46 protein-coding genes and 1 tRNA gene (1 of these 47 cut by a window edge) are annotated in these 57,671 nt (G+C 71.1%); 25 read left to right on the top strand and 22 right to left on the bottom strand.

All coding sequences use genetic code 11. From position 1 onward, the window contains the following. Both pepN and ABZ915_RS33120 read left to right on the top strand, forming a co-directional pair. Positions 1 to 2,012, top strand: partial view of an aminopeptidase N gene (gene pepN / locus ABZ915_RS33125; RefSeq protein WP_361810885.1) — the 3' portion only. The gene continues 490 nt to the left of window position 1, outside the view; the window shows 2,012 of its 2,502 coding nt (coding positions 491-2,502); its start codon lies off the left edge, out of view; it ends in the stop codon at positions 2,010 to 2,012. Positions 2,013 to 2,132: 120 nt separating this feature from the next. After that, complete coding sequence (locus tag ABZ915_RS33120; protein ID WP_361810883.1) at positions 2,133 to 2,966, top strand: NAD(P)H-binding protein; 834 nt, start codon at positions 2,133 to 2,135, stop codon at positions 2,964 to 2,966. Between the two features lie 21 nt (positions 2,967 to 2,987). Here ABZ915_RS33120 and ABZ915_RS33115 read toward each other — a convergent pair whose 3' ends face one another. Further along, positions 2,988 to 3,536, bottom strand: a complete 549-nt coding sequence (locus ABZ915_RS33115) for a GNAT family N-acetyltransferase (protein WP_361810881.1) — start codon at positions 3,534 to 3,536, stop codon at positions 2,988 to 2,990. A 167-nt stretch (positions 3,537 to 3,703) separates the two neighbouring features. On the opposite strand from ABZ915_RS33115, the gene ABZ915_RS33110 reads away from it, so the two are divergent. Together ABZ915_RS33110 and ABZ915_RS33105 are read left to right on the top strand one after the other, a co-directional pair. After that, positions 3,704 to 5,062 (top strand): aminotransferase class V-fold PLP-dependent enzyme, encoded by a 1,359-nt coding sequence (locus ABZ915_RS33110; RefSeq protein WP_361810879.1) that lies wholly within the window; start codon positions 3,704 to 3,706, stop codon positions 5,060 to 5,062. Continuing rightward, positions 5,059 to 6,471, top strand: coding sequence for a SidA/IucD/PvdA family monooxygenase (locus ABZ915_RS33105; RefSeq protein WP_361810877.1), 1,413 nt, complete (start codon positions 5,059 to 5,061; stop codon positions 6,469 to 6,471). The genes ABZ915_RS33110 and ABZ915_RS33105 overlap by 4 nt, the downstream gene beginning before the upstream one ends. 33 nt (positions 6,472 to 6,504) lie before the next feature. Here the strand turns inward: ABZ915_RS33105 and ABZ915_RS33100 are convergent, their stop codons facing one another. Then, positions 6,505 to 8,319, bottom strand: coding sequence for a 5'-nucleotidase C-terminal domain-containing protein (locus tag ABZ915_RS33100; protein ID WP_361810875.1), 1,815 nt, complete (start codon positions 8,317 to 8,319; stop codon positions 6,505 to 6,507). A gap of 149 nt (positions 8,320 to 8,468) precedes the next feature. Between ABZ915_RS33100 and ABZ915_RS33095 the strand changes: the two genes are divergently transcribed. Beyond that, positions 8,469 to 9,152 (top strand): SIMPL domain-containing protein, encoded by a 684-nt coding sequence (locus tag ABZ915_RS33095; protein WP_361810873.1) that lies wholly within the window; start codon positions 8,469 to 8,471, stop codon positions 9,150 to 9,152. Between the two features lie 175 nt (positions 9,153 to 9,327). After that, positions 9,328 to 10,758, top strand: a complete 1,431-nt coding sequence (gene pyk / locus ABZ915_RS33090; protein ID WP_361810871.1) for a pyruvate kinase — start codon at positions 9,328 to 9,330, stop codon at positions 10,756 to 10,758. Between the two features lie 97 nt (positions 10,759 to 10,855). On the opposite strand, the gene ABZ915_RS33085 is transcribed toward pyk, so the two are convergent. Continuing rightward, positions 10,856 to 10,941 (bottom strand) — tRNA-Leu (locus ABZ915_RS33085). A gap of 101 nt (positions 10,942 to 11,042) precedes the next feature. Here ABZ915_RS33085 and ABZ915_RS33080 point away from each other — a divergent pair. Continuing rightward, complete coding sequence (locus tag ABZ915_RS33080) at positions 11,043 to 11,699, top strand: response regulator (RefSeq protein ID WP_361810869.1); 657 nt, start codon at positions 11,043 to 11,045, stop codon at positions 11,697 to 11,699. A 96-nt stretch (positions 11,700 to 11,795) separates the two neighbouring features. On the opposite strand, the gene ABZ915_RS33075 is transcribed toward ABZ915_RS33080, so the two are convergent. The 8 genes from ABZ915_RS33075 to ABZ915_RS33040 form a co-directional block, all read right to left on the bottom strand. Next, entirely contained in the window at positions 11,796 to 12,512 is a 717-nt protein-coding gene (locus tag ABZ915_RS33075) for an ABC transporter ATP-binding protein (protein ID WP_361810867.1), read from the bottom strand. Continuing rightward, positions 12,509 to 13,414 carry an ABC transporter ATP-binding protein gene (locus ABZ915_RS33070; RefSeq protein ID WP_361810865.1) on the bottom strand — a complete coding sequence of 302 codons (906 nt, stop codon included), beginning with the start codon at positions 13,412 to 13,414 and terminating at the stop codon, positions 12,509 to 12,511. The genes ABZ915_RS33075 and ABZ915_RS33070 overlap by 4 nt, the downstream gene beginning before the upstream one ends. Positions 13,415 to 13,419: 5 nt before the next feature. After that, positions 13,420 to 15,240, bottom strand: a complete 1,821-nt coding sequence (locus tag ABZ915_RS33065; protein ID WP_361810863.1) for a branched-chain amino acid ABC transporter permease — start codon at positions 15,238 to 15,240, stop codon at positions 13,420 to 13,422. Between the two features lie 5 nt (positions 15,241 to 15,245). Continuing rightward, positions 15,246 to 16,175 carry a branched-chain amino acid ABC transporter permease gene (locus tag ABZ915_RS33060; RefSeq protein WP_361810861.1) on the bottom strand — a complete coding sequence of 310 codons (930 nt, stop codon included), beginning with the start codon at positions 16,173 to 16,175 and terminating at the stop codon, positions 15,246 to 15,248. A 114-nt stretch (positions 16,176 to 16,289) separates the two neighbouring features. Beyond that, positions 16,290 to 17,501 carry a branched-chain amino acid ABC transporter substrate-binding protein gene (locus tag ABZ915_RS33055; RefSeq protein WP_361811065.1) on the bottom strand — a complete coding sequence of 404 codons (1,212 nt, stop codon included), beginning with the start codon at positions 17,499 to 17,501 and terminating at the stop codon, positions 16,290 to 16,292. 492 nt (positions 17,502 to 17,993) lie between these two features. Continuing rightward, a complete protein-coding gene (locus tag ABZ915_RS33050) occupies positions 17,994 to 18,422 on the bottom strand; it encodes a hypothetical protein (protein ID WP_361810859.1) in 429 nt (142 codons plus the stop codon). A gap of 67 nt (positions 18,423 to 18,489) precedes the next feature. Beyond that, positions 18,490 to 18,978, bottom strand: coding sequence for a hotdog fold thioesterase (locus ABZ915_RS33045; protein ID WP_361810857.1), 489 nt, complete (start codon positions 18,976 to 18,978; stop codon positions 18,490 to 18,492). Between the two features lie 48 nt (positions 18,979 to 19,026). Then, a complete protein-coding gene (locus ABZ915_RS33040; RefSeq protein WP_361810855.1) occupies positions 19,027 to 21,321 on the bottom strand; it encodes an FdhF/YdeP family oxidoreductase in 2,295 nt (764 codons plus the stop codon). A gap of 180 nt (positions 21,322 to 21,501) precedes the next feature. Between ABZ915_RS33040 and polA the strand changes: the two genes are divergently transcribed. Together polA and ABZ915_RS33030 are read left to right on the top strand one after the other, a co-directional pair. Further along, positions 21,502 to 24,228 (top strand): DNA polymerase I, encoded by a 2,727-nt coding sequence (gene polA / locus ABZ915_RS33035; protein WP_361810853.1) that lies wholly within the window; start codon positions 21,502 to 21,504, stop codon positions 24,226 to 24,228. A gap of 254 nt (positions 24,229 to 24,482) precedes the next feature. Further along, the gene (locus ABZ915_RS33030) at positions 24,483 to 24,875 is read left to right on the top strand and encodes a hypothetical protein (protein ID WP_361810851.1); all 393 of its coding nucleotides are present in this window, start codon (positions 24,483 to 24,485) and stop codon (positions 24,873 to 24,875) included. On the opposite strand, the gene ABZ915_RS33025 is transcribed toward ABZ915_RS33030, so the two are convergent. Beyond that, positions 24,796 to 25,650 (bottom strand): DUF4184 family protein, encoded by an 855-nt coding sequence (locus ABZ915_RS33025; RefSeq protein WP_361810849.1) that lies wholly within the window; start codon positions 25,648 to 25,650, stop codon positions 24,796 to 24,798. The genes ABZ915_RS33030 and ABZ915_RS33025 overlap by 80 nt on opposite strands. A gap of 314 nt (positions 25,651 to 25,964) precedes the next feature. Here ABZ915_RS33025 and ABZ915_RS33020 point away from each other — a divergent pair, with 314 nt between their 5' ends. From ABZ915_RS33020 to ABZ915_RS33010, 3 genes are all read left to right on the top strand, one after another. Next, the gene (locus ABZ915_RS33020; protein ID WP_361810847.1) at positions 25,965 to 27,725 is read left to right on the top strand and encodes a lytic transglycosylase domain-containing protein; all 1,761 of its coding nucleotides are present in this window, start codon (positions 25,965 to 25,967) and stop codon (positions 27,723 to 27,725) included. 159 nt (positions 27,726 to 27,884) lie between these two features. Beyond that, positions 27,885 to 28,022, top strand: coding sequence for an SPW_0924 family protein (locus tag ABZ915_RS33015; RefSeq protein ID WP_361810845.1), 138 nt, complete (start codon positions 27,885 to 27,887; stop codon positions 28,020 to 28,022). A 25-nt stretch (positions 28,023 to 28,047) separates the two neighbouring features. Then, complete coding sequence (locus ABZ915_RS33010; protein ID WP_361810843.1) at positions 28,048 to 29,040, top strand: DUF3068 domain-containing protein; 993 nt, start codon at positions 28,048 to 28,050, stop codon at positions 29,038 to 29,040. Here the strand turns inward: ABZ915_RS33010 and hrpB are convergent. After that, positions 29,030 to 31,525: an ATP-dependent helicase HrpB gene (gene hrpB, locus ABZ915_RS33005; RefSeq protein WP_361810841.1), complete on the bottom strand. Its 2,496-nt coding sequence runs from the start codon at positions 31,523 to 31,525 to the stop codon at positions 29,030 to 29,032. The two genes, ABZ915_RS33010 and hrpB, sit on opposite strands and share 11 nt — an antisense overlap. Before the next feature lie 4 nt (positions 31,526 to 31,529). Continuing rightward, complete coding sequence (locus ABZ915_RS33000; protein WP_361810839.1) at positions 31,530 to 32,390, bottom strand: class I SAM-dependent methyltransferase; 861 nt, start codon at positions 32,388 to 32,390, stop codon at positions 31,530 to 31,532. 317 nt (positions 32,391 to 32,707) lie between these two features. Here ABZ915_RS33000 and rpsA point away from each other — a divergent pair, with 317 nt between their 5' ends. From rpsA to ABZ915_RS32980, 4 genes are all read left to right on the top strand, one after another. Beyond that, positions 32,708 to 34,207, top strand: coding sequence for a 30S ribosomal protein S1 (rpsA, locus tag ABZ915_RS32995; protein WP_361437177.1), 1,500 nt, complete (start codon positions 32,708 to 32,710; stop codon positions 34,205 to 34,207). 267 nt (positions 34,208 to 34,474) lie between these two features. Further along, positions 34,475 to 35,413, top strand: a complete 939-nt coding sequence (locus ABZ915_RS32990) for a PAC2 family protein (protein WP_361810837.1) — start codon at positions 34,475 to 34,477, stop codon at positions 35,411 to 35,413. Positions 35,414 to 35,445: 32 nt separating this feature from the next. Beyond that, positions 35,446 to 36,078, top strand: coding sequence for a dephospho-CoA kinase (coaE, locus tag ABZ915_RS32985; protein ID WP_361810835.1), 633 nt, complete (start codon positions 35,446 to 35,448; stop codon positions 36,076 to 36,078). A gap of 50 nt (positions 36,079 to 36,128) precedes the next feature. Continuing rightward, complete coding sequence (locus ABZ915_RS32980) at positions 36,129 to 36,509, top strand: tetratricopeptide repeat protein (protein ID WP_361810833.1); 381 nt, start codon at positions 36,129 to 36,131, stop codon at positions 36,507 to 36,509. Between the two features lie 39 nt (positions 36,510 to 36,548). Here ABZ915_RS32980 and ABZ915_RS32975 read toward each other — a convergent pair whose 3' ends face one another. Continuing rightward, the gene (locus ABZ915_RS32975) at positions 36,549 to 36,869 is read right to left on the bottom strand and encodes a DUF6343 family protein (protein ID WP_361810831.1); all 321 of its coding nucleotides are present in this window, start codon (positions 36,867 to 36,869) and stop codon (positions 36,549 to 36,551) included. Positions 36,870 to 36,934: 65 nt separating this feature from the next. Here ABZ915_RS32975 and ABZ915_RS32970 point away from each other — a divergent pair, with 65 nt between their 5' ends. The 3 genes from ABZ915_RS32970 (at position 36,935) to ABZ915_RS32960 (ending at position 39,132) form a co-directional block, all read left to right on the top strand. Next, positions 36,935 to 37,849 carry an acyltransferase domain-containing protein gene (locus ABZ915_RS32970; protein WP_361810829.1) on the top strand — a complete coding sequence of 305 codons (915 nt, stop codon included), beginning with the start codon at positions 36,935 to 36,937 and terminating at the stop codon, positions 37,847 to 37,849. A 62-nt stretch (positions 37,850 to 37,911) separates the two neighbouring features. Next, complete coding sequence (locus ABZ915_RS32965; RefSeq protein ID WP_361810827.1) at positions 37,912 to 38,601, top strand: class I SAM-dependent methyltransferase; 690 nt, start codon at positions 37,912 to 37,914, stop codon at positions 38,599 to 38,601. A 66-nt stretch (positions 38,602 to 38,667) separates the two neighbouring features. Continuing rightward, positions 38,668 to 39,132 carry a DoxX family protein gene (locus tag ABZ915_RS32960; RefSeq protein WP_361810825.1) on the top strand — a complete coding sequence of 155 codons (465 nt, stop codon included), beginning with the start codon at positions 38,668 to 38,670 and terminating at the stop codon, positions 39,130 to 39,132. A 14-nt stretch (positions 39,133 to 39,146) separates the two neighbouring features. Here ABZ915_RS32960 and ABZ915_RS32955 read toward each other — a convergent pair whose 3' ends face one another. Further along, entirely contained in the window at positions 39,147 to 39,710 is a 564-nt protein-coding gene (locus ABZ915_RS32955; RefSeq protein WP_361810823.1) for an RNA-binding S4 domain-containing protein, read from the bottom strand. 90 nt (positions 39,711 to 39,800) lie between these two features. Here ABZ915_RS32955 and ABZ915_RS32950 point away from each other — a divergent pair, with 90 nt between their 5' ends. Then, entirely contained in the window at positions 39,801 to 40,514 is a 714-nt protein-coding gene (locus ABZ915_RS32950; protein WP_361810821.1) for a uracil-DNA glycosylase, read from the top strand. 37 nt (positions 40,515 to 40,551) lie between these two features. Here the strand turns inward: ABZ915_RS32950 and ABZ915_RS32945 are convergent, their stop codons facing one another. Continuing rightward, complete coding sequence (locus tag ABZ915_RS32945; RefSeq protein ID WP_361810819.1) at positions 40,552 to 41,211, bottom strand: GntR family transcriptional regulator; 660 nt, start codon at positions 41,209 to 41,211, stop codon at positions 40,552 to 40,554. Between the two features lie 164 nt (positions 41,212 to 41,375). On the opposite strand from ABZ915_RS32945, the gene ABZ915_RS32940 reads away from it, so the two are divergent. Then, a complete protein-coding gene (locus ABZ915_RS32940) occupies positions 41,376 to 42,902 on the top strand; it encodes an NCS1 family nucleobase:cation symporter-1 (RefSeq protein WP_361810817.1) in 1,527 nt (508 codons plus the stop codon). A gap of 5 nt (positions 42,903 to 42,907) precedes the next feature. Continuing rightward, positions 42,908 to 43,630, top strand: a complete 723-nt coding sequence (locus tag ABZ915_RS32935) for an aspartate/glutamate racemase family protein (RefSeq protein WP_361810815.1) — start codon at positions 42,908 to 42,910, stop codon at positions 43,628 to 43,630. Here ABZ915_RS32935 and ABZ915_RS32930 read toward each other — a convergent pair whose 3' ends face one another. From ABZ915_RS32930 to ABZ915_RS32915, 4 genes are all read right to left on the bottom strand, one after another. Next, complete coding sequence (locus ABZ915_RS32930; protein ID WP_361810813.1) at positions 43,631 to 44,089, bottom strand: GNAT family N-acetyltransferase; 459 nt, start codon at positions 44,087 to 44,089, stop codon at positions 43,631 to 43,633. It abuts the gene before it with no gap. Beyond that, positions 44,086 to 44,487, bottom strand: a complete 402-nt coding sequence (locus tag ABZ915_RS32925; protein WP_361810811.1) for a RidA family protein — start codon at positions 44,485 to 44,487, stop codon at positions 44,086 to 44,088. The genes ABZ915_RS32930 and ABZ915_RS32925 overlap by 4 nt, the downstream gene beginning before the upstream one ends. An 89-nt stretch (positions 44,488 to 44,576) precedes the next feature. Next, the gene (locus ABZ915_RS32920) at positions 44,577 to 46,829 is read right to left on the bottom strand and encodes a UvrD-helicase domain-containing protein (RefSeq protein WP_361810809.1); all 2,253 of its coding nucleotides are present in this window, start codon (positions 46,827 to 46,829) and stop codon (positions 44,577 to 44,579) included. After that, positions 46,826 to 53,665, bottom strand: coding sequence for a DEAD/DEAH box helicase (locus ABZ915_RS32915; RefSeq protein ID WP_361810807.1), 6,840 nt, complete (start codon positions 53,663 to 53,665; stop codon positions 46,826 to 46,828). Before ABZ915_RS32915 ends, ABZ915_RS32920 begins: the two co-directional genes overlap by 4 nt. A 183-nt stretch (positions 53,666 to 53,848) precedes the next feature. Between ABZ915_RS32915 and ABZ915_RS32910 the strand changes: the two genes are divergently transcribed. Continuing rightward, on the top strand, positions 53,849 to 54,343 hold the full coding sequence (locus ABZ915_RS32910) for a hypothetical protein (RefSeq protein ID WP_361810805.1): 495 nt from the start codon (positions 53,849 to 53,851) through the stop codon (positions 54,341 to 54,343). Between the two features lie 13 nt (positions 54,344 to 54,356). Here the strand turns inward: ABZ915_RS32910 and ABZ915_RS32905 are convergent, their stop codons facing one another. Next, positions 54,357 to 54,671 carry a hypothetical protein gene (locus tag ABZ915_RS32905; RefSeq protein ID WP_361810803.1) on the bottom strand — a complete coding sequence of 105 codons (315 nt, stop codon included), beginning with the start codon at positions 54,669 to 54,671 and terminating at the stop codon, positions 54,357 to 54,359. A gap of 158 nt (positions 54,672 to 54,829) precedes the next feature. Here ABZ915_RS32905 and ABZ915_RS32900 point away from each other — a divergent pair, with 158 nt between their 5' ends. Together ABZ915_RS32900 and ABZ915_RS32895 are read left to right on the top strand one after the other, a co-directional pair. Beyond that, the gene (locus ABZ915_RS32900) at positions 54,830 to 55,153 is read left to right on the top strand and encodes a CU044_2847 family protein (RefSeq protein WP_361810801.1); all 324 of its coding nucleotides are present in this window, start codon (positions 54,830 to 54,832) and stop codon (positions 55,151 to 55,153) included. Beyond that, positions 55,150 to 57,671: trypsin-like peptidase domain-containing protein (locus ABZ915_RS32895; RefSeq protein ID WP_361810799.1), on the top strand; the 2,522-nt coding region annotated here is incomplete at its 3' end. The genes ABZ915_RS32900 and ABZ915_RS32895, both read left to right, overlap by 4 nt.

Raw genomic sequence — 57,671 nt, 5'->3', positions numbered from 1 at the left:
TCACCGAACACCTCGGCGAAGGCCGCTGGCAGGCCGCCCCCACCCCGCCGCTGCCCACCTACCTCGTCGCCGTCGCCGCCGGCCCCTTCCACTCCGTACGCACCGAGCACCGCGGCCTGCCCTTCGGCATCCACTGCCGCCGCTCGCTCGCCCCCCACCTCGACGCCGACGCCGACGAGATCCTCGACGTCACGCGCGCGTGCTTCGACCGCTACCACGAGAAGTTCGACGAGCCCTACCCCTTCGACTCCTACGACCAGGCGTTCGTACCCGAGTTCAACGCGGGCGCCATGGAGAACCCCGGCCTGGTCACCTTCGCCGACAAGTTCGTCTACCGCTCCGCCGTCACCGACACCGAACGGCAGACCCGCGCCATGGTCATCGCCCACGAGATGGCCCACATGTGGTTCGGCGACCTCGTCACCCTCAAGTGGTGGGACGACATCTGGCTCAACGAGTCCTTCGCCGAGTTCATGGGCTACCAGACCACCCTCGAGGCAACCCGCTTCACCGAACCCTGGGTCGAGTTCGGTGTCGTCCGCAAGCCCTGGGGCTACGACGCCGACCAGCGCCCCTCCACCCACCCCGTCGCCCCCGAAGCCGTCGACGACACCGCCGCCGCCCTGCTCAACTTCGACGGCATCTCCTACGCCAAGGGCGCCTCCGCCCTGCGCCAGCTGGTCGCCTGGCTCGGCGAGAAGGACTTCCTGGCCGGCATCAACACCCACTTCGCCCGCCACAAGTTCGCCAACGCCACCCTCGCCGACTTCATCGACTCCCTCGCCGCCAACACCGAACGCGACGTCCACGCCTGGGCCGACGCCTGGCTGCGCACCACCGGCGTGGACACCCTCACCCCGCGGCTCACCACCGACGGCGCCACCTGCGCCCTGACCGTCGAACGCACCGGCAGCCGCCCGCACCGCGTCTCCGTCGGCCTGTACGACCAGGACCTCGCCGACGAGGGCCACCTCGCCCTGCGCGAACGCATCGACGTCGACGTCCCGCAGACCGACCCGAAGCCCATCGGCAAACGCCCCGCGCTGCTCGTCGTCAACGACGGCGACCTGACCTACGCCAAGGTCCGCTTCGACCCCGAGTCCTTCAAAGCGGTGCGCACCAGCCTGTCCGGCCTGCCCGATCCGCTGACCCGCGCGGTGGTGTGGAACGCCCTCAGGGACGCCGTCCGCGACGGGGAACTCCCGCCCGCCGACTACCTGGACACCGCCCGCACCCACCTCCCGCGCGAGACCGACCTCGCCGTCGTCCAGGGCGTGCTCGCCTTCGCCGTCACCCAGGTCGCCGACCGCTACCTCGGCCCTGAGGAGCGGCCCGCCGCCCTGGCCACCCTCACCGCGCTGTGCCGCGACCTCATCCGCCGCACCGAGGACGGCGACAACCCCGGCCTGCGCCTGGTCGCCGTACGCCACTACATCGACGTCGCCGCCCACCCCGACTCCATCGCCGCCTGGCTCGCCGACGGCACCGTGCCCGGCGGGCCGGAACTCGACCCCGAGCTGCGCTGGCGGATCCTGGCCCGGCTCGCGGTCCTCGGCGCCACCGACGAGACCACCATCGCCGCCGAGCTGGAGCGCGACCCCAGCGCCAGCGGCCAGGAGGGCGCCGCCCGCTGCCGGGCCTCCCTGCCCGACGCCGAGGCCAAGCGCCGCGCCTGGGAGGCGATGTTCACCGACGACACCCTCTCCAACTACCTCTTCGCGGCCATCGCCCAGGGCTTCTGGCAGCCCGAACAGGCCGACCTGGTACGCGAGTACGTGCCCCGCTACTACGAGGACGCGCCCGCCCTGGCCGCCCGCCGCGGCCCCGCCATCGCCATCGCCACCGGCCGCCTGGCCTTCCCCGCCCACGCCGTCGACGCCGAGAACCTCCGCCTCGGCGAGGCCTGCCTGCGCGACGCCGACCCGATCACCGCCCTGCGCCGCAAGCTCGCCGACGAACTCGACGACCTGGCCCGGGCACTGCGCGTGCGCCAGGCACAGGACCGGCCCTAGGGCCCTAGGACCGGCGACGTAGGGCACGTATGGTCCCTGCCGACGATGCGGCGGGCCGGTCGTCCTGCCTAGGCTCGCCAGAGTCCTGGGACGATCGGCCCGAGCATTCGAGGAGAAACCGTGATCGCAGTGACCGGCGCCACCGGCAACGTCGGCCGTGCCCTGGTGGAACGGCTCGTCGCCGCTGGCCGGCCCGTACGGGCGCTGACCCGTGACCCGCAGCGGGCCGCACTGCCGCAGGGCGCGGAGGTGGTGCGGCTGAGCCTCGACGAGGGCGCCGCCCTGTTCGAAGGCGCGACGAAACTGTTCCTCTACGTGCAGGCGGGCGGCGACCGGACCGCTGCCCTCCTCGCCGCGGCCCGCGAGGCCGGCGTCCGGCACGTCGTGCTGCTCTCCTCCGCCATCATCCAGGAAGGCGCCGACGAGACCCATCCCATCCACGTCATGCACGCCACCGCGGAACGCCAGATCCGCGACAGCGGCCTTCAGTGGACCTTCCTGCGGCCGGGCGCCTTCGCCACCAACGCCCTGCAATGGGCGCCCCAGATCCGCGCCTCGGACACCGTCCGCGGCGTCTACGCCGACATGGCCGTCGCCCCCATCCACGAGGACGACATCGCCGCCGTCGCCGAACGCGCCCTCCTCGACCCCGGACACGAAGGCGCCGCCCACCGCCTCACCGGCCCCGAAGCCGTCACCAACGCCCAGCAGATCGACGCGATCGGCCGGGCGATCGGCCGCGACCTGCGGTTCGTGGAGGCACCGCCCGAGGAGATCGGCCCCGAGCTCTTCCCGAACGTCCCCCCGGAATTCCTGCACGGCCTCCTGAAGACCTTCGCGGCCACCGTGGGCGCCACCCCGGAGATCACCACCACCGTCGAGAAGATCACCGGCGTCCCCGCCCGCGCCTTCGCCCAATGGGCCCAGGACCACGCGGACGACTTCCGAAGCTGAACGAGCCGTCGGCCGGGCGCGTCAGCCCCGGCCGACGCGCAGCTCCGCCCGCCGCACACCCCGCTCACGCGGCCCCGCCCGCCGGTTGCCCACCTGCGCGCCCATCCCCGGCTCCTCCTCCAGCACGAAGCCGAGCCGCTCCAGGAAACGCTCGCCGGGCCGCCAGCCGGGCGGGACCGTCGTCCTCACCCTGGTGACACCCTCCGCGCGCGCGAGCAGCGACCCGGCCACCGCCCGGCCCAGGCCCCGGCCCCGGGCCCACGGCGCCAGCAGGAACATGCCCACCGACAGCGCACCCGGCTCCGGGTGGTCCCGTACCGCGTCCACCAGGCCCGTCACCACCCCGTCCCGCTCCACGACCAGGAGCACCTTGTCCTCCGGCCGGGCGCCCTCCGGCAGCGAGTAGAACAGGCTCTGCACATCACCGGGCGCCGACGGCAACCCCGTCGCGGCCACGAACCAGTCCTCGCACGCCTCGAACAGCGCCAGCAGCGGCGCCTCGTCCGCCGGGACCGGTTCCCGCACCACCACCCGCTCACCGGGCACGTCCACCATCCACACGTCAACCATCCGACCGACGCCTCCCACCCTCCGGTACGCCCCAACACGTTTTCCCCGCACGGGAGTACCCACTTCCGGGTCCGCTCGTTGAACTTTCCGGATGCGCAGCCCCATCCGCGTGCAAGCCGGAACCACCGCTGCGGATGTCCCCTCGCCCGCGCCCCGGAGGAGAGCCCATGAGCCTGTCGCCCCTCGCCTCAGGACCCGACGGCCCCGCGGCCCTGCGGCCGCTGCTCGACACCGTCCTCGACGCCCTGCGCGAAGGCGGCCGGTCACGCGGCGGCCCGCTGCCCGAAGGCGGCCCGCAGGCCGTCACCGCCAGGATCACCGAGGCCGTGGGCGACGTCCTGCCCCACGACGGCGAGCCCGACGCCCTGCGCACCCTCGTACACGCCCTCGCCGAAGGCTCCGCCGACCCCGCCGACCCGCTGTGCACCGCCCATCTGCACTGCCCGCCCCTCGCCGTCGCCACCGCCGCCGACCTCGCCGCGAGTGCCCTCAATCCCTCCCTCGACTCCTGGGACCAGGCCCCCGCCGCCTCCGCCCTCGAAGCCCTCGTCACCCGCGCCCTCGCCCATGAGATCGGCCTCGCCGACGCCCTCGTCACCACCGGCGGCACCGAAGCCAACCAACTCGCCCTGCTGCTCGCCCGCGAGGCACACGGCGGCAGCGTCCGACTGGTGTGCGGAGCCAACGCCCACCACTCCCTGCCCCGCGCCGCCTGGCTGCTCGGCCTGCCCGACCCGGTCGTCGTCCCCGCACCCGCCGGCACCCTCGACCCCGCCGCCCTCGACGAAGCCCTCACCCGCCTGCCCCGCCCGCTGCTCGTCGCCGCCACCGCCGGCACCACCGACGCCGGCCTCATCGACCCGCTGCCCGAGATCGCCGGCCTGTGCGCCGCCCACGGCGCCCGCCTGCACATCGACGCCTCCTACGGCGGAGGCCTCGTCTTCAGCGACCGCCAGCGGGAAAAACTCGCCGGACTCGAAGCCGCCCACACCGTCGCCCTGGACCTGCACAAACTCGGCTGGCAGCCGATCGCCGCCGGCCTCCTCGCCGTCGCCCGCCCCCGCGACCTCGCCGTCCTGAACCAGCGCGCCGACTACCTCAACGCCGACGACGACACCGAAGCCGGCCACCCCGACCTGCTCGGTCGCTCCCTGCGCACCACCCGCCGCGCGGACGTCCTCAAGATCGCCGTCACCCTCAAGACCCTCGGCCGCACCGGCCTCGGCGCCCTCGTCGACCAGGTCTGCGCCCGCGCCCGGCACTTCGCCGCCCTCGTCCAGGACCACCCCGGCTTCGAACTCCACGACCGGCCCGTCATCAGCACCGTCCTGTTCCGGCCCGCAGGCGCCACCGACGACACCGTCGCCGACGTACGCCGCAGACTCCTCCAGGGCGGCCGCGCCGTCCTCGGCAGGGCCCGCATGGACGGCCGCCTCTGGCTCAAGGCCACCCTCCTCAACCCCCACACCGGGCCCGACGACCTGGCCCACCTCCTGAAACTCGTGGAAGGAACCACCCCCAGATGACCATCCCCCCACGCCACGAGCCCGAAGCACCGCGCGACCTGGTCGGCATCGGCATCGGACCGTTCAACCTCTCCCTCGCCGCCCTCGCCCACCCACTCGCCGAACTCGACGCCGTCTTCTACGAACAGCGCCCCGGCTTCGACTGGCACCCCGGCCTGCTCATCGACGGCGCACGCATCCAGGTCCCCTTCCTCGCCGACCTGGTCACCCTCGCCGACCCCGCCAGCCCCTGGAGCTTCCTCAACTACCTCAGAGCCCGCGACCGGCTCTTCCCCTTCTACTTCGCCGAGCGCTTCCACATCCAGCGCGCCGAGTACGACGCCTACTGCCGCTGGGTCTCCCAGAACGTCCCCGGACTGTGCTTCTCCCACCAGGTCGACTCCGTCCGCTGGAACCCCGAACGCGAGGTCTTCGAAGTCGACTTCACCCAACTCGACGCCGACGGAGAGGCCGAGGCCCTCGGCCGCACCCGCACCAGGAACATCGTCCTCGGCGTCGGCACCGCACCCCACGTACCGGACCCCTTGAAACCCCTCGTCGAAGCCCCCGGCGTCCCCGTCGTCCACGCGGCCGACTACCTCGACCACCGCGACACCGTCCTCGCCGCCGGCCATGTCACCGTCGTCGGCTCCGGACAGTCCGGCGCCGAAGTCTTCCTCGACCTGCTCCGCCACCGGCCCGCCGGCCGCGAGCGACTGCACTGGATCGGCCGCACCGAGTCCTTCGCGCCCATGGAGTACTCAAAACTCGGCCTGGAGCACTTCACGCCCGACTACACCCGCTACTTCCACGCCCTCGACCAGCCCACCCGGGACCGGCTCGTCGCCTCCCAATGGCAGCTCCACAAGGGCATCGACGCCGACACCATGGCCGTCATCCACGACGAGCTCTACGGGCGCACCCTGCACGGCGGCTGGCCCGACACCGTCCTCACCCCCGGCGTCCACGTCCGCACCGCCGGACGCATCGCCACCAGCAAGATCGAACTCCACCTCGAACACGTCCAGCAGGGCACCCGCTCCCGCCTCACCACCGACGCCGTCGTCCTCGCCACCGGCTACCGCGAACGCCCCCTCGGCCAGCTCCTCGCCGGCCTCGACCCCTACCTGCGCCGCGACAGCGGCGAACGCCCGCGAGTGGACGAACACTTCCGGATGGTCCTCGACCCCTCCGTCACCGGAACGGTGTACGTGCAGAACGCCGAACTCCACACCCACGGCGTCGGCGCCCCCGACCTCGGCCTCGCCGCCTGGCGCAGCGCAACCATCCTCAACACCCTGACCGGCAAGGATCCCTACCCCCTGCCGGCCCGCACCGCCTTCACCACCTTCGGCCTCGACCGGCAACCCCAGGTCCCCGACACCCGCAGGCCCCCCAGCACCCTCATCCCCCTCGTCGAGGGCCGGTAGGAATCCCCGCCGACGGCGGGGATTCCGGGCCCGCTAGAAGACGGCCGTGCCGTTCCGCGTGAGCTTCCAGTCCACCGACGCGAAGTCCTTCGGGTCCAGCACACCCTTCGCGGTCACCCACTCCGCGATCCGGGTACGGATCTCCGTCGACTCCGACCACAGCTCCCTGGCCGAAGCGACATACGGGAACGCGCCGCCACCATTGGCACGGTAGTTGTTCACCGCGAGCACGAACTGCTGGGCGTCATCCAGAGCGGCCCCCTTGTAGGTGAGGTTCTTGATCCGCGAACCGGCCGCCTGGGCGATGTCGATCTCGTACTGGAAGCCCGAGACATAGTCGTAGTTGTAGTCCGGGCGGCCGTTCGCGTTGGTCAGCTTCTCCACGTCGACCGCCGCGTCGGCGGCCGTCTGCACGAAGTACTCCGCCGAGTACTCCAGGTACGCCCGCAGCTGCGCGCCCGTCATCAGCTTCGCGACCAGCGTGTTGTCGTACACGTACAGGCTGGACAGATCCCGGATCGTCACGTCGCCGGCCGGGATCTCGGAGGTGCGGGAGAACGGCGAGGCCTGCGCGACCACCGGCAGCGAGGCGTACTCGGTGCCCGCCAGCGCCGCCTTGACCACGTCCTCCTGGACCTTCGTGATCAGGTCGATGATCGGGGCGTCCGTGTAGCGGGCCTCGACCGTGGTCAGGGTCGCGGTCGCGGTGCCGACGACCTGGTTGACGTACTCGACGACCTTCGCGTGCTCGTCCGTCAGCAGCTTGGTGATCTTCGGGTCGTCGGCGACGGAGCCCGAGTTCCGCAGCGAAGCGGCGACCGACTCCACCTCCCACCTGCCCTTGCTGAACACCAGCTCGATGTCGAACAGCGTGAGGCGCTCGGCGAAGCACAGCGGCTCCGACAGCACGACCGTCCTGCCGGTGGCCTCGTTGGTGACCTTCAGCTCCGGGATCTCCACATGCGCGTGCCCGACCAGGATCGCGTCGATGCCCGGCACCTGCCTGGCGACGTTGGCGGCCGCGTTCTCCACGTACGGCACCTGGTCACCGTACGACGAGGTGCCCGAGGAGCCGCTGTGCGCCGACACCACCACGACGTCCGCGCCCATCGAACGCAGCTTCGGCACCCACTTCGCCGCCTGCTCCTCCAGCCCCGGGAAGGTCAGCTTCCCCTGGACATACGCCTTGTCCCAGATGGCGATGCCCGGGTTGGTGAGACCGAGGACGGCGACCTTCACCGGCGGGGCGCCGGGCACATGGAACTTCTTGATGAAGTACGGCGGGAAGGCGGGCTTCTGCGTCTTCGCGTCCAGCGCGTTCGCGCCCAGCAGCGGGAAGTGGAGCTGCGACTCGAACTTCCGCAGCGTCTCGATGCCGTAGTTGAACTCGTGGTTGCCCAGCGCCGCCGCGTCATAGCCGATCGCGTTCATCGCCTGCGCCATCGGATGCACCGGACCGCCCTTGGCGGTGATCGGGTCCACCTTCGCGTAGTAGTACGTCAGCGGGGTGCCCTGGATCGTGTCGCCCGCGTCCAGCAGCAGGGTGTTGCAGCGGCCCCGCTCCTCGCGCACCTGGTTCACCAGGGTCGAGATACGGGCCAGGCCCATGGCGTTGCCCGCCTTGTCGGAGTACTCCGCGTCCTTGAAGTAGTCCCAGTTGAAGACATGCCCGTGCAGGTCCGTCGTGCCCATCACGGTGAGCGAATACCGCTTCGGCTGCTTCGCGGGCTTCGCCGCCGCGGCCGTCTCGGCCGCCTCCGCGGACGGAGCCGCCGCCGCGCCAGCGATCGCCACTCCCGCCCCGGTGACGGCGGACTTCTTCAGGAACTTCCGACGGTTCAACGGCATGTCTCGTTCTCCTCGGGAAATGGTCAATGACGCGCGTAGATTCTGACCCGCTCATGACTTGCCGCAACAGATACAGCAGGTTGCGATCTGGTGACCTAACGGCTCAACTGCCGTCCCGTAACCAGGAAAGGCCTGACAGAGTGGGACGTATGACCACTCCCCACGGCACCCCGGACGCCCCGCTCCTCGTCGTCCGCGGCGAAGCCGAACTGGAAGTCGAACCCGAGATCGCTCGCATCAGCGTCATCGTCAGCGCACGCGGCCGAGACCGGCGCACCGCCCTCGACGACCTCTCCCGCCGCAACGCCACCGCCCTCGACCTGATCAAGTCCTACGGCGACACCGTCGAACGCCTCTCCACCGGCGCCTTCTCCATCACCCCGGAACTCAGCGAACGCGGCCGAGGTGAACGCGTCCACGCCTACCACGGCCGCGTCCACCTCACCGCCGACTTCACCGACTTCACCGTCCTCGGCGAACTCACCACCCGCCTCGCCGACATGGACCTCACCCGCGTCGACGGACCCTGGTGGCTCCTGCGCCCCGACTCACCCGTACACCGCGAAGCCCGACAGCAAGCGGTGAGGGAAGCCGTCCAGCGCGCCCACGAATACGCCGCCGCACTCGGCACCACCGTCGCCGCCCTCATCGAACTCGCCGACACCGGCACCGACCGCCCCCAGTCCGCCCGCACCCCCTTCACGCGCGGCGTCCGCCGCGCCTCCCTCGCGGGCGCCGCCGAGCCCCCCGAACCACTCGACCTGGAACCCGAACGCCTCCGCGTCGGCGCTCAGGTCAGTGCGCAATTCACCATGGCGCCACCGCGGCTCTGAAAAAGGAGCGGCGCTCACTTTCTGTTCGGTCCCAATTCCGGGCAGTGTTTCAAAAATGCTCATCGGAGCGGCCGGTCGCACAATTCAACAGTTGTCAACGAGCCTTCATCCAAAGGACGTTGAGTAGTCACGCCCCGCCGATTCTCTACCGACGGGTAAGGCCTAGGCTCGATACATGCGCCGAGCAAAGATCGTCTGTACTCTTGGGCCCGCCACCGACACATATGACCAGATCAAGGCACTGGTCGACGCCGGAATGGATGTCGCCCGATTCAACCTCAGCCATGGCGGATACGCCGAGCACGAGGAGCGTTACCACCACGTACGAAAGGCCTCGGACGAGACCGGGCGTAGCGTCGGGATGCTCGCCGACCTTCAGGGCCCGAAAATCCGCCTCGGCCGCTTCGCCGAAGGCCCCGTACTTCTTGAACGCGGTGACTCCTTCACCATCACCGTCGAACCACACGTCGAAGGCGACCGCCATCAGTGCGGAACCACCTACTCCGGCCTCGCCGGCGACGTCACCCGCGGCGAACGCGTCCTCGTGGACGACGGCAAGGTCTGCCTCGAGGTCACCGCCGTCGACGGCCCCCGCATCCGCACCACCGTGGTCGAAGGCGGCATCATCTCCGACCACAAGGGCCTCAACCTCCCCGGCGTCGCCGTCTCCGTCCCCGCCCTCTCCGAAAAGGACGAAGCCGACCTGCGCTGGGCGCTGCGCACCGGCTTCGACGTCATCGCCCTCTCCTTCGTCCGCAGCGGCAAGGACATCGAGGACGTCCACCGGATCATGGACGAGGAGGGCCGCCACCTCCCGGTGATCGCCAAAGTGGAGAAACCGCAGGCCGTCGACGCCATCGAGGACATCGTCGCCGCCTTCGACGGCATCATGGTCGCCCGCGGCGACCTCGGCGTCGAGATGCCCCTCGAACAGGTCCCCCTCGTCCAGAAGCGCGCGGTCAAGCTGGCCAAGCGCAACGCCAAGCCGGTGATCGTCGCCACCCAGATGCTGGACTCCATGATCGACAACTCTCGCCCGACCCGAGCGGAGGCCTCCGATGTCGCCAACGCGGTCATCGACGGCACCGACGCGGTGATGCTGTCCGGCGAGACCAGCGTCGGGAAGTACCCCGTCGAGACGGTCCGCACCATGTCCAGGATCGTCGAGGCCGCCGAGGAAGACCTCCTGGCCAAGGGCCTTCCGCCGCTCACCGAGAACAGCAAGCCCCGCACCCAGGCCGGCGCCGTCGCCCGCGCCGCAGCGGAGATGGGCGACTTCCTCGGCGCCAAGTTCCTCGTCGCCTTCACCCAGTCGGGCGACACCGCCCGCCGCCTCTCCCGCTACCGCTCGCCGATCCCCCTCCTGGCCTTCACCCCGGAACCGGCGACACGGTCCCAGCTCAGCGTGACCTGGGGTGCCGAAACCTTCCTCGTCCCGGACGTCGGCTCCACCGACGCGATGGTCGACCAGGTCGACGAGCTGCTCCTCAAGTACGGCCGTTGCCGGCCGGGCGACAGCGTGGTCATCACGGCCGGCTCACCGCCCGGAGTCTCAGGTTCGACGAACATGGTGCGGGTGCACCACATCGGCGAGGACGACTGCTGAGGGCTTTTGAAGTGCGGGCCCCGGCCGCTCCGGGTCACGGATCGTGACCCTGTGCACGAAAAGCGGAGGACCACGCGTACGTGATCCTCCGCTTCACTGGTGCCGGGTGCGGGACTCGAACCCGCAAGCCCTCTCGGGCAGATGTGTTTGAGACATCCGTGTATGCCATTCCACCAACCCGGCAGGACCGGCTGCTCGGAAGCATACCGGGTCAACACAGCTCCCTGCCCCTAGGTAGGCTGCATAGGCAGCAGCACCTGCCCGGCCCGTACCAAGGAGCCCCCGTGACCGCCCCCGAGTCGCCCCAGCCCGTAGACGTGCCCGATGACGACAAGTCGCACGTGCCTCCGCTGACGACCCGAGTCGTCATCGCCGAGGACGAGGCCCTGATCCGGCTCGATCTCAAAGAGATGCTGGAGGAGGAGGGCTACACCGTCGTAGGCGAGGCCGGCGACGGGGAGCAGGCCGTGGAGCTGGCCCGCGAGCACAAGCCGGACCTGGTCATCCTGGACGTGAAGATGCCGAAGCTGGACGGCATCTCGGCGGCGGAGAGGATCGCCGAGGAGTCGATCGCACCGGTGCTGATGCTCACCGCGTTCTCGCAGCGGGACCTGGTCGAGCGGGCCCGGGACGCGGGCGCCATGGCGTACCTGGTGAAGCCGTTCAGCAAGAGCGATGTCGTTCCGGCGATCGAGATGGCCGTCTCGCGCTTCAACGAGCTGCGGCAGCTGGAGAAGGAGGTCGCCGACCTCACGCAGCGGCTGGAGACGCGCAAGCTGGTGGACCGGGCGAAGTCGATCCTTCAGACGGAGTACGGGCTGACCGAGCCGGCCGCGTTCCGGTGGATCCAGAAGACCTCCATGGACCGCCGGATGTCGATGCAGCAGGTCGCGGAGGCGGTCATCGCGGACAGCGAGGAGAAGAAGTCGGCTAAGGGCTGATTCCAGACGCTTTCGTGCGGCGAGGCCCGCGCCCCGGAGAAGCGGGCGCGGGCCTCGTCGTATATACGCACGTTCGGTCTACGTGTTTCGGTCGGGCTAGTCCTCGCCCAGGTACGCCTTGCGTACGGACTCGTCGTGCAGCAGGTCCTGCCCGCTGCCCGAGAGGACGATCTTGCCGACCTCCATGACATGGCCGTGGTCGGCCAGGGACAGCGCGGCCTGGGCGTTCTGCTCGATGAGCAGGATGGTGGTGCCGTCGGCCTTGAGTTCCTGGATGGTGGCCATGATCTTCTGCATCATGATCGGGGAGAGGCCCATGGAGGGCTCGTCGAGCATGAGCAGCTTGGGCCGGGACATCAGGGCGCGCCCCATCGCGAGCATCTGCTGTTCGCCGCCCGAGAGGGTGCCCGCGGGCTGCCTTCGCCGCTCCCCGAGGATGGGGAAGAGGTCGTAGGCGCGCTGGATGTCCTTCTCGATGCCGTCCTTGTCGCTGCGCAGGAAGGCGCCGAGGCGCAGGTTGTCCTCGATGGTCATGCGGGGGAAGATGTGCCGGCCTTCGGGGGAGTGGGCCAGCCCCAGCGAGACGATCTTGTGCGCGGGGATCTTGTTGAGCGTCTTGCCGTCGAACTTGATCTGTCCGGCGAGGGGCTGGAGGAGACCCGAGAGTGTCCGCAGGGTCGTCGTCTTTCCGGCGCCGTTCGTGCCGATGAGGGTGACGACTTCGCCGGCTTCGACCTTGAACGAGATGCCCTTGACGGCTTCGATCTTGCCGTAGGCGACCCTGAGGTCTTCGACCTCGAGCAGTGCGGTCACTTGGCGTCTCCTTCTGCGGTGCTCTGCGCCTCGGAGGCCTCGACCTCGGCCTCGGCTTCGGAGGCCTCGGCTTCGGCAGCCTCGACCTCGGCGGCCTCGTCCGTACCGGGCGCGCCCTCGAAGGGTGTGCCGAGGTAGGCGGCGATGACGCGTTCGTCGGCCTGGACGACTTCGGCGCTGTCTTCGACGATCTTTTCGCCCTGGACGAGCACGGCGACGCGGTCGCAGAGGTTCATGATGAACCGGATGTCGTGCTCGATGACGAGGATGGCCGTGCCCTTGTCACGGATGGCGAAGACGAGTTCCTCGGTGGCCCGGGTCTCCTGGGGGTTCATGCCCGCGGTGGGCTCGTCGAGGAGCAGCAGGCCGGGCTCGCTGGCCAGTGCGCGGGCGATCTCGAGCTTGCGCTGTTCGCCGTAGGGCAGGTTGCGCGCGAGATGGTCCGCCTTGGCGGCGAGGCCGGTGAACTGAAGGAGTTCCATGGCGCGTTCGCGGGATTCCTCCTCGGCCTTCTTGAAGCTGGGGAGGCGCAGGAGCGCGGACCAGAGGCCTTCGTTGGTTCTGGTGTGGCGTCCGACGAGCACGTTCTCCAGGACGGTCATGTTGGCGAAGAGCCGGATGTTCTGGAAGGTGCGGGCGATGCCGGCCTGGGTGACGAGGTGGGGCTTGGGCGGCAGGACGGTGCCCTTGTACTTCACTGTCCCGCTGGTCGGGACGTAGAGGCCCGTCAGGCAGTTGAAGAAGGTGGTCTTGCCTGCGCCGTTGGGCCCGATGAGGCCGACGATCTCGCCGCTGTTGACGGTGAGGTCGACGGAGCGTACGGCGGTGAGGCCGCCGAAGCGCATGGTGACGTCGCTGGCGTCGAGAACCGTCGTGGTGGTGGCGGTTGTGGTGGTGGTCATGGCGGTCACGCACCTGCCTTGGCGACGCCGGTGGTCTCTGGCAGTTCCGCGTCCTCGGGTACGTCCAGTTGTCCGGTCTCGTGGAATTCGAGCTGCTTCCTGCGGTCGGCGACGAGGCCTTCGGGCCTGAAGCGCATGAGGAGCATGAGCGCGATGCCGAACAGGAGGAGCTGGTAGTCCGCCATGAACTGGAGTTTGGCCGGGATGAGGTAGAGGAGGGAGGCGCCGATGAGGGGTCCGCTGATGGTGCCCATGCCGCCGAGGATGACGGCGGCGAGGAGGAAGGCGGAGTTGGGGGGTACGGAGCCGGCGAACTGGTACTGCTCGGGGGTGACGCTGTAGGAGACGTGGGCCTGGACGGTGCCGGCGAAGCCGGCGAGGGAGGCGCCGAGGGCGAAGGCGAGGAGCTTGAGGCGGAAGCCGTTGATGCCCATGGCGGTGGCGGCGGTCTCGTCCTCGCGGATGGCGACCCAGGCGCGGCCGATGCGGGATTCCGCGGAGCGGCGGAAGACGGTCACGACGACGGCCGTGAACAGCAGCATCAGCAGGTAGTAGTTGCCTGAGCGGGTGAGCTGGTGGCCGAGGACGTCGTGGGGGATGCCGAGGTTGTAGCCGAAGATCTCCAGGTCGGGGATGTTCGGGATGCCGTTGGAGCCGTTGGTGACGTCGGGGCCGCTGTTCCCGTTCAGGTTGTTCATGGTGATGCGGAAGATCTCACCGAAGCCGAGGGTGACGATGGCGAGGTAGTCGCCGCGCAGCCGCAGGGTGGGGGCGCCGATGACCACGCCGAAGATCAGTGAGGCGAGGGCGCCGGTGAGGACGGCGGCCCAGAACGGGAAGTGGACGCCGATGGTGGACTGGGGGGAGCCGGAGACCAGGGCGGCGGCGTAGGCGCCGACGCCGAGGAAGGCGACGTATCCCAGGTCGAGCAGACCGGCCAGACCGACGACGACGTTGAGGCCGAGGGCCACGGTCGCGAAGATCAGGATGTTGGCGCCGATGAGGGCGTACTGGTCGTTGCCCTGGGTGAAGGGGAAGCAGATCGCGGCGGCGAAGGCGGCGGCGACGGTGACGCTGCGGTGTTTGGCGGTGAGGGCCGACAGTCGCTTGAGGAGGCCGGCGCGGGTGATGGCGGTGAATCCGAAGCCGGCGATGATGAGGAAGCCGACGAACAGTTCGGAGTAGTCGGTGCCGATGCCGTAGGAGAAGACGTACAGGCCGGTGCCGAAGCCGGCGGCGATGACGAGGATCTCGGCCCAGGAGGGGAGTTCCTTGGCGCGGCCCGGCTCGGGGGCGGTGAGCGAGTGGCGGAACCTGCCCCAGAGGGCGGGGTTGGGGTCGCTCTCGTCGTACGGCTGGTCGACGGGGAGGCCGAAGGCCGCGATGACGGCGACGAGGGAGCCGATGCCGGAGACCCAGGCGCCGGGTTCGAGGTTGACGAGGCCGCCGAGTTCGTCGCTGATGGCGCCGATGGCGTAGCCGGTGGTGCCGAAGGTGCCGAGGGCGAGGAGGACGACGGGGCTGTTGGTGCCGCCGGGGGTGAGCCAGCCGAGTCCTCGGATGCCGTAGCCGGAGAGGGCGAAGAGCATGGTGAGGACTGACCCGATGAGGGTGAGGACCTGGAGGCCGCCGGGGTAGCCGGTGACGGTGAGGTCGCCCGGGAACTCCGCGGTCCAGGTCCAGGCGAGGAAGGTGCCCACGAGTGCGACGGCGGAGCCGGCGATGGTGGTGATGCGGGCGATGGCCGGGGGCAGCGGGATCAACGGGGTTGCCCGGGTGGGCGAGTTGGTGCTGTCCGGGGTCTCGGTGGGTGTTTTGGTGGTCATGGGTATCACGCCCGATCCGCGACGCGTTCGCCGAGAAGGCCCTGTGGCCTCAGGAGCAGGACGAGGATGAGGAGGGCGAAGGCCCACACGTCCTTCCAGGCGCCGCCGCCGAAGAGGTCCATGCCGGGGATGTCGCCGATGTAGCCGATGGCGAGGGATTCGGCGACGCCGAGGACGAGGCCGCCGAGCATGGCGCCGTAGATGTTGCCGATGCCGCCGAGGACGGCCGCGGTGAAGGCCTTGAGGCCCATGAGGAAGCCCATGCGGAAGCCGACCTGGCCGTTGTGGAGGCCGTAGCCGACGGCGGCGATGGCGGCGAACGCGGCGCCGATGGCGAAGGCCATGACGATGATGCGGTCGGTGTTGATGCCCATGAGCTTGGCGGTGTCCGGGTCCTGGGCGGTGGCCTGCATGCCGCGTCCGGAACGGGTCTTGGTGACGAAGAACCCGAGGGCGATCATGCAGAGGGGAGCGGCGATGATGACGAAGAGGTCGCCGCGCTGGATGTTGGCGCCGAAGACGTCGAAGGGGCCGCCGTCGAACTGGGGGAAGGGGCGGTCCTTCTTCGCGTCCGGGTACCACTTCCAGACGATCTGCTGGAGGACGATGGACAGTCCGATGGCGGTGATGAGGGGTGCCAGGCGGGGGGCGCTGCGCAGGGGGCGGTAGGCGAAGCGTTCCGCCGCGGTCGCGACGCCGACGGAGACGATGACGCCGCCGAGGATCATGAGGGGGATGGCGATGCCCAGGCCGAAGCCCTTGGGCAGCCAGAGCCAGACGGTGAGGGCCCCGAAGCCCCCGACCATGAAGATCTCGCCGTGGGCGAAGTTGATGAGCTGGACGATGCCGTAGACCATCGTGTAGCCGATCGCGATGAGTCCGTACATCGCGCCGAGGATGAGTCCATTGGCCAGCTGTTGCGGCAGTTCGTTCACCGCAGGGCCTCCGTGGAGTGGTTCGGATACGGCGCCGCGCGGGAGCGCTGGTGGGCACTCCCGCGCGGCCTGATCAATGTGTGCAGTGGTGAGGAACGGGTGTTATGTCCTCGCTCAGCCGATCTTGGGCACCCCGCTGTACTCCGGAGCCCACGCGTTCTTGTTGATCTTGTACGCGGTCATGGTGTGGTTGGTGGTGTCGCCGTACTGGTCGAAGGAGATGGTGCCGGTGACACCGTCGAACTTGACCTTGGCCATGGCCTCCAGGACCGCCTTGCGGCCGTCGGAGGGGAGCTTGCCGCTGTTGCCTTCGACGGCGAGCTTCACGGCCTCGATGATGGACCAGGTGGCGTCGTAGGTGAGGCCGCCGTAGGCCTCGTAGGCGTCCTTGTAGCCCGCGTTCTTGTAGTTCGCGATGAACGTCTTGGCGGAGGGGAGCTGCTCGACGGGCTTGCCGACGGAGGTGGCGAGGTCGCCCTCGGCCTTCTTGTTGAGCTTGGGGTAGTCGCCGGAGTAGATGCCGTCGCCGCCCATGAGCGGGATGCTCTGGCCGCTGTCCTTGAGCTGCTGGCTCAGGGGGGCGGCGGCCGGGTACTCGCCGCCGTAGTAGAGGGCCTCGGCGCCGGTCTTCTTGATCTTGGCCACGACGGCGTTGAAGTCGCGGTCGTCGGGGTTGATGTGGTCGCTGCCGACGATCTTGCCACCGAGCTTGGTGAAGTTGGTCTTGAAGGACGCGGCGAGGCCGGCGCCGTAGGTCTTCTGATCGTCGATCAGGTAGGCCTTCTTGATCTTGCCCCTGTTGTACAGGTAGTCGGCGGCGAAGGCGCCCTGGATCTCGTCCGTGGTGGCGGTGCGGAAGAACGTCTTGAACTGACGGACCCGGTTGTTGGTCTTCCAGCCGTCGCCCTGGGTGAGTTCGGTGCCGGTGTTGGCCGGGGAGACCTGGGTGAGGCCGGCATCGTTGAACGGCTTCTGCATCTGCTGGGAGACGCTGGAGTTCAGCGGGCCGACGACGCCGAGGACGTCCTTCTCGCTGATGAACTTCTGGGCGTTCTGCTGGCCGACGGAGGGCTGGGCCTGGTCGTCGAGGGCTTCGACCTTGAACTCGACGCCCTTGACGAATCCCTGCTTGTTGGCCGTCTTGGCGGCCAGGTCGGCGGAGTTCTTGATGCCGAGGCCGAGGGCCGAGAGGTCGCCGGTGGTGGGAGCGTCGACACCGATCACAACCGTGGTCTTGTCGCCGCTGCTGCTGCCCTTGTCATCGCGCGACCCACAGGCGGTGAGTGTCAGCGATCCCGCCGCGAGTGCGGCGGTGATGGCGATGATCGAACGTTGACGCACGAATCAGGTCCTTTCCCTGGCGCGCGGCGGCTCCCCGTGGAACGCACCGAGTCCGGCGCCGTGGCCATATGGCCGGCTGTGAATCGCGTGGCGCGGTGACTGGCCGTGACTCTAAGCGTGTGCGGGGAACGTGGAGGAGTGTCTGACCAAGGCTGTGACGCTCTTGTTATGACACGACGTAATGCAGAGCGGTACTGGGTGGGGGGAAGCGTGGAATTCCAGCCGATTCGCCCTGTCCGCATGGTGAGAACCCGCAGGACGCGCGCTCGTGATTTCAGTAGCGTCGAACTGTTTTGGTGATGACGTGGATTTGTTGCCGAGGGCGACCAGGGCGGCTTTCGAGGGCGGTGCGGGCGGTGGGGGCACCGGAGTTGACGCGCGTGGTTTTCATTGCGCGCGTATTACGCAGAGTTACGCCTGGGGAAGAGGGCCGGGCATTCGCCGGCGCATTCCCGCGTTCCGTGACAAGATCGCCGCTCATCCCCAAGGGCCCTTGCTCGGGCCGCCCGTTCGGTACCGGTCGTCGCAGCCCTCGCGCGCCTTGCGCTCGACGATCCGGTCGGCCGAGTCGGCGTCGCCGTGTTCGAGTTCGGCGCGGGCGGCGTCCACGACCTCTCTGAGGATGTCGTACTGGCCGTCGGACAGGCCCATCTCCTGGTAGTCGCCGACGGTGTCCCCCTTGAGCTGCCTGCGCGACCAGTACGCGACGATCCGCGTGCACAGTTCCTCGGGCGACGTGGTGTGGGGTGCGGGCGCGCCGGTGGCGGTCGCCGGGCCGCTCCGGCTCGCCGCCCCGTCCGCGGTGCCGGAGCCCGCGCATCCGGCGGCCAGGGGGCCCGCCAGGAGTACCAGCCCGAGCCCGAATCCGAGTGCCGCCCCCGGCGCGGGGGCCCGTCCCGTAGCCATGCCTCGACGCTATGCGGCCGGGTGTGTGACATCAACTGCCGGGCGGCCGCGGTCTGGTGCGAGCGGGTCAGTCGGTCGCGCGCAGATGGGACCCGTCGCCGGGCCGCACGTCCCGCAGCAGACAGGTCAGCCGCGCGGTGCACACCCGCCGGCCCTCCTCGTCGCTGATCACGATCTCGTACGTCGCCGTCGACCTGCCCCGGTGCACGGGTGTGGCCACGCCGGTGACGAGGCCGGAGCGCACGCCGCGGTGGTGGGTGCAGTTCAGGTCCACGCCGACCGCGATCTTCGAGCTGCCGCCGTGCAGCATCGAGCCCACCGAGCCGAGGGTCTCCGCCAGCACCGCGGAGGCGCCTCCGTGCAGCAGCCCGTACGGCTGGGTGTTGCCCTCCACCGGCATGGTGCCGACGACCCGGTCCGCCGACGCCTCCGTGATCTCCACACCCATCCGCTGGCCGAGGTGTCCGGCGGAGAACAGCGCCTGGAGGTCGATGCCGAGCGCCGCGTACTCGTCGATGACCTCCTGCGGGAACTCCACGTGCTGCTGCTCACCCATCGGCCCGGCTCCGTTCGTCGTACATGTGTCTGCCTACTGAGCAAACGCTCAGTCGGTGGCCGATTGTTCCAGACGCACGACGACGGACTTGCTGGCCGGGGTGTTGCTGGTGTCCGCCGTGGCGTCCAGCGGGACCAGGACGTTGGTCTCCGGGTAGTACGCCGCCGCGCAGCCCGGCGCGGTCGGGTAGTGCACGACCCGGAATCCGGGCGCCCGCCGCTCCACGCCGTCCTGCCACTCGCCGACCAGGTCGACGTACGACCCGTCGGCCACGTCGAGCTTCCGTGCGTCCTCGGGGTTGACGAGGACGACCCGGCGGCCGTTCTTGATGCCCCGGTAACGGTCGTCCAGACCGTAGATCGTGGTGTTGTACTGGTCGTGCGAGCGCAGCGTCTGGAGCAGGAGGCGGCCCTCGGGCAGTTCGGGGTACTCCACCGGGGCCGCGGTGAAGTTCGCCTTGCCCGTCGCCGTCGGGAAGCGGCGCTCGTCGCGCGGGGCGTGCGGCAGGGCGAAGCCGCCAGGGCGGGCCACACGCGTGTTGAAGTCCTCGAAGCCGGGGATCACGCGCGCGATGCGGTCGCGGATGGTGGCGTAGTCCTTCTCGAACTCCTCCCACGGCACCTTGCTGTCCTCGCCGAGCACGCGGCGCGCCAGGCGGCACACGATCGCCGGCTCCGACAGCAGGTGGGAGCTCGCGGGCTCCAGGCGGCCGCGTGAGGCGTGCACCATGCCCATGGAGTCCTCGACCGTCACGAACTGCTCCGCGCTCTTCCCGCTCGGGCCGGCCTGCACATCCCGCTCGGTGCGGCCCAGCGTCGGCAGGATCAGGGCGCGCGCGCCGGTGACCACGTGCGAGCGGTTGAGCTTCGTCGACACGTGGACGGTCAGCCGGGCCCGGCGCATGGCCGCCTCGGTGACCTCGGTGTCGGGGGAGGCGGAGACGAAGTTGCCGCCCATGGCGAAGAAGACCTTCGCCTCGCCGTCGCGCAGCGCGCGGATGGCCCGTACGACGTCGAAGCCGTGCTCGCGCGGGGGTGCGAAGCCGAACTCCTTCTCCAGGGCGTCCAGGAAGGCCGGGGCGGGGCGTTCGAAGATGCCCATCGTGCGGTCGCCCTGCACGTTCGAGTGACCGCGCACCGGGCACACGCCCGCGCCGGGGCGGCCGATGTTGCCCCGCAGCAGCAGGAAGTTGACCACCTCGCGGATGGTCGGCACGGAGTGCTTGTGCTGGGTGAGGCCCATGGCCCAGCAGACGATGGTGCGCTCGGAGGCCAGGACCATGCCGAGGGCCTTTTCGATCTCCGCGCGCGTGAGGCCGGTCGCGGTGAGCGTCTCGTCCCAGTCGGCGGCGCGGGCGGCCTCGGTGAACTCCTCGAACCCGTGGGTGTGTTCGCGGACGAACTGTTCGTCGACCGCGCCCTCCGTCTGGAGGATCAGCTTGTTCAGGAGGCGGAAGAGGGCCTGGTCGCCGCCGATGCGGATCTGAAGGAACAGGTCGGTGAGGGCGGCGCCCCGGAGCATGCCCTGCGGGGTCTGCGGGTTCTTGAAGCGTTCCAGGCCCGCCTCGGGCAGCGGGTTCACGCTGATGATCTTCGCCCCGCCGGCCTTGGCCTTCTCCAGGGCGGAGAGCATACGGGGGTGGTTCGTGCCGGGATTCTGTCCGGCGACGATGATCAGGTCGGCCTTGTGGAGGTCCTCCAGCAGGACGCTGCCCTTGCCGATGCCGATCGTCTCGTTCAGCGCCGAGCCGGACGACTCGTGGCACATGTTCGAGCAGTCGGGCAGGTTGTTCGTGCCCAGCTCGCGGGCGAACAGCTGATAGAGGAACGCGGCCTCGTTGCTCGTCCGGCCCGAGGTGTAGAAGACGGCCTCGTCGGGGGAGGCGAGGGCGGCGATCTCCTCGGCGATGATGCCGAAGGCGCGCTCCCAGCTGACCGGCTCGTAGTGTTCGCCGCCCTCGGGCAGGTACATGGGATGCGTGAGGCGGCCCTGCTGGCCGAGCCAGTAACCGCTGCGGCCGGCGAGATCGGCGACCGGGTGCGCGGCGAAGAACTCGGGGGTGACCCGGCGCAGGGTGGCCTCCTCGGCCACCGCCTTCGCGCCGTTCTCGCAGAACTCCGCCTTGTGCCGGTGGTCCGGCTCGGGCCAGGCGCAGCCGGGGCAGTCGAAGCCGTCCTTCTGGTTGACCCGCAGTAGCGTCAGCGCGGTGCGCCTCACACCCATCTGCTGCTGGGCGATGCGCAGGGTGTGCCCGATGGCCGGCAGCCCCGCCGCCGCGTGCTTCGGCTCCTCGACCTCAGGCGCGTCCTGGACCGGATCCCCCGTGGGCGGCTTCGCTGCCATCGCACGCTCCCCTTCGACTGCGTGTGTGCCGTGCGCGACCGATCCTCGCACGAGGGGGTGACAATGCCTGCGGTCGGGCATGAGGGAGGTGCGGGATGGTCGCTCGTGCGGGAGGGCCGGTGGACCGGCGCCCGCCCACCCCGACCCCGACTGTCAGTGGGGCGTGGCAGGATCGGGGGCGTGGCAGAAACAGCATCGAAGACGACCGACAAGACCCCCGGTGGCACCCGTCCCCGGCTGATGCTCATGGACGGGCACTCGCTGGCCTACCGCGCGTTCTACGCGCTGCCCGCGGAGAACTTCACCACCGCGACGGGCCAGCCGACGAACGCGATCTACGGCTTCGCCTCGATGCTGGCCAACACCCTGCGTGACGAGGCGCCCACGCACTTCGCGGTGGCGTTCGACGTCTCCCGCAAGACCTGGCGCTCCGAGGAGTTCACGGAGTACAAGGCGAACCGCTCCAAGACCCCGGACGAGTTCAAGGGCCAGGTCGAGCTGATCGGCGAACTGCTCGACGCGATGCAAGCGCCGCGCTTCGCGGTCGAGGGTTTCGAGGCGGACGACGTCATCGCCACCCTCGCCACCCAGGCCGAGGCCGAGGGCTTCGAGGTGCTGATCGTCACCGGCGACCGCGACTCCTTCCAGCTGGTCTCCGAGCACACGACGGTGCTGTACCCGACGAAGGGCGTCTCGGAGATCACCCGGTTCACCCCGGAGAAGGTTTTCGAGAAGTACGGATTGACGCCCGCCCAGTACCCCGACTTCGCGGCGCTGCGCGGCGACCCGTCCGACAACCTCCCCGGCATCCCCAAGGTCGGCGAGAAGACCGCCGCGAAGTGGATCAACCAGTTCGGCTCCTTCGCGGAACTGGTCGAGCGCGCCGACGAGGTCAAGGGTGTGGCCGGGCAGAACCTCCGCGACCACCTGGAGGCGGTCAAGCTCAACCGCCGGCTCACCGAGCTGGAGCGCCGGGTCGAGCTGCCCAAGGCGGTCGCCGACCTGGAGCGGGCCGCGTACGACCGCAAGGCCGTCGCGATGATCCTGGACACCCTGGAGATCCGCAACCCGTCCCTGCGCGAGCGGCTCTACGCCGTCGACCCCGGCGCGGAGGAGGCCGAGGTCACCCCGATCGCGACGGACGGCGTGCAGATCGACGGCACGGTCCTCGGCACGGGCGAGCTGGCCCCGTGGCTCGCCGGGCACGGCACGGAGCGGCTCGGCGTCGCCACCGTCGACGCCTGGGCGCTGGGCACCGGCTCGGTCGCCGAGGTCGCGCTCGCCGCCGCCGACGGGGCCGCCGCCTGGTTCGACCCCGCCGAGCTGGACGAGACCGACGAGAACGCGTTCGCGGCCTGGCTCGCCGACGCGGACCGCCCCAAGGTCCTGCACAACGCCAAGGGCGCCATGCGTGTCTTCGCCGAGCACGGCTGGTCCGTCGAGGGCGTGACCATGGACACCGCGCTCGCCGCCTACCTGGTCAAGCCGGGCCGCCGCTCCTTCGACCTGGACGCGCTGTCCCTGGAGTACCTGCACCGCGAGCTGGCCCCCGCCGCGGCGGCCGACGGCCAGCTGGCCTTCGGCGCGGACGACGGCGCCGAGGCCGAGGCCCTGATGATCCAGGCCCGCGCGGTCCTCGACCTGGGCGAGGCCTTCGAGGGCCGCCTGGAGGAAGTGGGCGCGGCGGAGCTGCTGCGGGACATGGAGCTGCCCACCTCCGTGCTGCTGGCCCGCATGGAGCGGCACGGCATCGCGGCCGACCGGACGCACCTCGAAGCGATGGAACAGATGTTCGCGGGCGCGGTGCAGCAGGCGGTGAAGGAGGCGCACGCCGCGGCGGGCCACGAGTTCAACCTGGGCTCGCCCAAGCAGCTCCAGGAGGTCCTCTTCGGCGAGCTGGCCCTGCCGAAGACGAAGAAGACCAAGACCGGCTACACCACGGACGCCGACGCCCTGGCCTGGCTCGCCGGCCAGACCGACAACGAACTCCCGGTGATCATGCTCCGGCACCGTGAGCAGGCGAAGCTCCGGGTCACGGTCGAGGGCCTGATCAAGACGATCGCGGGCGACGGCCGCATCCACACCACCTTCAACCAGACGGTGGCCGCGACCGGCCGGCTGTCCTCCACGGACCCCAACCTCCAGAACATCCCCGTCCGCACGGACGAGGGCCGGGCGATCCGCCGCGGCTTCGTCGTCGGTGACGGCTTCGAGTCCCTGATGACCGCGGACTACAGCCAGATCGAGCTGCGCGTGATGGCCCACCTCTCCGAGGACGCGGGCCTCATCGAGGCGTTCACCTCCGGCGAGGACCTGCACACGACGGCGGCCTCCCAGGTGTTCGCGGTGGACGCCTCGGCGGTGGACGCGGAGATGCGCCGCAAGATCAAGGCGATGTCGTACGGCCTCGCCTACGGGCTGTCGGCCTTCGGCCTGTCCCAGCAGCTCAACATCGAGGCGGCCGAGGCCCGCGCCCTGATGGACGCGTACTTCGAGCGCTTCGGCGGCGTACGGGACTATCTGCGCCGGGCGGTCGACGAGGCGCGGGCGACGGGCTACACGGCGACGCTCTTCGGCCGCCGCCGCTACCTCCCCGACCTCAACAGCGACAACCGCCAGCGCCGCGAGGCGGCCGAGCGCATGGCCCTCAACGCGCCCATCCAGGGCACGGCGGCCGACATCGTCAAGATCGCCATGCTCAAGGTGGACAGCGCGCTGCGGGCGGCGGACCTCAGGTCCCGCATGCTCCTCCAGGTCCACGACGAAATCGTCCTGGAGATCGCCCCCGGCGAGCGCGAGGCCACGGAGGAGATCGTCCGCCGCGAAATGGCGGCCGCGGTCTCCCTCAGGGCCCCGCTGGACGTCTCGGTCGGCGTCGGCCCCGACTGGGAATCCGCGGCGCACTAGCCTCCGGCGGTTCGACAGCAGTCGGGGGCCCGGCCAACAGGGCCGGGCCCCCGAACTTCCCGAAGTCCCTGCGGCCTGATCCCCGCCGCGACGGCGAGCAACCACAACGGCGCACCCCGGCGGTGCCGAACCAGCCGAATCCTGTTCACCGGGCCCACCTGCACGCTCCGATCCGCCGAAGCCCCGCAGGGAAGCGTCACTCACGTGGCCCCCGCCAGAACGCCCCCACCGCCCCCGCCCGTAAGGATGCGGTCATGGGTATACGCACGCTCCACCGCCGGACGGCCCACGCCCGGCCCCCGAGCCGGCCGGGCGCCGCCGAGGCACCGGACACGCCGCCCCCGCCGGTTCCGGCCCTCTCGGCCGAGGCAAGTACCGCCCGCATCCCCGCCGACCCGGCCGGGGCCGTCCGCAGGACGACGGCAGACGTCAGGCGCAGGCTCACCGGCCGGCTCTCCCGGGCGAAGAGAGCGGCCGCCGACCTCGGCCGCGGCTACTTCGCGCTGCTCCTCGCGCGGCTCCCGAGAACCCGCCCCCCGCGCACCATGACCGTCTTCGTGGCGCCCCTCACCGAGCGGCCGACCGGGTCCGCCGCGCGCCGGTCCCGCCCGGACGGACGGTATCCAGGGCCGGACGCCACACCCTGACCCCGACGGCGTACGCGAGCAGCCCCGGCACCAGCCCCGCACCCAGCCCGAAGCACAGTGTCGGCACCAGTTCCCAGGGCTTCGCGGTGGCACCCCAGTACGCCCACCACCGCAGCGCCCGCTGCGCGGCGCCGGCGACCGCGCAGCCGCCGATCACCACGACGGCCCACCACCGGTCCCGCGCCGACAGCAGCGGAACCCCCACCGGCTCACTGATCGGCGCCCGCCGTACCGCACGCCCCACCCACGCCGCGATCACGAGGGCGGCCATGAACGAACAGCCGTACTGGAGGTACGAGTACAGCGGCATCCCCGCCGGGGACCGGTCGAGAACCGGGAACAGCCGCACCCCCCAGCGGTCGTGGTGCGTGAACGCGTCCCACACCACGTGCGTCGACGCGCCGAGCACCGCGGAGACGTACCACCAGGCGGCCTGGACGGGCCGCACGCGCGCGCGTGGCGCCCCGCACCGCAGCAGGGCCGCCCACCGTCCCTGGCGGCCCCGCGGCAGCAGCGCCACCAGCGGTTCGCGCAGCACCAGCCACAGCCCCACCAGGCCCCAGGACACCAGCACGTCGACGCTCAGCACCCCGGCGAAGGAGTGCGTGACCTCCCCGAACCGCATCGCCCCGGGCAGGAGGCTCGCCGCGTAGTAGGTCATGTCGGGAGAGAAGGAACCCGCCACGAGCACCGCCGGTATCAGCCGGCCCCGCCCGGACCCGTCCCCGCGGACCGCGGGCAGCACGGCCGCCGCATGGCTGAAAGTGAACGGCAACTCGGCCCCTTTCGCCGGATGTTACGGGGCGGATCGCCCGTGATCACGCGGCCCAGTATGCGGGACCGGGCCCCGGACCAACGGGACATGGCCAACCGGTGAAAATCGGGCAGCACCGGGTGCCCCCGCAAAGGAAGTTGTCGTAGGGTCACCTGGGTCACGGTGCCGGGAAACACGGTCGAACACATCGGCGTTCGAGTGGAAAAGCGCAACGGGGGCAACCACAGCCACAGGTCATCCGTCAGAACGAGCGAGCGGGAAGCGCGGAAAGACTTGAGACGGGCGCTCGGGCGTCCATGGGAGGGGTTCACTCTATGGCGGCGCATTTCGGCAGTCGGCTGCGCAAAGGGGCGGCGACCACCGCCGTGGCCGCGGCGGCGGTCGCGGCTCTCTCCGCGTCCCAGGCTCCTGGAGTGACGGCCGAGGACACGGGCAGACAGACCGCCGCCGGCGCCACCACCGCGCCGGACGCGACGTCCGACGGCGATGCCACCGGCAACTCGCCGTACTACACGGACCTGCCGCCGCTGAACAGCCCCAACCCCAGCGCCAGTCCGTCGCCGACCGCCGGCGCGCCGGGCTCGGCGGGCGCGGCCGAGGCGGGCATACCCGCGACCGTCCTGGACGCCTACAAGAAGGCCGAGGCCGAACTGCGCGAGTCCAAGCCGGGCTGCAACCTGCCCTGGCAACTCCTCGCCGCCATCGGCAAGGTCGAGTCCGGCCAGGCACGCGGCGGACGCGTCGACGCGAACGGCACGACCATCGGCCGGATCCTCGGCCCACAGCTCGACGGCAACGGCTTCGCGCTCATCAAGGACACCGACAAGGGCGCGTACGACGGCAACAGCTCCTACGACCAGGCCGTCGGACCCATGCAGTTCATCCCGTCCACCTGGGCCTGGGCCGGGCGCGACGGCAACGACGACGGCGTGAAGGACCCCAACAACGTCTACGACGCCGCGCTCGCCGCCGGCCACTACCTGTGCCGCAACAACTGGGACCTGTCCCAGCAGAGCGGCCTGAACAGCGCCATCCTCAGCTACAACAACTCGCAGGACTACCTCAACCTGGTCCTGTCGTGGCTGGAGTACTACCGCAAGGGCACCCACTCCGTCCCCGACGGCACCGGTTCGGTGCCCTCGCACCGCAGCGACGACCACACGCCGGGGGCCGGCCCCTCCCCGAAGCCGTCGAAGCCGACCGAGCCGGGCCACGGCAACAGCAGCCCCGACCCGTCGACGCCGAGCACACCGCCCAGTACGCCACCGAGCACACCGCCCAGCACACCACCGAGCACGCCGCCGAGCACGCCCCCCACCCCCACCGACACGGTGGACCACCTGGAGGACGCGGGCACCGCCAAGCTCACCGCGATGGCCGGGGACGCCTTCACCAAGCGGATCAGCACGCGCGCGGAGACCAAGGCCGGCAAGTCCGTCGGCAAGGTCAGGATCCGGTTCACCATCACCGGCGACACGGACGCCACCTTCACCGGCGGTGAGAAGGTCGCCACCGTGGTCACCGGCAGCACCGGCATCGCCGTCGCACCCCCGCTCCAGGCGGGCGAGAAGACCGGCGACTTCACCGTCCACACGGCCGTCGTGGGTCGCTCGGTCACCGGCGTCGACTACAAGGCGACCGTCACGGCGCGGGCCGCCGACACCCTCGCCCGCACCAGCGACACCGCGCTGACCTGCACACCCGGCGGAGAGTTCGCCGACCAGGTGGAGGTGAAGGCCACCTACAAGGGCGCCGTCGCCGACAAGGTCGCGGCCACCGCGACCCTGATCAAGTCCGCGGACGACCCGACCGCGAACGACAAGGGCCCCTACTTCAAGGACGCCGACGGCAAGGCCGTCCGCACCCTGACGGGCCTGGAGACGGACGCCAAGGGCCTGCTGAAGCTGCCGAAGCTGTACGCGGACGACACCACCGGCACGTTCCTGCTCCGCATCACCACCCCCGGTGGCGCGACGCTGACCGTCGAACTCACGGTCGCCGCCGCGGACTCGTCGGCGAGCCCGTCGCCGAGCAGCACCGAGAGCACCTCCGCGTCGCCGAGCCCCTCCGCGTAGGGACCGGCCGCGCCCGGCGAGGGCGCCTCTCCGCTCCGGCGGAAGGGCGCCCTCGTTCCGTGTGCGCGACCTGTTCTCATCTCGGCCTCCCGTTGCTACCGTGCCCGGACCTGACGATGCATCAGATGCGTCGTTCCGGAGGGCCGGGGGAGGTCCCGCATGCGTGCCCTGATCGCCGCCGCGACCGGTTTCGTCCTCGCCTTCGCCCTGGTGGTGCTGGCGGTCACCGCGATGGGCTCCCCGACCGGCAGCACGTCCCCCAAGCCGCTGCTCACCACGGTGCCCCAGCACCCGTGACCGCCCGCCCGGGAGGGAGGCCGAGATGCGCCGTACGGCCAGTCTGATTCTGCTCGCCCTCGCCGTGTTCTTCGCGGCGCTGTCCCCGCTGCTGCGCTGGTACGCCTTCCCGCACCTGGCGAAGATCCCCGCGGACCAGTACCAGGACATGGTCCTCGAGGCGAAGAACGCCACCCTCCTCGACTACGGCACGATGAAGGCGAAGAGGGTCTCCAAGGTCACCATCGTGCAGACCCTCAAGGGCGATGTGGACGCGGCACGCGAGATCGAGAAGACGGCGGGGCGGGACGTGGTCGTCTGGAACGGCCTGTCCTACATACAGGGCCCCGACGGCAAGATGGTCTCCAAGGTCCCCGAGCGCTACATCTTCGACGCCCACTCACAGGAACCCGTCCACGCCACCGGCGAGATGGTCGACGGCGATCCCGTCAGACGGGACGGCATCGAGTTCAAGTGGCCCTTCCTCACGCAGAAGCGGGACTACGAGTACTTCGACGCGCAGACCCGTACCACCAACCCCATCCACTACAAGGGCACTCGGACGTTCCGTGGCCTGAAGGTCTACTACTTCGAGCAGACCATCCCGTGGACCAAGGTGAGCATGCCCAAGACCATGCCGGTCAAGGGAATCACCCCCGAGTCGGTCGCCAAGACCGGCACGACCCGCTGGTACACCACCGTCCGCAGGTTCTGGGTCGAGCCCGTCACCGGCGCCCCCGTCTACGGCGAGGAGAGCCACCAGGAGGAACTGCGCGGCGGCACCCTGCTCGGCGGACGCGCCAAAGTGACGGCGTTCGCGGGTGACGTGAAGATGCGCGAGGACTACATCGAGCACACCGTGGCCCTGGTCGAGCACAACCGCACGATCGTCCTGCTGATGACGTCGTACCTGCCCTGGGGCTTCCTGGTCCTGGGCACCCTGCTGCTGGCGCTGTCCCTGTACCTGGAGGCACGCGGCCGCGGACCGTCGGACCCAGAACCCGCGCAGGCCACCGCACCGGAACCGGTCAGCGCCTGAGGCGGGCGTTGGTGTGCCGCGTCGGTTCGGCGGTGGCCGGGTCCTCGGGCCACGGATGCTTCGGATACCGCCCGCGCAGTTCCGCCCGTACGCCCTTGTAGCCGTCCTTCCAGAAGGACGTGAGGTCCGCGGTGACGGCGGCGGGCCGCCCGGCGGGGGACAGGAGATGGACGAGCAGCGGCACCCCCGCCACGAGGGGTGACTCCCTCAGCCCGAACATCTCCTGGAGCTTCACGGCGAGGACGGGCTGCTCCGGATCGCCGTAGTCGATCCGGATTCTGGACCCACTCGGTACGGTGATCCGCTCGGGGGCGAGTTCGTCGAGCCGCGCGGCTTCCCCCGAGGACCAGGGCAACAGCCGCCCGAGCGCCGCCCCGGCATCGATCCGCGCCAGGTCCGCGCGTCGCCGGGCCCGGCCGAGCTCGGGCTCCAGCCACTCGTCCACGCGCGCGTACAGCGCCTCGTCGGACACGTCCGGCCACGGCTCCCCGACCCGCAGCCGCAGGAAGGCCAGCCGCTGCCGCAGCCCGACGGCCTCCGCCGGCCACCGCAGCAGCCCGAACCCCTCCTGCCGCAGCCCTTCGAGCAGCGCCTGGCGTACGAGGCCGGAATCGACCTCCTTCAGGGGCCGTACCGCCAGCTCGACCGCCCCCAGCCGCTCCACCCGGCGCGCGACGACGTCCCCGTCCCTCCAGCGCACCTCGTCCCGCTCCTCGTACAGCGCCCCCGCCGCGGACCGTGCGAGCTCCTCGTCGACCACGGCCCCGAGCCGCACACGCGCGTGCCCCTTGCCGAGCGGCCGGTCGGCCACGGCGACGGCGATCCAGGGCGCCCCGTGCAACGCCGACCCCTCGGCGAGCTCGGCCCGTGTTCCGGAGACCATCAGGTACGACCCGCCGTCGAGCCTGGCGACCCGCTCGGGGAACGCGAGAGCGGCGACGAGCCCGGCGATCCGGTCGTCGCCGCTCCCCGCACCTGCGGGCGGGCGGGAAACCCCCTCCGGCACGACGGCCCGCAGCCGCCGAACCTCAGCAGCCCACCGCTTGGCGTACGCGTCGCCCCCACGCCGCGCGACGCGCAAGGCCGACGCCAGGTCGTCCCCGTAATCCCGGGGCGCCTCTTCACTCAGCAGCGCAACGACTTCGGCACCCTCACCGGAGGTGTCCAGCAGCGCTCGCCCCAGCCGGGGGTGCAACCCCAGTCGAGCCAGCACGGCACCGCGGTCGGTCGCCCGCCCGGCGGAGTCCACCGCCCCAACGGCTGCCAAAGCGGAGCGGGCCGTCGCCATCGCCCCGCCCGGCGGAGCGTCGAGCAGTGCCAGCCCGGAGGCGTCCGGATCGCCCCAGCAGGCCGCCTGGAGGGCGAACGCGGTCAGGTCGGCCACCTTGATCTCCGGCGACGGAAAACGCGGCAGACGCCCGTCCTCGGCCTCGGACCAGCACCGGTACACGATCCCCGATGCCTCACGCCCGGCCCGCCCCGCCCGCTGCCGCCCCGCCGCGTGCGACGCCCGTACCGTCGTCAGCGCGCTCAGCCCGCGCGCGTGGTCCACCCGCGGCTCCCGGGCCAGCCCCGAGTCGACGACCACCCGCACCCCGGGAACCGTCAGGGACGACTCCGCCACGGAGGTCGCCAGCACCACCCGGCGCCGCCGTCCGGGCACCAGCACGGCGTCCTGCACCGCCGCCGGTGCCCGTCCGTGCACCTGGAGCACGTCCACGTCACCCAGGTCCCCCAGCAGCCCGGCGACCCGCGCGATCTCACCCACGCCCGGCAGGAAGCACAGCACGTCCCCCGCGCACTCCGCCAGCGCCCGCCGCACCACCGTGGCCACGTGCGCGAGCAGCGCCGGATCCACCCGCATGCCGTGCGGCGGCCGTACCGCCCGCGCCGGGGGCGCGTAGACGATGCCGACCCCGTGTGCGGAACCCCGGGCCTCGACGATCGGCGCCCCGCCGAGCAGCCGTGCCCATTCCCCCCAGTCCGTGGTCGCCGACGCGGCCACCAGCCCCAGCTCCGGCCGCAGCGTCTCCCGGACGTCCCACAGGAACGCGGCCACCGTGTCCGCGTCCAGATGCCGCTCGTGGCACTCGTCGAGCAGGACCACGTCGACACCGGTCAGTTCCTGGTCCCGCTGGAGCCGCTGAAGCAGCACACCGGTCGTGACGACCTCCACGCGCGCGCGGCGGCCCACCACCCGCTCGCCGCGCACGCTGTAACCGACGCTGTCGCCGACCTTCTCGCCCAGCAGCCAGGCCATCCGCCGGGCGGCGGCCCGCGCCGCGATCCGCCGCGGCTCGGCCACGACCACCCGCCGCACCGGCCCGTCCCCGAGCAGCCCGGCCAGCGCGAGCGGCACCAGCGTCGTCTTGCCGGTGCCGGGCGGCGCGCCGAGGACGGCGGTGCCGTGCTCGTCCAGGGCGTCGTTCAGGGCGGGCAGGGCGCCGCGTACGGGCAGGGCGTCCAGGGCGTCGTAACGGATCACACGTTCAGTCTCGTACGCACACGAAGATCGCCGTCCCCGGGATCAGGCTTCCCCGCAGCGGCGACCACCCGCCCCACTCGGAGCTGTTCCAGGCCGGCCACTCCGGCTCCACCAGGTCCACCAGCCGGAAGCCCGACGCCACGATGTCCCGGACCCGGTCGCCGAGCGTCCTGTGGTGCTCGACGTACACCGCCCGGCCCTCGTCGTCCTGCTCGACGTACGGCGTGCGGTCGAAGTAGGAGGCGGACACCGACAGGCCCTCGGGTCCGGGCTCGTCCGGGAACGCCCAGCGGACGGGGTGCGTCACCGAGAACACGAACCGGCCGCCCGGCCGCAGCACCCGGCGCACCTCGCGCAGCACCAGCCGCGGGTCGGCGACGAACGGCAGTGCCCCGTACGCCGAGCACGCCAGGTCGAAGGAGCCGTCCCCGAAGGGCAGCGCGCCGGCGTCGGCGCACACCAGCGGAAACGGTCCGCCGATGCGCAGCGCGTGCTGGAGCTGGCGGTGCGAGAGGTCCAGGGCCACCGGGCGGGCGCCCTGGGCGGCCAGCCAGCGCGAGCACTGGGCGGCGCCCGCGCCGATCTCCAGCACGTCCCTGCCCTTCAGGTCCTCGGGCGGGCCGAGCAGCTCCGCCTCCACCTCGTCCAGGCCCTCGGGGCTCCACACGAAGCGGTCGTCGCCGAGGAACGTGCCGTGTTCGACCTGGTACTCGTCCGCGTTCCGGTCCCACCAGCCCCGGTTGGCCCGGGAGCTCTCCGTCGTCCCGGCGGCACGCCGGGTGGCTTCCGGTTCGAACGGTTCGGGCTCTTGGATGATCGGCTCCCTCGTCGTACTCTTCCGTGCAACCCGTCGGGGGCGTGTCACCGAAGAGGTCCCGCAGGCCTACTTGGCCTCGTGGGACGGTTCTTGTGCCGGGTATGCGGCGATCCGCCCCGGGTGTGCGGCTTCGCGCATTGACCCTGCCCGGCTGCCCCCGTATGCTACAAGTTGCGCTGCGGGCCTGCGCACCTCAGACGTAGCAGGCTGCGCTCGCATCTGTTGTATGTCCCCTCGGTTGTCGAGGCGTCATCACCCATATCGGTGGGGCGCTTCCTTGGCTGTCCGGCTTCTACAGAGCGAAACGGGCTCCCGGCGTAAGCAGTACCTACGACTTCAATGTCCGTACCGGAGCCCTTTCCCACATGACGAGCAGCACCGAGACCACCGCCACCACCCCGCAGGTTGCGGTCAACGACATCGGTAACGAGGAAGCCTTCCTCGCCGCTATCGACGAGACGATCAAGTACTTCAACGATGGCGACATCGTCGACGGCGTCATCGTCAAGGTTGACCGGGACGAGGTTCTCCTCGACATCGGTTACAAGACCGAAGGTGTCATCCCGAGCCGCGAGCTCTCGATCAAGCACGACGTCGACCCCAACGAGGTCGTCGCCGTCGGTGACGAGATCGAAGCCCTTGTTCTCCAGAAGGAGGACAAGGAAGGCCGCCTGATCCTCTCGAAGAAGCGCGCCCAGTACGAGCGTGCCTGGGGCACCATCGAGAAGATCAAGGAAGAGGACGGCATCGTCACCGGTACCGTCATCGAGGTCGTCAAGGGTGGTCTCATCCTCGACATCGGCCTCCGTGGCTTCCTCCCGGCCTCCCTGGTCGAGATGCGCCGCGTCCGCGACCTCCAGCCCTACGTGGGCAAGGAGCTCGAGGCCAAGATCATCGAGCTGGACAAGAACCGCAACAACGTGGTCCTGTCCCGCCGTGCCTGGCTGGAGCAGACCCAGTCCGAGGTCCGCCAGACGTTCCTCACCACCCTCCAGAAGGGTCAGGTCCGTTCCGGCGTCGTCTCCTCGATCGTCAACTTCGGTGCCTTCGTGGACCTGGGTGGCGTCGACGGTCTGGTCCACGTCTCCGAGCTCTCCTGGAAGCACATCGACCACCCGTCCGAGGTTGTCGAGGTCGGCCAGGAGGTCACCGTCGAGGTCCTCGACGTCGACATGGACCGCGAGCGCGTCTCCCTGTCGCTGAAGGCGACCCAGGAAGACCCGTGGCAGCAGTTCGCCCGCACCCACCAGATCGGCCAGGTCGTGCCCGGCAAGGTCACGAAGCTGGTTCCGTTCGGTGCGTTCGTCCGCGTGGACGAGGGCATCGAGGGTCTGGTCCACATCTCCGAGCTGGCCGAGCGCCACGTGGAGATCCCGGAGCAGGTCGTCCAGGTCAACGACGAGATCTTCGTCAAGGTCATCGACATCGACCTCGAGCGCCGTCGCATCAGCCTCTCGCTGAAGCAGGCCAACGAGTCCTTCGGTGCCGACCCGGCCTCGGTCGAGTTCGACCCGACCCTGTACGGCATGGCCGCGTCCTACGACGACCAGGGCAACTACATCTACCCCGAGGGCTTCGACCCCGAGACCAACGACTGGCTCGAGGGCTACGAGACCCAGCGCGAGGCGTGGGAGCACCAGTACGCCGAGGCGCAGCAGCGCTTCGAGCAGCACCAGGCGCAGGTCATCAAGTCCCGCGAGGCGGACGAGAAGGCCGCTGCCGAGGGCGGCGACGCTGCGGGTGCGGCTCCGGCCGCTTCCGGTGGCGGTTCGTACTCCTCCGAGGGCCCGGACACCTCCGGCGCGCTGGCCTCGGACGAGGCGCTCGCCGCGCTGCGCGAGAAGCTGGCCGGCGGCCAGAGCTGATCGCTGCCGCTGAGGCTTAGCCGATAGCTGGTCCTGAGGGGCCGCACCTTTTGAGGTGCGGCCCCTCAGACTCTTTCGGGGGGTGCCCGCGGTCTTTCGAGTGCCCGCCGTCCGTGGCTTGTCGCGCAGTTCCCCGCGCCCCTGAGGTGGGCTGCACTTGCCCCTCGTTCGTACCGGCGCCGTGAGATCCCTGATCAACGGCGTGGCGCGGGAATGCCCACGTTCCAGGGCGCGTTGTGCTCTGTGAAACGAGGAGGGGCGGTCACTGTGCTTGATCCGCAGGGTTTGTACGCGTGGGAGCCGAAGGGGCTGGCCGTCGTCGACATGGCGCTGGCCCAGGAATCGGCCGGTCTTGTCATGCTCTACCACTTCGACGGATACATCGACGCGGGGGACACCGGCGACCAGATCGTCGACCGGCTCCTCGACTCGCTGCCCCACCAGTTGGTGGCCCGCTTCGACCACGACCGGCTCGTGGACTACCGCGCGCGCCGCCCGCTGCTGACCTTCAAGCGCGACCGCTGGACCGAGTACGAGGACCCCGCCATCGAGGTCCGGCTCGTCCAGGACACCACCGGTGCGCCCTTCCTGCTGCTGTCGGGCCCGGAGCCGGACGTGGAGTGGGAGCGGTTCGCCGCGGCCGTACGGCAGATCGTGGAGCGCCTCGGCGTCCGCCTGTCCGTGAACTTCCACGGCATCCCCATGGGCGTCCCGCACACGCGGCCCGTCGGCCTCACCCCGCACGGCAACCGCACCGACCTCGTCCCGGGACACCGCAGCCCCTTCGACGAGGCCCAGGTGCCCGGCAGCGCCGAGGCGCTCGTCGAGTACCGCCTCATGGAGGCGGGCCACGACGTCCTGGGCGTCGCCGCGCACGTCCCGCACTACATCGCGCGCTCCCCGTACCCGGACGCGGCCCTGACCGTCCTGGAGGCCATCACGGCCGCGACCGGCCTGGTCCTCCCCGGCATCGCGCACTCCCTGCGCACCGACGCCCACCGGACCCAGACCGAGATCGACCGGCAGATCCGCGAGGGCGACGAGGAACTCACCGCCCTCGTCCAGGGCCTAGAGCACCAGTACGACGCCGCTGCGGGGGCCGAAACCCGCGGCAACATGCTCGCCGAACCGGCCGACATCCCGTCCGCGGACGAGATCGGCCTCGAGTTCGAACGCTTCCTGGCGGAGCGGGAGGGCGACAACTGACTCCCCGCCGGACAGGCCCTAAGCTTCCGCTCATGCTGACAGTGGGCCTGACCGGTGGCATCGGCGCCGGCAAGAGCGAGGTGTCACGGCTGCTCGTCGAGCACGGAGCCGTGCTGATCGACGCGGACCGCATCGCGCGCGAGGTCGTGGCGCCCGGCACCGAAGGTCTCGCGGCCGTCGCCGAGGCCTTCGGCGACCAGGTGCTCGCCGAGGACGGCGGCCTGGACCGGCCGAGACTCGGCTCGATCGTCTTCGCCGACCCGGAGAAGCTGGCCCTGCTCAACTCGATCGTGCATCCCCTGGTGGGTGCCCGCTCCCGCGAGCTGGAGAACGCGGCGGCCGAGGACGCCGTCGTCGTCCACGACGTCCCCCTCCTCGCGGAGAACGGCCTCGCTCCGCTGTACGACCTCGTGGTCGTCGTCGACGCCGCCCCCGGGACCCAGCTCGACCGGCTGGTGCGGCTGCGGGGCATGAGCGAGGAGGACGCACGCGCGCGTATGGCCGCACAGGCGACCCGCGAGAAGCGCCTGGAGATCGCGGACATCGTCATCGACAACGACGTACCGCTCGAGTCGCTGCGGCAGCGCGTCCGCGAAGTGTGGGACGACCTGGTGCGCCGGGCGCACGCGCCGCGTGGGGACGCCTCGGTGCCGCCCCAGGAATAGCGGCCTCCGATCCGGGCGTTGAACCCCTCCAGTGAGGGAAGGACTTTGCCGTGCCCGAGACCAGCGGTTCCACCGGACGTACCCCGGAGACGCATGTCATCGACTTCCGTGCCGCCGAGCAGTTGCTCAACGCACGGGATCCGCGGGGCGCGGTGAAGCTGCTCGACGGGGTCATCGCCGCGCACCCGGAGAACACGGCCGCGCGGCTGCTGCGCGCGCGTGCGTTCTTCGCCGCCGCGCAACTGCGGCCGGCGGAGCTCGAATTCACCATCGTCCTGGAGCGCGAGCCGGACAACTCCTTCGCGCACTTCGCGCTCGCCCGCACCTATGAACGTCAGGGACGGCACGACCAGGCGAAGCGCCACTTCCGGCTGGCGGCCGCGCTGGACCCCAACCCGCAGTATCTGAAGGCGGCACGGTTCGATTCCTGACCGGTTCGGCGCCTGACCGGTTCGACGTCTGACCACCGGTCACGGATGGCGGTGCCGCGGCGGCCGGAACGGCGGGCGGCGCCGTGGCGCCCGGTAGGCCGGATGCTCCTCGGCCGGACGGTACGGAGGTACGTCCCGGCCCGGCTGGTAGTGCGGGCCCTGCCGGATGTGCCGGACGATCAAGGTCATGTCGACGGCGGCCACCAGCCACAGCACCCCGCAGGCAGCCGCCCACCCGGGGCGTCCGGTGAGCGTGAACGCCGCCATGCCGAAGATCGCCCAGGCCAGACCCCACACGCTCAGCCACAACCGCGCCCGCAGCGCACTGCGGGCGGTCGCCGGCTCACTGCCCGTACGCATCACTTTCACGCTCCTCCCTCTCACGTACCCTTCGACGAGGACGTTCACCCAAGGGGGACCGCACCGTGCTGCCGGACGCCGACGACCTGCCCGAGCTGCTTCTCGACCTCGCCGTACCGCACGAGGACATCAACGAACTGGTCGGACTGCGGAGCACGGTGACGGGTGACCCGGGTGTGCTGCGGCTTCTGGCGGAGTGCGTGGAGGAGCTGGTCCGGGACATCGGGGAGATCGGCAGGACGCCGGACATCGACGAGCGGATCGCCGCCGCTCCGGCCGCCCTGGCGCGGTACTTCGCCGTGTACGTCTTCCTCGCCGCGGTGCCGCACGCGCGCGCGTACCACCGCGAGCGCGGCATCACGGCCGATGTCTCCCGCCGCACCCTCGCCGACCTCGGCCGTAACCTCGCCGCCCACCGCAGACGGCACGGCACGGCCGGCGTGCAGTCCCCGCGCTGGCTGGCCCATCACTTCCGCGGTGAGCTGTACCAGCTGGGGCGGCTTCAGTTCGAGCGGGCGGCGCTCGGGCAGCGCACCGCACGGGGGCTGTCGGCGGCCGGGCTGCGGGCGGCGCCGGGCGGCCCCTGCCTCGCCGTCCACATACCCGACTTCCACGGCCCCTTGACCCCGGCGGCCTGCGACCGCTCCGTGGCGCTGGCGCGGAAGTTCTTCGCCCTGCACTTTCCCGAGGAGCCGTATGCGATCGCGGTCTGCCACTCCTGGCTGCTCGACCCGCAGCTGAGGCGGTACCTGCCCACGCAGTCCAACATCGTCCGCTTCCAGGAGCGGTTCCGTGTCCTCGCCCGCGAGGACACGGAACCGGCCGACCGGGAGCCCGTCCGGTTCGTCTTCGGCGACCCGGACCTGCCGGTGGGGGAGTTGCCGCGCCGGACCTCATTGGAACGGGCGGTCGGGGAACATCTGCGGGCCGGAGGGCACTGGTACCTCGGGGACGGCTGGTTCCCGTTGCAGGCCGAATAGCTCGAACGAGTGAACAAGCCTCGTGCGGGAACGGGCGTGCGGAGTCCGGCCGTTGTCCGGGCATGAAGGTTGAGAAGCGTGAGGGATACGACGGAACCGGCCCCGGTGCGATCACCCCGGACGGCTGCGCGGTCGAGTTGTACGCGCGGCTTCCGGTGCGCGACGAGCCCGACATCATCGCGGCGGCGGTTCCCGCGGGGGCGCACATCCTGGAACTCGGCAGCGGTGTGGGCCGGGTGACCCACCCGCTGCTGGCGCGCGGTTTCACGGTCACGGCGGTGGACGAGTCCGCCGAGATGCTGGAGCGCGTCCGCGGGGCGCGCACGATATGCAGCCCGATCGAGGACCTCGACCTGGGCGAGAAGTTCGACGTGGTGATGCTCGCGTCGTTCCTGGTCCACGCCGGGGACGTCGAGGTCCGCCGGGGACTGCTGCGCACCTGCGTCCGGCACGTGGCGGAGGGCGGCTGCGTGCTGATCCAGCGGGAAGGCGAGGACTACCACACCGACCTGCCGCGCGAGCGGGTCGACCCCGGCGGGTTCACGGTGCGGATGGTGTCGGCGGTGCCGGTCGGCGACGGGGTGAACTCGGTCCGCGCGGAGTATGTGTTCCCGGACGCGGTCTGGACCCAGACGTTCCGGGCACGCCCGCTGACCCGGGAGCAGTTCGAGGAGGCGCTGGCGGAGGCGGGACTGGAGGTGGACGAGTATCTGACCCCGGATGAGATGTGGGTGAGAGCGGTGCGGCGATGAGTTCTCGGTCCGGGGCGGGTCTACATCGGTGACAGCAACCGAGACCGCTTCACCCAGGAGAACCTCATGGCCGAGACCACCGCCACCGCCGCCGACCTCGCGGCCTCCGCCGACCCTGCCGCCGCCGCGCCGGCCCGCGGCCGCCGTGCCCAGGTCGCCCGTATCGCCCTGCGCTCGGTGCAGGTGCTGCTCGCCCTCTTCTACGGGATCGCGAGCGCGCTGCCCAAGCTGATCGCCCACCCGTCGGCCGTCGAGTCCTTCGACAAGATCGGCTGGGGCAGCGCGGGCATGTACACGATTGGTGCGCTGGAACTCGCCGGGGCCATGGCCCTGCTGGTCCCGGCACTCCAGTCACTGGCCGCGATGGCGCTGAGCGCGCTGATGGTGGGTGCCTTCATCGTCCAGCTCACCGCCTTCGACGGACAGTACGCCGCGACACCGCTGATCCTGATCGTGCCGCTGGCCCTGATCGCCTGGGCCCGGCGCGGACACAACGCGGAGCTGCTGCGGCTGCTGCGGCCGACCCGGTGACGAGCAGCGTGACGTCACTGACCCCCGGGACCCCCGGGACCCCCGGGACGCCCCCTGAGCCCGTTCAGCGCCCGCAGACGCTCCAGCTCGCGGCGGTCGCGCTTGGTGGGGCGGCCGGTGCCAGGGTCGCGGAGACCGGCGGGGGCCACGGCCTCCCGGGGCGGGGGCGGCGGCGAGTTGTCGATGTAGCACTGCTGGGCCACGGGGGCGCCGACCCGCTTGCGGATCAGGCGCTTGACGATCACGACTCGTTCCCGGCCCTCCTGCCGCAGACGCACCTCGTCGCCGACGCGCACGGAGTACGCGGGCTTGACGCGTTCGCCGTTCACATGGACATGTCCGCCACGGCAGGCGGTGGCCCCGAGGGAGCGGGTCTTGATCAGCCGGACGGCCCAGATCCAGCTGTCGATGCGCACGGTCTCACCGTTCGCGGGACCGGCCGCCTCGGCCGCGGCCACGGCGGCGGCGACCTTCGGGTCGACAGCGTCCTCCACGCGCGGGCCCGTGCCAGTGCCGTCGGTGCCACCGGCGCCGACGGTGTCGCGGGTGGTGTCCTCGTCCGCATCCTGGGAAGCCATGTTCCCGACCTTAGCTCGCGGGGGCGGGGGAACCGGACCCGATTTTCCTCCCGGAGGAACCGGTCCCGGCGCAGCCCCTACCGTGGAGGCATGGACACCAGCGGCCTGGCCCGGCTCGACCGGCGCGTCGCGGACTGCCGGGCCTGCCCTCGGCTGGTCGCCTGGCGGGAGGAGGTCGCCCGGACCAAGCGGGCCGCCTTCGCCGACTGGACGTACTGGGGACGGCCCGTGCCCGGCTTCGGGCCGCCCGACGCCCGGCTGCTGATCATCGGCCTCGCCCCCGCCGCGCACGGCGGCAACCGCACCGGCCGCATGTTCACCGGCGACCGCTCCGGGGACGTGCTGTACCAGGCTCTGTACGACGTGGGACTGGCCTCGCAGCCCACCTCCGTGCGCGCCGACGACGGGCTGGAGCTGTACGGCGTCCGCGTCACCTCGCCCGTGCACTGTGCCCCGCCCGCCAACAAGCCGACCCCCGGGGAGCGGGACACCTGCCGGCCCTGGCTGGTGCAGGAGCTGCGGCTGCTGCGGCCGACGCTGCGGGCCGCCGTGGTGCTCGGCGCCTTCGGCTGGCAGGCCGCGCTGCCCGCGTTCGCCGAGGCGGGCTGGAACGTCCCCCGCCCCCGGCCCGTCTTCGCCCACGGCACCCGCGTGGCGCTCGACGGCCTGGACGGCCCGGACAGCCTGGACCTTTTCGGCTGCTTCCACGTCAGCCAGCGCAACACCTTCACCGGCCGGCTCACCCCCGAGATGCTGCGCGAGGTGCTGCGCACGGCGGCGGACACGGCCGGGCTGTCGGACTGACCCGGCGACACCCGGTGACACCCGGTGATATCCGGCGTCACCCGGCGTCGGCGGCCTCGCCGAACAGGTGCCGCACCGTCGACCGGTAGTTGGCCTGGACGTGGCGGAGCGCGTGGGCGCGGGCGCGGTCCGGGTCGCCGGAGGCGATCGACTCGTACAACTCACGGTGTTCCATGAGCAGTTGAGGCCACTCCTCGTTCTGCCGGGTCAGCCAGCGCAGGCGGCCGTCGACCGGCTCCATGACCGAGATCAGCAGGCTGTTGCCCGCCAGGGCCCGGATGCGGTCGTGGAAACGGGTGTTGACGTCGGTGATGGCCTCGGCGTCCCCCGTCTCGGTGGCCGTGGCCGACTGGCCCAGCAGTTCGCGCAGTTCCGCCAGCGCCTGCGGGGTGGCCCGTGCCGCGGCGAGCCCGGCCGCGTACACCTCCAGGGCCTCGCGCAGTTCGAAGAGTTCCTTGACGTCGGTGGGGGTCAGCCGGCGTACGACCGTACGACGCGGGGTCTCGAAGAGGACGAAGCCCTCGGCGACCAGGGCCCGGATCGCCTCCCGGACCGGCACGCGCGAGACCCCGAAGCGCTCGGCCAGCTCACGCTCGACGAGCCGGTCGCCGGGGAGCAGGCGGCCCGCGATGATGTCCCGCCGCAGGTCGGCCAGGACGCGCTCGCGCACCGCGCCGATGGGTTCGATCTTCGCCATGGGGCCATCTTCGCCGACGCGAGAGGTCTTTTACCGGGCCGTAACAGGACGGATATCGGTCACAACCCTTGACGGCGGGACCATGGCACAGTTTGGTATACCAAACGGTCCGGCAGTCACCCCCTCAAGCAGTCCTCCTCCGTCCCCCGTCCATGGAGGCCCCCGTGTCCCTCGCCGACCGTGCCGAAGCCACCGGCACATCATCGTTCGTCCCCGACCCCCGGCTCACCAACGACGACCTCGCTCCAGCGCCCAACCGATCCTGGAAAGTCTTCGACCTCTTCGCCATGTGGATGTCCGACGTCCACAACCTCGGCAACTACACCTTCGCCGCCGGACTGCTCTTCCTGGGCATGAACGTCTGGCAGATCTTCACGTCGCTGCTCGCCGGCTTCGTGATCATCTACCTCGGAATGAACATGATGGGCCGCATCGGCCAGCGCACCGGCGTGCCCTTCCCGGTCGTCAGCCGGATCGCCTTCGGTGTCTGGGGTGCCAACATCCCCGCGCTGATCAGGGCCGTCATCGCCATCATGTGGTACGGCATCCAGACCTATCTGGCGTCCGTCGCCGTCAACGTGATGCTGCTGGCGGCCTGGCCGGGCCTGAAGTCGTGGACGCACAGTTCCTTCCTCGGCCTGGACGCGCTCGGCTGGGTCTCCTTCGTGGCGCTGTGGATCGTCCAGGCCCTGATCATCAGCCGGGGCATGGAGTCGGTGCGGAAGTTCCAGGACTTCTGCGGTCCCGCCATCTGGGTCGTGATGATCGCGCTCGCGGTCTGGATCCTCGCCAAGGCCGACTGGACCATCGCGCTCACCAGCACCCCGCACCCGGTGTCCACGGGCGAGCAGTGGCGCCAGTGGTTCGGCGCGGTCGGCCTGGTCCTGGCCACCTACGGCACCCTGATGCTCAACTTCTGCGACTTCTCGCGCTTCGCGCCCGACTACAAGACCGTCAAGCGGGGCAACTTCTGGGGCCTGCCGGTCAACTCCACGGCCTTCGTGATCGTGTCGGTGATCGTCACGGCCGGCGCGTACGAGGTGTTCGGCAGGGAGATCACCGACCCGGCCTACCTCGTCGCCGAGATCGGCAACAAGTGGGTGCTGGTGTTCGGTGCGCTGACCTTCGCCGTGGCCACCATGGGCGTCAACATCGTCGCCAACTTCGTCTCCCCGGCGTACGACCTGGCCAACGTCTGGCCGCAGAAGATCAGCTTCAAGGTCGGCGGCATGATCAGCACGGTGGCCGCGCTGGTGGTGACCCCGTGGAACCTGTTCTCCAATCCCACGGTCGTGAACTACTTCCTCGGTGGTCTCGGCGCCTTCCTGGGCCCGCTGTTCGGCGTGATCATGGTCGACTACTACTGGGTGAAGCGCGGCCGGGTGGACGTCGACGCACTCTTCGACGCCGCTCCGGACTCCCGCTACCACTACCGCAAGGGCGTCAACCCCAAGGCGCTGTGGGCGTTCCTGCCGTCGGCGGCGGTCGCGGCCGTGCTGGCGCTGGTGAAGGCCTTCACCGATGTGGCGCCGTACTCCTGGTTCATCGGCACGGCCCTGGCCGCCGGGCTGTACGCGGCACTGTGCCGGAGCGAGCGCAGCACTGACGAGCGCAGCACTGACGTGCACAGCACTGACGAGCGCAGCACTGACGTGCACAGCACTGACGTGCACAGCACCGAGGAGGTCTGACAGACGTGCGGATCGTCGTCACCAACTGCAACACCACGCAGGAGATGACCGAGGAGATCGTGCAAGGTGCCCGGGCCGCCGCAGGCCCGGGCACCACCGTGACCGGACTGACCCCCACCTGGGGGCCCGAGTCCGCGGAGGGCTGGCTCGACAGCTACCTGTCCGCCGCGGCCGTCCTCGACGCGCTCAGGACGTACGAGGGCCCGCCCTACGACGCCGTGGTCCTGGCCGGCTTCGGCGAACACGGCCGGGAAGGCGTACGGGAGCTGGTGGACGTACCGGTCGTCGACATCACGGAGGCCGCGGCCCACCTGGCGTGTCTCCTGGGGCGGCGGTACGGCGTCGTCACCACCCTCGAACGCTCGTGCGGGCAGATCCAGGACAGCCTGGAGACCGCCGGGGTGGCGCGCAACTGCGCGGCGGTCGTCGGCACAGGGCTGGGTGTCCTCCACCTCGGCGACGACGACGAACGCACGGAGACCGCCTTCCTGGCGGCGGCCGAGCGGGCGCGCGAGGCCGGGGCGGAGGTACTGGTGCTCGGCTGTGCCGGGATGACGGGCTTGCAGCGGGCGGTGGGGGAGAAGCTGGGGCTACCGGTCGTCGACGGGGTCGGGGCGGCGGTGAAACTGGCCGAGTCGCTGGTGTCGCTGGGGCTCACGACGAGCCGGACGGGAACTTACGAGAAGCCGCTCCCCAAGCGGAGACTGTGGGGCCGCCCGTCCGGCTGATCACGGCCGCCACACATACCGAACGTCCGGCTCCCGCTCCTCGTTCCCGCTGCCGTCCGTGAACTCCACGGCGACGAACCCGTGCCGCTCGTAGAACCGGCGGGCGGGCTCGTTGACCTGGAAGGTCCACAGGGTGAGCCCCTGCGGGCAGCGCTCCTTGGCCAGCGCGACGAACCGGTCCCCGACACTCCGCCCACGCCAGTCCGGATCGAGGTAGAGCTGTGCCAGCGACTCCCCCTGGAGCACCATCACCCCGACGACCGCGCCCGCCGCCTCGGCCACCCAGGCCTCCCGCAGCGGAACCAGCACGTCCCGGAAGTACCGGCGCACCTCGTCATCGGAACGCGGCCGGACGACCGTGGGCAGCGCGGCGGCGAAGGACCGCAGCCAGACATCGGCCGCCGCGGCGGCGTCGGCATCGACCGCCCGACGCAGGAGGCTTGCCTCCCCGGCGTTCACTCGGGCACGACCGCGGTCGCCGTGATCTCCACCAGCTGCCCGGTGTACCCCAGGCACGCCACCCCGATCAGCGTCGACGAATGCGGCCCCGCACTGAGCCCGGAGGCCTCCACCACCTCCCACACGGCGGACAGCACCGACGGTTCACCGCTCACCACGTACACGTCCGTCGACACGACATGAGCCAGGTCGCTTCCCACCGCGGCCAGTTGCTCACGCAGATTGCCGATCACCCGCTCCGCCTGCCGCACGGGATCCCCCGGCCCGACGACCTCCCCCTCCTCGTCCAGCGGCACCGACCCGGCCAGAAACGCGAGCTTCGTGCCGGCTTCGACGACGGTGGCGTGCGAGTAGGTGGGGGGCGGGAAGAGACCGGGGGCGGTGACGCGCCGGATCATGGGCGGGACTCCTGGGTTCGGATGGCGGACAACCATCCGATCATCCGAACCACGACCCTTCGCCGCATCCCAATTTCCAGGCGGTATTTCTAGGCGGTGAGCAGCGGTTCGAGGAAACGGCTGGGCGTACCGTGCCAGAAGACGGCGAGCGCGTCGCGCGAGCGGGTCGTGGCGACGAACAGGAGGGAGCGCGCACGCTGGAGCTCCCGCCGGTACCGCAGGGGGTCGGAGCGCCGCATCTGGGTGACCGCGTCCCGGGGCACCAGGCCCTCGCTCACCCCGGCGATGATCATCCGCTGGTACTCCAGCCCCTTGAACCGGAACATCGTCCCGATGTGCACCCCCTCGTCGCCGCGGGGCCCGTCCGGGCCGATCTCGACCGCTCGGACCTCCGACCGGGCCAGCGTCACCGCGACCTCCTGCGCCATCGCGTTGGTGGGGACGCAGATGGCGATCTGCTCCAGGGGGATGTCGGACCACTCCGACACCAGCTGGGCGATGGCGTCGCGCTCGGACTCCCAGTCGGGGCTCGGGTGCAGGGTGGGGCGCCCGCCGCTGAGCACGGAGCGGTATCCGGCCAGGGACTCCTCGCTGCCGTCGAGGTCGTCGAACGACTCGCCCTCCAGCACTCCGAGCGCGGAGCCGAGGATCTGCCGCGTGGTGCGGTAGCTGAGGGTGAGCTTGGCGGACCGGCCGCGGATGTTGACGCCGAGGCTGCCCAGGGTGACCTGGTTGTTGTAGATCCGCTGGTGCGTGTCACCGACGAGGAAGAGGTCGTTGCGGTCGCGCGCCACCATGGCGCGCAGCATCTTCCAGTGTCCCGGCCGCAGGTCCTGGGCCTCGTCCACCACGATGTGCCGGTAGCGGTGGCGCAGCCATCCCGCCGAGCCGTCCTGGAGGTGGATGTTGTCGAGGCCACCGGCCTCCGCACGCTGCCGTTCCACGCTCTCGATCCGCTGCTCGCGCTCCATCTCCAGACGTGCCGCCCGCTCGGCCACCTGGGCCCACGTCTGGCGGCCGAGGCGGTCCAGCCGTTGCGTGAACTTCTCGGCCAGCTGCCAGATCTCCGCGCGTTCGGCTCGCGCGATGTTGCGGCCCCGCCCGGCCCGACGGGCCCGGAAGTACTCGGTGCGGGAGGCCACCGCCTGGCCGAGGACGACCTGGGTCCACTCGTCGTGCAGGAACTCGGCGTCCCAGGTGGTCTCGCCGAGTTCGTCGAGCATGGCGCGCCACTCGCGCAGCACCTGGTTGTCGTCGATGGTCTGCTTGGCGCTGCCGGGCTCGGCCTCCCGCACCACGCGCAGGGCCAGCTGGTCGACGTGGCTGATGTCCACCCGGGACACCAGCTCCTCGCCGCCCAGTTCCATCAGACGGGCGCGCAGATCGGCGGCCAGGTTCTTGTTGTACGTCGTGAGCAGCACCGGCTTGTTGCGCCCCGGCGGAAGCTGCTCGACCAGGTGCCTGACCCGGTGCAGGGCGACGATGGTCTTTCCCGTGCCGGGGCCGCCGCCCACGCGGGCGGGGCCGGAGTAGTCGCGCTCCACGAGCTTGGCCTGGGTGGGGTGCAGGAAGACCTTCCACCGCCCGAAGTCCTCGCCCTCCAGTGCCTCGCGCAGGGCCTCGTCGGTGGTCGTGACCATGGTGGCCGGGCGCTCGGCGGCGGTCCGGAAGTCCTCGGTGTCGACCGGTTCGGGTGCGGCGACCGGGGCCGTCACCTGCTCCAGGACCTCGTCGTAGCTTTTGCCGTCGACTAGCGAGAGCAGGATCTCGCCGGTGAGCTGGGGAGCGTACTCGACGAGACCGAGCAGTTGGTCCTCGGTGGTGAGGGTCCGCACGACGGGGACCAGCGGCTCCGCCACACCGAGGTCGATGAGCTGCTCGTCCGTGACGTGCGCGAACAGCGGCCGGGGCGCCACCGGTTCGGGCCGGGCCGGAGCGGTGGCCGGAGCGGTGGGCGGAGCGGGCGCGACGCGGCGCAGCACACTCTCCTCGACCACCTGGAGGTCGACGTACTCGATGGCACCGGTGACCTGGTTGATGCCGTAGGAGAGCCGGTCGAGGTTCTCGTAGACCTCCTTGCGGTGCTTGACCGAGACGATCAGCCAGTCGTCGTCGGCGAGCCGCAGCAGCAGGGCGCGGTACTCGTCGTTGACGCGGGCGGACCAGAGCCTGCTGTCCCCTTTAAGCTGCTTCAGCTGCTTCAGCTGGAGCCCGGTGGCCTGCGGGTTGGTCTTGAACTTGTGCTGGAAGTCGTAGAGGGCGCCCTTGACCGCCCGGGGGAGTCTCAGGATCTCCTTGTCGGCTTTGTCGAGCAGACGCAGCGTCACACTCGTGGTGTTCATCGGTGGGGCTCCCCCTGGTTCGTTCCGTCGTCCTGCTGATCAAGTCGGTGGGCCAGCTCCTCCGCCGTCCACTCACTCGCCGGCCGCACCTCCCAGCCGGCCGCCGCGAAGGCCCGGTCCTGGTCCTCGGCCTCGTAGTCGGGCTCCCCGCCGATGGGACGGTGCGGGCGCACCACGCCGATCTTCCGGTCGGGCCAGGCGAGTTCGGCCATCCAGCCGTGGTCGTCCAGCTCGTGTCCGTCGACCGGGACGGATATGCCCCGCGTGGCGAGGGAGACCGCGAGGAGCTGGAGTTCGGGCTGGTCCGGGTCAAGGCGTTCGAGGACCCCGTCCCAGCCGGAGCCCTGGGGGGCGGCCGCCCTGGCCTCCTTCTCGGCCTTCTCCCCGACCGCGGCCCCGGTGCCGGCGACCACGCCCAGATCGATACGCGTCGACGCCAGCCACCCCGAGCCCCCCGTCACGGCGAGCGCCTCAGGAGCGAAGTCGGCGAGCCGGCCGGTGGTCAGCTGCGCGCTGTCACCGCCGCCGTGCTCCAGGAACTGAAGCAGATTGCTCCAGTACAGCCATGCGCGCCAGCGCCGCTTGTGTGCCTCGGTGTCGGCGACGGCGGCCGGGCTGTCGTCCAGGAGGGTGAGAGCCGTCCACGCCGGTGGTTTCTGCCTGCCGTCCGCGACCGCGACCAGTCGGCAGCCCGACCGGTCCACAGCCGACAGGACACGCAGCGGCCCACCCGGACCGGTCAACGGCTCGCCCCGCAGCGCGGCGTCGAGCCGCGCGCCCACGGCCTCCGCCGGCACGGCCGCCGCCTGGGGACGAGCCCCGGTGAGCCCGGCGACGGCCGCCTCCGCACGGGCCAGCCACCCATCGGCGTCCGGCGCGCGCAGATACGCGAGCAGCATGTCGGCGGGATTGATCCATACGCTGTCGGCGAGCTCGCCGGGCAGCCGGCCCCGCACCTTCGCGTAGTAGTCGCGGGCCTGGCGCTGCCCCTGCTCGTCATAGGGCCGCCACACCGGATCCGCCGGACCGGCGGCCGCGTAGCCGGTGTCACGGATCCGGGTCTGCCAGTCCTTGACGTCGAAGTACGTGAGCTGGAAGACGCGCAGACCGTCCGCGCGCAGCCCGGTGCGCTTGACGGCGTCCTCGCCGACCCGGTTGTGCCGTGCCGAGGCGTGGAACTCGTACCCGTCGAGGTACAGCGCCAGACGGGGACCGGGCGCGTCGAGCCGCTCGAAGAGGACGTCCGGGCGTGTCCTTCCGTCCAGGACCCGCTGCTGGGACACCCGCCAGCTCAGCGTCGCCCCGGACGGGTTCGTCAGCCTCAGATCGAGGGAGTACGTCCCCGCCGTGGTCGTGTAGGCGTCGGCACTGGCCTGGGCGGCGGGCTGTGCCGCCCACTCCTTGAGCGTGTCGATGAACATGACCTCGAGGTCGCTCTCGGCCTGCCGCTCCAGGGGAATGGTGTGGGTGGCCGCGACAGGCGAGGTCTTCCACGCCTCGCCGCCCTTGCCGAGCAGTTCGTCCAGCATCTGGCGCACTTCGTTCCGGCTCACCCGGTCGTAGTCGGTGGCCGGGACCCGGCGTAGCAGGCAGCGGTGGCAGCCGTCCAGGCCCTTGGCGAGGCAGGGACAGTTCTCGATGGTCTCCCTGGCCTTGAGCAGCACCTCGCGGAAGCCCTCGGCGGAGGCGAGGCGGTGCAGGTAGCCGGTGCCGCCCGGCAGCCGGTCGTACACCACGAGGAAGCGCCGCGGCCAGTCGGCCTCGACCCCGTCCGGCATGGAGGCCGCGGCGATGTCGATGTGGTCCGGGTCCCCGCCGTACCGGGCGGCTATGCCCACGAACAGCGCCGCGGTGAACGAGGCCAGCCGCTCCTTGGCGCGGGCGACGGATGCGGGCAGCAGGATGCGCACGGCCTCGGTGACCAGTTCGTGGGCGAGCAGCAGCGGGATGTCCTCGCCCTTGCCCTGCCCCTCACCGGCCGACCGCGTCTTGCGGCGCGGGCACCACAGCAGATGGTGTGCCGCGGCCCTGGTGGACGCGGCCAGCGACTCGGTGAGGGCGTTGTGGGGCTGGTCCACGACCGGGCGGCCGTCGGCGGTCGCACCGCCGCAACTGGTGCAGACATAGAAGGGGTTGAGGCGTACGTCGTCACCGGCGACCGGCACGGTGCTGCTGCCGTCCTGCCGGTCCGGGCCCAGGTTGAGGGTCCTGATGACGGCGCGCCGGGTGAAGTCGACGCCGAACACGGCGGTGTCGTGCCGCCAGGAGCCGGGCACGAGGTGCGCCGGGTCGATGTCGACGGTCGTCAGCATGGCGTACCGGCGCCGGTCCCGCTCGTCCTTGTCGTCCCGGACGCGGGCGTCGTCCCGCTTGTCGCGGGCGATCACCCTCCGGGGTTCGAGTACGTGCTGCACGCACCCCGCGTCGGCGATCTCCCGGCCGCCGCAGCGCGGGCAGGGGGAGGTGTCCGCCTTGGCGTTCTCCGTACGCGTGTAACCGCAGGCCGGACACAGCCGCCACACGGCCCAGGCCCGCCGTTCCGGGCTGCCGATGTCGAGGGCGCGGACGATGTGCCGGTAGCCGTTGACGTAGAAGCTGTTGCCGGGGGCCAGTTCGGTCAGCGCGAGCCGGCGTGACCGCTCGTAGTCGCGCACCTCGCTGCGGTAGGTCTTCTTGCGGCCCGCCGCCTCACCGTCGCCGCCGGTCTCCTGTTCGGCTTCCTGTTCGGTCCAGTAGAGGGTGGCCTCCAACTGTGTGGTGGTGTCGGTGAGGCTGTAGTTCGGCAGCAGCCCCAGGTCGACGAGGGCGCCGTGCGCGCCGGCCTGGCTCAGTTCCCGCAGCAGGTCACCGGTGCTGCGGCGCTCGGCCAGCAACTCCCGGTGCTCCCGCTCCTGTTCGGGGTCGGAGCGGACGAGCCCGTCCATGGCCGTGTCGATGGCGGTGATCCGGCGCCGCAGTTCCTCGCGTCGGGCAGTCCAGTCCTCCTCGGCCTCCTGGAGGGCGCGGACGATGCCGCCGGTCGCGTACGCCCGCAGGTCGTCGGCGGCGTGCCCGGTGATCCCGGTGCCCTCCGGTCCGGCGGGCGGGAAGAGGCCGAGGAAGTCCTCCACCAGGGCGGCACCGTGCGTGAGGGCCGCGTCCGCGAGGTCCTGGCACCAGCCCGTGGTGCCGAAGAGCGCGGACACCAGCCGGGGCGCGGGCTGGAGCCGTTCGCCGTCGGCCGTCGTGAGCGCTCCCCGGGCGGCCAGGTCCAGCAGGTGCGCCGTGTACTGGCGGCGCAGGATCTCCACCGCCGAGAGGTAGCAGCCCGGCGGGACGATGTCGCCGGCGATCATCTCGCCCGGTTCGTCCAGGTAGTACAGGTCCCGTGCGCGCCGCCCGCCGAAGGCGACCACCAGGGCGTTGCCGGTCCGGCGCCCGGCGCGGCCCGCCCGCTGCACGTAGTTGGCGGGGCCCTTGGGCAGCGAGCCGAGGAGCACGGCCGACAGGTCGCCGATGTCGATGCCGAGTTCGAGCGTGGGCGTGCAGGAGAGCACGTTGGGGTCGGTGTAGTGGGTGCCGTCGCGGAAGGCCCGCTCGACGCGCTCGCGCTGCGGCCGGGTCAGCATGCCCGTGTGCTCGGCGGTGACCACGCGGAAGGTGCCGCCGGTCAGGTACAGCCGCCGGTAGTAGTCGTTCCGGTAGTCGCGTTCACGGGAGCCGCCGAAGCTCCCGGCGGTGCTGGTGACGCTCATCGTGACGTCGTCCTGCGGCGGCCTCAGCACGCCCTTGCACCGGTAGCGGGGGCACGGGTGCCCGTACCAGCGGGTCTTGCGCTCGGGCGGTACGACCTGTTCCCAGCCGCAGTCCGGGCAGCTCACGAAGGCCTTGTCGACGACCGCGTCGGCGAGCAGCCGCACCTCGACGTGTCCCGGCTGGAGTCCGTACACCCTGGTCGTGCGGTCCTGTGCCGTACGCACGGCGAGGACGTGTTCCTCCGCGAGTACGGGCAGCAGCCGCCGCAGGTACTCGTTGGCGCCCGCGGTGTCCAGGCCGAGGCAGCGCCGGGTCCAGTCCTGGTACCAGCCGAGCCGGCCGGTGGCCGCGTCGAAGACCGACCTCTCCTTGGGGGTGTCCAGCAGGAACCGGGGCGCGGCCACTCCGTCGGGAAACGCGGGCATGCCGTCGGGCCGCCCGCCCCACACCTTGAACCGGGTGACGCCGCCGTCCCGCATCCACGGCTCCAGCCACCGGTGCCGTACCCCGCCGCGCAGCCTGATCCGCTCCAGCAACCCGCGTACGAAGGCCAGATAGCGGTCCGGCGTGGGCAGCCCGCCCACTGCCAGCAGCTGACCCGGCAGCGTCAGATGCACGTCCCGGGCCAGCAGGGCGATCCGCTCGGGATCGTGCAGCGCGACCTCGGCCGCCACCGTCCGGGTCAGCTCCAGCGTGCGCCCCTGACGCGACCGCAGGCCGAACTCCATCACGGTGGCGAACGCCAGCCGCTCACCGATGAGTTTCCAGGTACGGGCATCCCCCGTGCCACGCCCGGACAGCAGCCGGTCCACGCCCGGCTCGTCGTGCAGGTCGGGCGGGACGACGGCGGCCAGGGTCTCGGGATCGTCGACGGCGTCCAGCACGTTGCCGATCAGGTCGTTGACCGCCACGGGCTTCGGGGAGTCGGCGAGGGCGTGGGCGAGCAGCGACCGCAGCGAGAACTTGTAGGAGGCGTTGGCCACGTACCCCGCGCGGTGCGCGGCGTCCTGCGTGGAGTCGTTGAACAGCAGCGTCTTGCGCTCCTCCGGTACGAGCGCGATGTCCCCGCCGGTGAACAGCTGCGTGACGGTCGCCGAGGCGAGCGCCGCCAGCGACGTACCGAGGAAGCGGATGCCGTTGTCGGTGTTGCAGGCCGGGCAGCGGTCGTCGACGGCCGCCCGGTCGGCCGACTTCCTGTCGGTGACGGCCAGCGCGAACCAGCCGTCCTGGAGTTCCTCGCGGTCGGCGGGCACCGGCAGGCGGTAGGTGCCCTGCGCGCCGTCCAGGACGACGACGGAGAGCGGGTCGACACCGCCGCGGCCCGCCGACGGCCGGGTGCCGGTCAGCGCGCCGAGCGCCTCGTCCCGTTCGGCGGGGGTCGCCGCGATGAAGTACCGGATGCGCCGCTTGTCGCGCCCCACGCCCGCGCGCCACACCCGGTCCTGCGCCATCACGAGCCGCTGCGGATCGGCCTCCGGGGACAGCGCCGCCCATCCGGACCGGCCGCAGTTGCGGCAGTAGACGGCGGGCAGGTGCACGGCGGCGGGCCGGGCCGCCGTATCGGCGCCCGGCTGCGGCTCGGCCCGCCGGGCGTCGCCGGACGGCCACCCGCCCGAGGACCGCTCCCCGTCCTCGCCGTCGGTCGCGGCGGGCGCGGCGGCGAGCGCGGCACGGCGGGCGGCGGTGCGGTCGTCCTCGTACCAGCGGAACTCGGGGTTCGGTCCCACGCCCCGCAGCACCCGCGTGACGGGCCGTACCCACAGATGGGCCTCGATGTGCAGCAGCGGACGCGGCCGTTTCTCGTCGGAGTCCGGATCCCGGGCGGTGGACAGCAGGGCCACGAACCGGGCGAGCGCCTGGAGTGCCAGCCGGGGGTTCTCCCGCGCGGTCCGCGCCCACGCGTACCCGAACCGGCTCATCCTGTCCCGCAGTTCCCACTCGCTGAGCGGCTCACCGTCCAGCAGCGACAGCACGCCGTGCGTGAAGTCGTGCCGCTTCAGCAGCCTGCCCAGCTGGAAGACGTCGAGCCCGCGCCGCCCGAGCAGCCGTTCCGCGAGCCCGTCGAGATCGAGCAGGTCCGGCCGGGCCTCGACCCCCGGACCGCCGGAGTACTCGATGACCTCCTTCGGGGAGGGCGGCTCGGGCAGTTCGTAGTCGACCTCGCCGGTGAACTGCCCCGCCGACATCCGCTCCTCGCCGATCACCGCGTCCGCGGCGAAGGGCATGCCGAAGACCTGGCCGGCCACGTCGAGGATGCCGCCCTCCTGTCCGTCAGGGGAACCGGAGGAGTTCTCGCCCAGGGTCGCGGAGGTGGCCACCGGACAGATGCCGCCGAGCGGTCGCCCCGGCCGGCTCTTCCCGGTGGCCTTCGCCAGCCGGCGCAGCAGCATCGCCACGTCCGTGCCCTGCGCGCCGTCGTACGTGTGGAACTCGTCGAGCACCACGTACGTGATGTCGGCCCCCTCCCACAGCGGCCGGTCCTCGCCGCGCTGCAACAGCAGGTCGAGCATCTTGTAGTTGGTGACGAGCACGTCCGGCGGCGAGGCCCGCATCTCCTCGCGCCGGGTCATCACCCGCCGGAAGTCGGTGTCGGGCCGGTCGCCGATGTACAGACCCGCGGTGACCTGAGCCAGCTCCGGCTGCGACAGGTACTCACCGATACGGCCCGCCTGGTCGGTGGCGAGGGCGTTCATGGGATACAGCAGCACGGCCTTGACGCCGCGCCGCCCGTCGGCCTTCTGCCGTCGGCAGTGGTCGAGGACGGGCACGAGGAAGGACTCCGTCTTGCCGGACCCCGTCCCGGTCGTGATCAGCGTCGGGCGCGCGGGCCCGTGCAGTGTGCTGAGCCGCTCCCACGCCTTCGCCTGATGCCGGTACGGCGGAAAGCCGGGCGTCCACTCCAGATGCCGCCGCCAGCCGTCGTCCGCCGTGTGGAAGGGCGTGCGGATCCGCAGATACGGCCCGCGGAAGATCCCCGTCTCGGGGTGGCTGAGGAACCGCTCCAGGGCGGAGCGGGTGACCGAGTCGGTCAGGGCGTAGGTCGTCGTGAGGTACTGCGTCAGACTGCCGCGCACCTGCGCGGCGGCCAGGGTGGGCCGCACGACGAACTCCTTCGTCCCAGGTCGGTGTACGGGTCAACCGTATAGCGGAGGTAGGACGGCGCGTGCCGGTTCACCGGGTAGGCGGTTCATCACAAAACGATCACCAAACGTTCACCCCTCTTTTATGTGGCGCCTACATGTACTTACCGTACGTCCCGCTGAAAGATCCTCAGGGGGGACGAGATGAACAACCCGTGGTACAAGCGCAAGCGCGTGTGGGTGGCCGCTGTGGCCGTGTTCGGCCTGGGTGCCATGGGCGGCACCCAGAGCGCGCAGGACGAGCTGGACGCGGCGAAGGCCGCCGCCGCCAAGCCCCGGCCGACCGTCACGGTGACGGCCACGGCGACCGTGACCGACGTACCGAAGGTCGCGCCCGCGCCCACGGTCACCAAGACGAAGACGGTGAAGAAGCCCGGCCCGACCGTCACGGTCACGAAGGCCGCGCACAGCGTCTCCGGAACCAGTCACAGCGGCACCACCAGCAGCAACACCAGCAGCGACAGCGGGAGCGGCAGCAGCGACACCGGCACCTGCTCGATCACCTCCAACGCGGGCAACTGCTACTCGGCGGGCCAGTTCTGCCGCAACAGCGACCACTACGCCACGACGACGAACGCCGCCGGTACGAGCATCAGGTGCAGCTACAGCTCGGGCGCGTGGCGCTGGACGTACGCCTGAGCACGGGACTTCGCTAGCCGCGCTTCGAACCGACATGGGCGAGGCGGAACGTCGTCCGCTCGGGCACCAGCCGGAAGTGCAGCCGCCCCTTGCCCGGCGTCATGCGTCCGTGCAGGCCGGGACATGGGTCGTACGGTGCCGTGATCCCGTCCGACGACTCCTCCGCCTCCGGATCGGGCAGCCCCAGCTCGACACCGGTCCCGCGCCCGTCGGCACCGACCTCGACCCTGAGCGCCCCGCTGCCCTCGGCATCGTCCTGGTAGCGGCTGAACAGCGACTGCTGCTCCCGTGCCGTCCTGCGGCTCCCGGTGCTGTCCTCCAGCGACATGTGCCCTCGCGTCCCGTTTCGTAGCCGGAACGACTCCGTGGTACGTCGGGTTCGATTCTGCCTGATCGCCTCCGCGGCGGACTTCGTCCCAACAGGTCACGCCCTGGTGCTCGTACGGCTACGCTGCGTCGGTACAGGGGGTACCAGGGGGTAGCGGGATGAGTGAGCAGTCGGCCTCGCAGGTGGTGTCCTACGAGGTGGAGGACGGGACGCGGGTCCGCTTCGAGATCGAGCCGACCGACGAGTGGTACCAGGTCGGCACCGACGGGCACGCGGGGCGGATCCGGGACGCGGTGGCGCCGGCGGTGGCGGGCGCGCGGGCGGTGCTGGAGCAGGTGAGGGCCCTTCAGCCGGGGCAGGTCGAGGTGAAGTTCGGGGTGAAGGTGACGGGCACGGCCAACTGGCTGATCGCCCGCGCCGCGACCGAGGCGAACTTCGAGATCACCCTGACCTGGCCGGGGGCGGCGGCGGACGTGCCGTGAGCACGTCGGACGGCAGCCCGCGGCCCGGTTCGGACACGTGGGTCGCGGCCATCCACACGTCCCCCGACGACAACAGCCCCATCGGTTCGGGGTTCCTCATCGACGGCCGGCGGGTGCTGACCTGCGCCCACGTCGTGTTCGAAGGCCGACGGGAGAGACCCGAACTGTGGGTGGCCTTCCCCATGATGCGCGGCGCGGGCTATCCGCGGGTGCGGGTACGGCAGGTGGAGGCGCCGCCCGACCGGAAGGACCACGAGGACGTGGCCGTGCTGCTCCTGGAGCAGCCGATGGCGGAAGGGTACGCGGCGCGGCTGCGGCTGCCGGATCCCGCCGATCTGGTGCGTCACCGGTGGTGGGCGTTCGGGTTCCCCGACGGAGTGCTGGGCAGCTCCTCCCACGGTGCGGTCGGGGAGGTGCTCAGCTACGGCTGGATCCGCCTGGACACCGGCTCGCGCCATCCGGTGAAGCCCGGCTACAGCGGGGGCGCCCTGTGGTCGGCCGACTACCAGGCCGTGGTCGGGATGGTCGCCCAGGCCCAGGGCAACAGCGGTGACGCCCGCGCGATCAGCCTGCGGACCATCGACGACTGCCTTCCCGACCAGAAGATCCACCTGCTGGCCGACTGGTCGGCGGAAGCGGCCGGGGAAGGGGCGCTGGCCGCGTGGGGATGGAGCCTGGAGAGGGACCCCGAGGCCGGCCGGCACTGGCGTCCACGCGCCCGTGGCGTGCACACCGACAGCGAGCGGGGTTTCCGCTTCCGGGGCCGCACCGCCGCCCTGACCGAGATCCGCGACTGGCTGACGGGCGTGACCCCGCACGGGCGGGTGCTGGTCGTGACCGGCTCGCCGGGGGTGGGGAAGTCAGCTGTCCTCGGGCGTATCGTGACGACCTCGGACCCGGCCGTCGTCAGCTCCCTCCCGCCCGGTGACGACACGGTGCGCGCGGTGGAACGGTCGGTGGCCTGCGCCGTGCACGCCAAGGGCAAGACCGCTCTGGAAGTGGCCACGGAGATCGCGCGGGCCGCCTCCGCGCGCCTGCCCGTGGAGGTGACCGATCTCCTCCCGGACCTCACGAGCGCACTGGAGCGCACCCGCCGTGGCGGCTTCACCGTGGTCATCGACGCCCTCGACGAGGCCGTGGGCGGCCAGCACGCCCGCCAGGTCATCCGCCACATCGCCCGCCCCCTCGCCGAGGACCTCCACCACCTCGGGGTACGCGTGGTCGTCGGCACGCGCCGGCAGGACGACACGGGCCCCTTGCTGGAGGCGTTCGGCACCCCCCGCGTCATCGACCTCGACACCCCGCGCTACTTCACCCAGTCCGACCTGGCCGCCTACGCCCTGGCCACCCTCCAGCTCCAGGGCGCCGAACGCCCCGGCAACCCCTACGACAGCGCCGAAGTCGCCGAGCCCGTCGCCGAGAGGATCGCGCGGCTCGCCGACCGTAACTTCCTCGTCGCCGGCCTCGTCGCACGGGCCCGCGGCATGCACGACCGGCAACCGGTCGACATCGAAGCACTCCACTTCACCCCGACCGTCGACGCCGCCCTGAGCCACTACCTCACCCTGCTGCCGCACATCGAAGGCGTCCCGGCCGCCGCCCTGATGACCGCCCTCGCCTACGCCGAAGCCCCCGGCATGCCCGTCAGCCTGTGGCAGGCCACCATCGCCGCCCTCGGCCACTCCGCGCCCACTACCGAGGGCCTCAAGGCCTTCGCCCGGTCGTCCGCCGCCAACTTCCTCGTCGAGACCAGCACTTCCGACCTGCCCGCCCCCGTCTACCGGCTCTTCCACCAAGCCCTCAACGACGCTCTCGTCCGCCATCGCGACCCCGTCGCCGACGAGAAGGCCATCACCCGCGCACTCCTGCGCACCGGCCGCGAAGCCGGCTGGGAGCACGCCCCCGCCTACCTCCTGCGCTCCCTGCCCGACCACGCCCAACGAGGCCACGCCGTCGACGACCTGCTCGCCGACGACACCTACCCCCTCCACGCCGACCTGCGCCGCCTCATCCCGGCGGCGGCGGCCGCCACCACACGGCCGGCGATACAACGCGCCCGGCTGCTGCGCATCACGCCCCGCGCCATCGACGCCCCTCCCACCGAACGCGCGGCCCTCTACAGCGTCAACGAGGCCCTGTACGGCCTCGGCAGCACCTACAGCGACCCCGCGTACCGCGCGCCCTACCGGGTCCGGTGGGCGGCCACCCGGCACGGCATCGAGGAAACGGTCCTCGAAGGGCATACCGACTTGGTCGACGGGTTGTGCGCGGTGGGCTCCGCTGACGGCCGTACGCTCCTGGCCTCCGCCTCGCTCGACCGCACGGTCCGGTTGTGGGATCCGGCCACCGGTACCGAGGAGCGCGTGCTCGCGGGCCACAGCGGCCCGGTCTTGGCGTTGTGCGCGGTGGGGCTCGCCGATGGGCGTACGCTCCTGGCCTCCGCCTCGCTCGACCGCACGGTCCGGTTGTGGGATCCGGCCACCGGTACCGAGGAGCGCGTGCTCGCGGGCCACAGCGG

This window comes from Streptomyces sp. NPDC046915, assembly GCF_040644935.1.
Lineage (GTDB): Bacteria > Actinomycetota > Actinomycetes > Streptomycetales > Streptomycetaceae > Streptomyces.
The sequence above is the reverse complement of the archived record's forward strand: the minus strand, read 5'-3'. Positions and strand labels throughout refer to the sequence as shown.

What these genes read in the sequence shown, in the direction of transcription:
- ABZ915_RS33115 (WP_361810881.1), bottom strand. Translation starts at nt 3,536, where the DNA reads ATGGTTGACGTGTGGATGGTGGACGTGCCCGGTGAGCGGGTGGTGGTG.
- ABZ915_RS33110 (WP_361810879.1), top strand. Translation starts at nt 3,704, where the DNA reads ATGAGCCTGTCGCCCCTCGCCTCAGGACCCGACGGCCCCGCGGCCCTG.
- ABZ915_RS33105 (WP_361810877.1), top strand. Translation starts at nt 5,059, where the DNA reads ATGACCATCCCCCCACGCCACGAGCCCGAAGCACCGCGCGACCTGGTC.
- ABZ915_RS33100 (WP_361810875.1), bottom strand. Translation starts at nt 8,319, where the DNA reads ATGCCGTTGAACCGTCGGAAGTTCCTGAAGAAGTCCGCCGTCACCGGG.
- ABZ915_RS33095 (WP_361810873.1), top strand. Translation starts at nt 8,469, where the DNA reads ATGACCACTCCCCACGGCACCCCGGACGCCCCGCTCCTCGTCGTCCGC.
- pyk (WP_361810871.1), top strand. Translation starts at nt 9,328, where the DNA reads ATGCGCCGAGCAAAGATCGTCTGTACTCTTGGGCCCGCCACCGACACA.
- ABZ915_RS33070 (WP_361810865.1), bottom strand. Translation starts at nt 13,414, where the DNA reads ATGACCACCACCACAACCGCCACCACCACGACGGTTCTCGACGCCAGC.
- ABZ915_RS33065 (WP_361810863.1), bottom strand. Translation starts at nt 15,240, where the DNA reads ATGACCACCAAAACACCCACCGAGACCCCGGACAGCACCAACTCGCCC.
- ABZ915_RS33050 (WP_361810859.1), bottom strand. Translation starts at nt 18,422, where the DNA reads ATGGCTACGGGACGGGCCCCCGCGCCGGGGGCGGCACTCGGATTCGGG.
- ABZ915_RS33045 (WP_361810857.1), bottom strand. Translation starts at nt 18,978, where the DNA reads ATGGGTGAGCAGCAGCACGTGGAGTTCCCGCAGGAGGTCATCGACGAG.
- ABZ915_RS33040 (WP_361810855.1), bottom strand. Translation starts at nt 21,321, where the DNA reads ATGGCAGCGAAGCCGCCCACGGGGGATCCGGTCCAGGACGCGCCTGAG.
- ABZ915_RS33030 (WP_361810851.1), top strand. Translation starts at nt 24,483, where the DNA reads ATGGGTATACGCACGCTCCACCGCCGGACGGCCCACGCCCGGCCCCCG.
- ABZ915_RS33020 (WP_361810847.1), top strand. Translation starts at nt 25,965, where the DNA reads ATGGCGGCGCATTTCGGCAGTCGGCTGCGCAAAGGGGCGGCGACCACC.
- ABZ915_RS33015 (WP_361810845.1), top strand. Translation starts at nt 27,885, where the DNA reads ATGCGTGCCCTGATCGCCGCCGCGACCGGTTTCGTCCTCGCCTTCGCC.
- ABZ915_RS33010 (WP_361810843.1), top strand. Translation starts at nt 28,048, where the DNA reads ATGCGCCGTACGGCCAGTCTGATTCTGCTCGCCCTCGCCGTGTTCTTC.
- rpsA (WP_361437177.1), top strand. Translation starts at nt 32,708, where the DNA reads ATGACGAGCAGCACCGAGACCACCGCCACCACCCCGCAGGTTGCGGTC.
- coaE (WP_361810835.1), top strand. Translation starts at nt 35,446, where the DNA reads ATGCTGACAGTGGGCCTGACCGGTGGCATCGGCGCCGGCAAGAGCGAG.
- ABZ915_RS32975 (WP_361810831.1), bottom strand. Translation starts at nt 36,869, where the DNA reads ATGCGTACGGGCAGTGAGCCGGCGACCGCCCGCAGTGCGCTGCGGGCG.
- ABZ915_RS32965 (WP_361810827.1), top strand. Translation starts at nt 37,912, where the DNA reads ATGAAGGTTGAGAAGCGTGAGGGATACGACGGAACCGGCCCCGGTGCG.
- ABZ915_RS32960 (WP_361810825.1), top strand. Translation starts at nt 38,668, where the DNA reads ATGGCCGAGACCACCGCCACCGCCGCCGACCTCGCGGCCTCCGCCGAC.
- ABZ915_RS32955 (WP_361810823.1), bottom strand. Translation starts at nt 39,710, where the DNA reads ATGGCTTCCCAGGATGCGGACGAGGACACCACCCGCGACACCGTCGGC.
- ABZ915_RS32950 (WP_361810821.1), top strand. Translation starts at nt 39,801, where the DNA reads ATGGACACCAGCGGCCTGGCCCGGCTCGACCGGCGCGTCGCGGACTGC.
- ABZ915_RS32945 (WP_361810819.1), bottom strand. Translation starts at nt 41,211, where the DNA reads ATGGCGAAGATCGAACCCATCGGCGCGGTGCGCGAGCGCGTCCTGGCC.
- ABZ915_RS32925 (WP_361810811.1), bottom strand. Translation starts at nt 44,487, where the DNA reads ATGATCCGGCGCGTCACCGCCCCCGGTCTCTTCCCGCCCCCCACCTAC.
- ABZ915_RS32920 (WP_361810809.1), bottom strand. Translation starts at nt 46,829, where the DNA reads ATGAACACCACGAGTGTGACGCTGCGTCTGCTCGACAAAGCCGACAAG.
- ABZ915_RS32910 (WP_361810805.1), top strand. Translation starts at nt 53,849, where the DNA reads ATGAACAACCCGTGGTACAAGCGCAAGCGCGTGTGGGTGGCCGCTGTG.
- ABZ915_RS32905 (WP_361810803.1), bottom strand. Translation starts at nt 54,671, where the DNA reads ATGTCGCTGGAGGACAGCACCGGGAGCCGCAGGACGGCACGGGAGCAG.
- ABZ915_RS32900 (WP_361810801.1), top strand. Translation starts at nt 54,830, where the DNA reads ATGAGTGAGCAGTCGGCCTCGCAGGTGGTGTCCTACGAGGTGGAGGAC.